The sequence below is a fragment of the Aeromonas sp. Marseille-Q7275 genome, assembly GCF_965119515.1.
This window is the reverse complement of the sequence record NZ_CBCPLW010000015.1, coordinates 56231-111004: the sequence shown is the minus strand read 5'-3', so window position 1 is coordinate 111004 and position 54774 is coordinate 56231. Positions and strand designations below refer to the sequence as shown.

The window sequence follows — 54774 nt, the reverse complement described above, 5'->3', positions numbered from 1 at the left end:
GGGTCAGCAACGGCGTGCTCTCACCCGCCGTGCTGGAGAAGCTCGGCGCCTACAACGAGGCGGCGGGGCGCGACGTGCGCCAGCTGCTGGCCTGGCTGCGCACCGAGTCCCCGAAACAGGGGCTGGCTTCCCCCATGCAACCCAGGATGCAGCCGTTTGCCGCCAAGGTGGGCACGGCCGCACCGACCCATTTCGAGCATGGCAACATAGAGAGCTTCTCCCTACGCATCGGCGAGCCGCTCAAGCCGTCCCGCCTGCTGGCCGCCATCGATGCGGTGCAGGGGCAGTATGGCGACGCCCTGCTGCGGCTCAAGGGGATCTTGCAGCTGGAGGGCGAGAGCCAGCCCGTGGTGATCCACGGAGTGCACGGCCAGCTCTATCCGTTGCAGGCCCTGGGGGAGTGGCCGGAGGGCAAGGCCCAGTCCCGGCTGGTGTTCATCGTGAAGAGCCAGGACAAGGCGGGGATAGAGCGACTCTTCATGGAGACGCTCAGGGCCCCTGAGCCCAGTCTGGAAGAGCAGCTAAGAGCCATGCTCGGCCAGCCGGATGCCTGATATGCTGATATGACCCGCGCCCGTGCGGGTCTTTTCTTATCTGTTGAGGAGACAAAGACTCATGCCTGACAGCACTCACCTGGTGACCCCCGCCCAACGCAAGTGGCTACCCTGGCTGACCGCGGTCGGCTTCTTCATGCAGACGCTGGATGGCACCATACTCAACACCGCCCTGCCCAGCATGGCCGAGGCCCTGGGGGAGAGCCCGCTGCAGATGCAGTCGGTGATCATCGCCTACATGCTGACGGTGGCCCTGCTCATTCCCGCCTCCGGCTGGCTGGCGGACCGATTCGGCACCCGCCGCGTCTACCTGGCCGCCATACTGCTGTTCACCCTGGGGTCCCTCGCCTGTGCGGCCGCCAATACCCTGCCCATGCTGGTCGCCGCCCGGGTGCTGCAAGGGGTGGGCGGCGCCTTGCTGATGCCCATAGGGCGCCTTGCGGTGCTGAGGGTCTACAGCAAGCACGAGCTGCTGCGGGTGATGTCCTTCGTCACCATCCCTGGTCTGCTGGGGCCCCTCATGGGCCCGGCGCTCGGGGGCTGGCTGGTGGAGGTGGCGAGCTGGCACTGGGTCTTCCTCATCAACCTGCCGGTGGGGGTGCTCGGCTTCATCGCCAGCTGGTACTTCATGCCCGATCTGCGCCAGCACACCGCCAGGTTCGACTGGCAGGGATTTGTGCTGTTCAGCGTCGGCATGGTGCTGGTGTCGGTGGGCTTGCAGGGGCTGGGGGAGCACAGCATCTCCACCGGCTGGGCCCTGTTTGCGCTGCTGTTCGGTCTGGCCGCCATGGCGAGCTACTGGCTCTATGCCGCCACAGTGGCGCAGCCGCTCTTCAGCCTGGCGCTGTTCAAGACCACCACCTTCGCCATCGGCATCTGGGGCAACCTGTTCGCCCGCCTCGGCAGCGGCGCCATGCCCTTCCTCACGCCGCTCTTCCTGCAACTGGGGCTGGGCTTCTCACCGAGCAAGGCGGGCATGACCATGATCCCCACGGTGATTGGCGCCATGCTCACCAAGACGCTGGTGAACAAGCTGATCCCGCGCATTGGCTATCGCCGCATCCTGATCGGCAATACCCTGGCGCTGGGGGTGATGATCGCCAGCTTCTACTTCATCGACAACCAGGTGCCGCACTGGGTGCTGCTGGTCTGGCTGGCGGTCTTCGGTGCCATCAACTCGCTGCAGTTCTCCGCCATGAATACGCTCACGCTGCAGGATTTGAGTGCCGAGCACGCCAGCAGCGGCAACGGCCTGCTCTCTGTGGTGATGCAGCTCTCCATGAGCCTGGGGGTGGCCATCGCCGCCAGCCTGCTCGGGCTCTTCTCCGCCGGGCAGCCGGCCCAGGCGAGCGAACGCTGGCTCGGCGGCTTCCACCTCACCTATCTGTGCATAGGTCTGATGTCCATGCTGGCGGCGCTCATCTTCGCCCAGCTGGCCAGAGATGATGTCAAGGAGAGACGGCGCCAAGGTCCGCTCTGATGACCACAGGGATGGCACGGCAAAAAGAGAGGGCGGCCCTGGCCGCCCTCTCTCATTGGGGTATCAGACCCTGAACTGATCGACAGCCCGGTGGAGCAGGCTTGCCTGTTCGGCCACGTTCCGGCTGGCGCGGCTGTTCTGCTCGGCCTGGGTCAGGGCGTCGTTGGCGATGTCGCGGATCACCACGGCATTGCGATTGATTTCACTCGCCACCGAGCTCTGCTCTTCGACCGCGGTCGCTATCTGAGTGCTCATGTCCATCATCTGGTCCATCTGACGGGTGATGTTGGCGAGCTGGGTGCTTGCCTCTCCGGCGGCCTCGACGCTGCGTTCCCCCTGGGTGCGGCACTCGCCGATCAGGGTGACCACGCTCTGGGTACGGGCCTGCAAGCCGGAGACGATGGCGGCAATCTCGCTGGTGCTCTGCTGGGTACGCATGGCCAGGTTGCGCACCTCATCGGCAACCACGGCGAAACCTCGTCCTTGCTCGCCGGCTCTGGCGGCCTCGATGGCTGCGTTGAGGGCCAGCAGGTTGGTCTGCTCGGCGATGGCCTGGATCACCGCCAGCACATTGCCCACCTGACGGCTCTCCTCGGCCAGGGCGATCACCTCCTGGCCCGAGGCTTCCAGCTTGGCGGAGAGGGAATGGATCACCGCCATCGTTGTCTCCACGCTCTCCCGACCCTGCTGGGCGCTCAGGTTGGTGGTGCGAGCACTTTCGGCGGCGCTCTCCGTGTTGCTGGCGATCTCCTGCACAGTGCTCTCCATCTCGGTGGCGGCGGTGGCAACCAGATCGCTCTCCTGCAACTGCTGCTGTGTACCTTCCTGGGCGGCATTGGCGTTGCGCTGCAATTGGGCTGTGAGGCGTTCCAGGTCCGTGACCGAGGAGACGACCTGGCCTATGACCTGGTTGAAGTGCTCCAGCATGGTGTCGAAGTCGCGGCCCATGGCGCCAAATTCGTCCCTGGAGCCGATGCGGGCGCGCAGGGTGAGATCGCTGCTGGCGGTGACCCGACGCATGGTGTCTGCCAGCCGTTGCAGGCCGGTCATGACGTCGCGGCCGATCAGCAGGTTGAGGCCGAGGGCGGCCAGTATGCCGAGGATGCAGAGCAGGACCATGATCCTGAGGGTGCGATCATGGGTGGCGTCGGCCTCCCGGGTCAGGGCCTGGGTCAGGGTCATGCCCGCCTGGCGCATCTGCTCGGCGCTGCGATTGAGCTCGCCCCTCAGCCCCTCGCTGGCACTCAGACCCAGGCGTTGCTCCTCTGTGACCAGGGCAAGGAAGTTCTGGCGGTAGCGTTCCAGCAGGGCGGCGAGGGCCGGTTCACCGGCGAGAGCCAGGGCCAGGGGGGCCAGGTTCTGTTCGAACTTGGCACGATAGTTGATGTCACGGCGCAGCATGAAGTCCTTCTCGTCCCGGCGCAGTTGCAGCATCAGCAGGCTCTCCTGCTGCTGACCCCGGGCCTTGAGCTCCTGCTCCAGGGCATGGATGGCCTGACGCAGGGCGCCGTAATGGCCGCTGGTAGGGGTGAGCCCTATCTTCTCCTGCTGGGCGCGCAGGGTCTCGAACTGGCGGCTGTACTCCTTGAGCTGGCTGGCAAAGGCCAGGATGTCGGCCTGCTGTGTGCCCCCATGGTCTCTTGCCATCTCGGCGAGCAGCTGACTGGCCTGGTCACTCTGGGTAATGAAGGCGGTGGCGGCAGCGGGGTCCCGGCTCAACAGGAACTCCCTCTCCTGCAGGGTGAGGGCGACGAGGTCGGCCTCCACCTGCTTGGCCTGCAGCATTTCAGCGTTGCTGCGCGACTCCTGCCCCGAGAAGTAAAACATGACCCCCATGACGACGGCCTGGATCCCGGCCACCAGGATGGCGGATAACACAAGTTTCTGTTTGACGTTCACGACGACCTCAAGGGGCAAGGGAGATGGCTAGCGTATCGGCGCTGAAGATATATCCTGAAGGTCGCTTTAGCGTTTTATTCTGCCGGTTTCGCGATATGGATTCGATGGGTTCTGTCATCCCACTGTCATATAGCGAAATAGTCTGGCGTCGCCCCGAACCGGCGGTGGGGTGTGTCCGGAAGGGGGCGGGCGCGATCAGGCCTGGATATCGGCCAGGACGCCGCTCGGCGTCCAGTGGAAGGGGATGGGGTCGAGGCGCTGGGAGGCCTTGTCATAGCCTTGCCACAGCTCGCCCAGGGGGCGGCCATAGGTGGGATGGCGCAGGCCGGGGGCCAGCTCCGCCAGCGGCCAGAGCACGAAGGCGTTGGTAAGGATCTCGCCACGGGGCAGTACCAGGGGGGAGTCGCAGACCAGATCCCCATAGAGCAGCAGATCGAGATCCAGGGTGCGGGGAGCAAACTTCTTGGCATCGGGCTCGCGGCCGTGGGCGAACTCCATGGCCCGTAGCCGCTGGCACAGAACGGCGAGGGGCAGATCGGTGTCTGCCCCCACCACCAGGTTGTAGAAGGGGCGGCCATTGAAGCCCACCGCCTCGCTCTCGAACACCCGGGAAACCTGCAACTCGCCAAACTCGGCATGCAGGGCATCGAGGCCGGCCCGGATGTGGCGCTCCCGCTCGATATTGGAACCCAGGCTGATGTAGATACGGGTCATGCAGCGCTCCCTGTTATCTGGTTCGAGCCCAGGCTGATATAGATGCGGGTCATCAGCAGGCGCTCGCGGCCGGGGTGCGGTGGCGCAGGATCTCGACCCCGACCCCGGCGGCATTGGGCACGGCACCCGGCTTGGTCAGGGTCACCTTGACCCACTGCACCCGCTGGTCGGCCAGCACCAGGGCGGCCACCTGCTCGGCCATGGTTTCGACCAGCTCGACGACCTTGCTCTGGGCGTGATCACAGATCTTGCGGGAGAGGGTGGCGTAATCCAGTGCCAGATTGATATCGTCGGTTGCGGCGGCGGGTCGGTTGTCGAATCCCATCTCGAGATCGAAACAGAGCTTCTGGCGAATGCCTTTCTCCCACTCATATACCCCTATGGTGGTCAAAACCTCGAGTCCGCGAATAAACACCTTGTCCATGACAGTACTTCTTCTTTACTCTTGATGGGCTGTGAAAACAGCGCAGGGATGCAGGCCTGGCAAGCCGATTGCCGCTGGCGGCCGGTTTGGGCGACAGGCTTTCGGGCAAGCCCAGACCAGAGAATGTGGCCCGCATCATACCCCATTCATATCGTGGTAAAAACGACCAAGATGACGGCCCTGACGATTTTGATGATTATTCTGGCCTATCTGGGCGGCTCGCTGTCCAGCGCCGTGCTGGTTTCCCGCCTCACGGGTCTGCCGGATCCCCGCGACCATGGCTCCCACAACCCGGGGGCGACCAATGTGCTGCGCCTCGGTGGCCGGATGGCCGCGCTGATCGTCCTGTTGCTCGACGTGCTCAAGGGCATGGCTCCCGTCTACCTCGCCTGGTATCTGCAGATCAAGCCCGTCTACCTGGGGTTCATCGGCGTCGCTGCCTGTCTGGGTCACATGTACCCCATCTTCTTCCACTTCCGGGGGGGCAAGGGCGTCGCCACTGCGCTCGGCACCATGCTGCCCATCGGCTTTGCCATGGGGGGCGCGGCGATCGCCACCTGGCTGCTGGTACTGCTGGTAAGCGGCTACTCATCGCTGGCCTCCATCATTACAGTGCTGCTGACCCCGCTCTTTACCTACCTGCTCAAGCCGGAATATACCCTGCCGGTCTCCCTGCTCTCCTGTCTCATCCTGGTGCGCCATCACGAGAACATCACCCGCCTGCTCAGGGGCGAGGAATCCCGGCTATGGGGCCGCCGAGGCACTGCTTCCCCCACAGAAGTGATAAAAACGAGTGATGCTGCGCAAAAAAGAGACGAACGAGACGAAAAGTGAAATTTCCCGTTGACCACCCGCCTTAAAATCCGTTTAATAGCGCCCACGCCCAGATAGCTCAGTCGGTAGAGCAGGGGATTGAAAATCCCCGTGTCGGCGGTTCGATTCCGTCTCTGGGCACCATATTTGGTGCCATGAAAGAAAAATTTGTTCATGCACAATAGTTTAAGTGTGCCGGCTTAGCTCAGTAGGTAGAGCAACTGACTTGTAATCAGTAGGTCACCAGTTCGATTCCGGTAGCCGGCACCATTTGCCCAGATAGCTCAGTCGGTAGAGCAGGGGATTGAAAATCCCCGTGTCGGCGGTTCGATTCCGTCTCTGGGCACCACTTACAATTCCTCCTTAGTTCAGTCGGTAGAACGGCGGACTGTTAATCCGTATGTCACTGGTTCAAGTCCAGTAGGAGGAGCCATTTCAAAAAGACCCCTGTCGCAAGACAGGGGTCTTTTTTTATAGTCTCGCATGCGTATCACCGCACATCGGGATGTGCTCGCTAGGATGTTGGCCGCAATGGCTTAATGGAAAGCTGAAAGTGCATTCAAAACAGGCGGTCAATGCATCATAAATGGTCTCGTTGCTTAAGCTCCTGTACAAGAACTGGTCGTTACAATGGTGCTCATATAGAACAAGGGCTGCAAGCCCGCAACTAGTATCGACGAGGCTGTGATGAACTTAAGACTGACACCTGTATGGATTGCATTGGCATTGGCTGGCACGGTTGCTCACGCAAGTGACGACATCTACTTTGGTGCCGGTGTCGGTGCCGCTCACTTCAACGGTCTGAACAAGGTAGAAGGCGTTGACAGTGGTACCGAAGACGCGTTCACCGGTAACCTCTTCATGGGTTACAACTTCAACGAGACGTTCGGTGCCGAACTGGGTTACCTGTACGCTGGCCGTGGCAATACCAATAGCGGCATCCACAACAACACCTACGAAAACCAGGGCGCCACCCTGTCCGGTATCGCCCGTCTGCCGTTGGGTGAGGACTTCTCCCTGTTCGGTGAAGCGGGTGCCTACTGGTCCCATACGCATGGCTTTGGGGTGACTGATTCCCGCGTGTCGCCGATGGCTGGCGTCGGTCTGACCTACAAGCTGAACGATGCCCTGGATCTGCAGGCGCGCTACCGCTACATGTGGGACGTGGCCGATCTGACCACCTACACCGGTGAGCAGTACAAGTCCAACCAGAGCGTGGCGACGCTGGAAGCCGTATATCACCCGTTCCGCACCTCCTACGTTGAGCCTGTTGCTGCTCCGGTTGTGGCAGAGGCGGCTCCTGTGATGGTCGAGAAGAACTTTTCCCTGAACTCAGACGTGCTGTTTGCCTTTGGCAAGGCAGATCTGAAGCCGGAAGGGGTGGAAGCCCTGAGCGGTCTGTACAAGCAGATCGTTGAATTCCAGCCGAAGGATGGCAGCGCCATCGTCGTGGGTTACACCGACCGCATCGGTTCCGATGCCCAGAACCAGCAGCTCTCCGAAGCCCGTGCCCGCACCGTGGCCGACTTCCTGGTGAGCCAGGGCCTGGCCACCAGCAAGATCGCCATCGAAGGTCGCGGTGAAGCCGACCCTGTCACCGGCACCCAGTGTGACGGCGTCAAGGGCAAGAACGAGCTGATCTCCTGCCTGGCACCGGATCGTCGCGTCGAAGTCCGCGTCTCCGGCGTGCAGGAAGTGCAGCAATAAGCTGACGTCAGCTCAGCTGATGTGAAGAGGGGATGCCATGGCATCCCCTCTTGCTTGTCCGGGCTCCCGCCTTTAGGACGGACGAAACCGCCTGGCATGGCGACCCTGGTGCCTTATCCCTCTTCAGCTTCGCGACAATCTGTCGTACCCCGCCTCTTATACCTTTCCTGTCAGTGAGTTACAGCCATCCTCTCGGCTAGTATGATGGCGTGACCGGCCTGTGCCCCCGCTTTCTGCGAACTGGCATCTCTCTTTGGGCGTGCAGGCACCTGATCCCCTCCCTTGGCAACCCTGGGCGGGACAAAACCATGATCGAGGTAATCTATGAATGCGACCGAGCTGTGGCAGCTTTCTCCCGAACAATTCAACGAGTGGCGGCGGGAGAATGACTATCCATTGATCTGGGAGTTGCTGGTGGCCTCGCTGCCCCATTTCGACGACTGGATGACAGAGCAGAAAATGGAGAAAAGCGTCATCTTCCAGATCGGCATCGCCCGCTTCATCAGCTCGCGATCCGTGCTCAGCCTCTGCGTCTACATGAGCGACGACAAGATAAGGCTCTATGAGAGCGCCTCTAGCGCGCTGGAGTCCCTGCGCAAGAGCGGCCTTATCCGCTCCGAGACGCGCTTCGAGCCCTATGCCATGTGGCTGGCCGCCAGGCATGGCAAAGCCGAGGTGAAGCGGGCGCAGAGCCTGCTCTCCGTCTCCGAGAACAACAAGGGGGAGGCCCAGGTGCTGGGCAAGCATCGCCTGCTCAACATCGGTGGCGTCGAGCTCAAGAGTCCCATCATCTCCGGCCGGCTGCTGGACTTTACCTGCCTGGACGAGCTTTCGCTGGACGGCGCCGTCAACAACTCCAAGGTCTATCTGTGGCACTGCTCGGCCAAGGGGGTGAGGGTCAACGGCGGGGTGATCGGCCTCGATCTGTTCGATTCCCTGCTGTGGGATCACAGGGCCTGGGCTAAGAAACGGGAGCTGGCGCTGGAGGATGGCGTGTTTCAGGACTTCACCATAGAGTGCGAGGAGATCCGTTTTCACGCCTCCCGGGCCGTGCTGAAAAATTTCAACGTCAGTGCCAAGAACTTCGATGCCACCATGGAGCACACCAATCTGGACAAGGTGCAGGTGGTCTACAACGAGAATGGCCGGATCGATCACAACGAGGCCAGCAAGCTGTACCGCAACGCCAAACGCATCTTCTCCAGCGTGGGAGACACCGTCGATGCCGGCGAGTGTTATTACAAGGAGAAGCTGCACGAGATGAAATCCCTGGCAAGCCCGAGGGAGCTGTTCAGGGAGCGCTGGCTGCGCAGCGGCCTGATGACGAAGGGGTGGCTCTCCCTGCTGTGCTATCTCAAGTGTGCCAGCAAGTTTGTCAGCTTCATCACCTGGGGATTTGGCGAGCGGCCGATAAGAAGCCTGCTGATGTCGATGGGGGTCATACTGCTGGCGACCTTGACCTACTTCCTGGCGCCGGAGTCCGTGACCCATGGTCACCTGGGGCGCTCCCTCTACTTCAGCATAGTGACCTTCGTGACCCTGGGTTACGGCGATATCTCCCAGACCTCCTCTCCCCTCCAGTTGTTGTCGGCCATAGAGGCGTTCTGCGGCATGTTTCTGACCGGCCTCTTCCTCGCAGGCTTTGCTTCAAAGACCAAGCAGTACTGACGATAGCGCTGGCGGCGGTGACACCACTAGCCCTGCCGCCAGGGACTGACCAGCCGCCAGGATCCGCCAGCACGGCGGGGATGGCGTTCTTCCTTGACGCACCGGCAGTGGAGCGACTTTATTTAGAGTCATGGGTCGCGCTTGCGATGGATGGTGCGCCTAGTGTTGCACGAGAAGAAAACAGGGGAGCGAGAGCGGTATCGATCAGTCCACAATCGAAGCAGAGAAGGAATAACGCTATGATATTGAATCACTTATGGGGATTGTATGCGCATCCTCACACCGAATGGCATACCATAGACGAGAGGCATGACAGTTTCCGAAACAGTCTGACTCATATCCTGATCGTGGCCCTTATCCCGCCCATCTGTGCCTATTATTCCGCCGTGCACATAGGTTGGAGCATTGGCGTCGGTGAGCCCATCACCCTGACCGCGAACAGTGCCCTCATGCTGTCGATAGCCATGTACGTGACGCTCATCATAGGCGTCCTCGCACTCTCCTATCTGGTGCACTGGATGGGTCATACCTTCGGTTCGGATCCCAGCTACACGACATCGCTAGAGCTCGCGGCCTACACCTCCACACCGCTGTTCATGGTCGGTTTCTCCGCCTTCTTCCCGCATCTCTGGTTCATGATGATCATAGGCCTCATCGGGCTCAGCTACTCGGTGTACCTGCTCTATGTGGGGGTGCCTATCCTGATGCACATTCCCAAGGAACAGGGGTTCATCTATGCCAGCTCCGTGGTCACCGTCGGTCTGGTGCTGCTGGTCTGCGTGCTGGCGGCCACGGCCATTCTGTGGGGATCCGGTTTTGGACCCGTGTTTACCCATTAGCCGCTGACGAACCGGCAGAAACGACAAGGGCGCCTCTATGGCGCTTTTGTCATGGGGCTCACTCACCCTTTCTGGCCGGGTCCGGGCAACCGGATGGAGTGAAAGCGTCGGTTGCGAGGATCAGCGCGGGTTGCCGCTGCCGATGCCAAAGGGGATGCGGTAGTCGCTGCTCTGATCCCCCAGGCTCACTGTCAGGTTGCCCTGGGCGCGGCTCGGGAGTTGCACCTGCTGGGTGCCCATCAAATTGGCGTGGACGGAGGCCACCAGATCGCCGGATTCGTCGCGCACCTCCAACATGGGGTTGCTCTTGCCGGCCATGGCAGCGCTGGCATGCCAGTTCACGAACAGCACACCCGGGGTGGCATTGAAGTCGGCGGGAACGGCAGCCTGGGCAACACCGGCACTCATCAGGCCTGCGACGGCCAGCATCTTGATTACATTTTTCATGTTCATTCACTCTCTTGGTTTTTATGTCATTGGCAAGGCCGGAGAGGCCAGCATCAATGCATCCTTGCAAGAGGTTATTCAAATACTATGTAGTTCTTTTACTGACATCAGACACCCTGTTTCGGGTATCACAGCCTTGAACAACTGGTTATTTGGCCGCTTGGCGATCCTGCCTAAGCGATGAGTGAATGGTAAACAGGTCATCCCTTGGTTGTTAGCGAGATTAACTGGTCTAGATGTTCAAAAAACATGAACAAGATATGAGGGAGCTGCCACTCAGGTCTATCTGCGTCTGAGCCGCTCCCGCCAGCGGCCTGCAGGACCGTTGCCGAAATGAGGCCAGCCATCGTCTCTGTTGGGGGGATCAGGCCGGGTCGGCGCGTCGTCGTCCCCCATGCCAGGTGGTGCCCATCGACGCGGCTATGATGGCGGCTATCCCCAGCCACTGGGACGGGGGCAGTTGCTCCCCCAGTAGCAACAACCCCATCAGGGCGCCCATGGCGGGCTCGCCGCTGGTCAGGATGCCGTAGCTCTTGAGTGGCAACCGGCGCAGGGCAAACATCTCGAGGGAGTAGGGGATGGCGCTCGAGAGCAGCCCCACCCCGATGATGGTCAGGATCACGGGGAGGGTGAAGCTGGCCTCGCTCGCCCCGCCGAGGCCGAAGGGCAGCACCAGCAGGGTGCCCACCCACATGCCCAGCGCCGGCGCCTGGGCCCCCAGCAAGGCACCGGCCCGCTTGCCGGTCAGCATATAGAGCCCCCAGAACACGCCAGCCCCGAGAGCCAGGGCGGCCCCCAGGAGATCTATGGCCTGCTCGGCCTCCCGCAGGGGCAAGAGCAGCAGCAGCCCGGCGATGGCCAGCGCCAGCCAGAGGAAGTCTGCCCGGTGGCGGGAGTTGAGCAGCGCCACCGTCAACGGGCCGATGAACTCGATGGCCAGCGCCACGCCGAGGGGGATCCGCTCGATCGCCAGATAGAAGAGCAGGTTCATGGCCCCAAGCGACAGTCCGTAGGGGATGGCCCCCAGCAGGGTGCGCCTGTCGAGGGGGGCACGCCAGATGCGAAACACCAGGGAGAGGAGGAGGGCGGCACACCCCAGCCGGAATAACGTGGTGCCGGCGGCTCCCAGCAGGGGAAACAGCGACTTGGCCAGGGAGGCCCCCAGGGTGATCGACAGCATGGCGAGCAGGACGGCCAGCAGGGAGGAGAGGGCATTGGGATTGGGTTGCATGGTGTTCATACCGGGGCAGGACGATGAGCAATAAAATATATCTGGAGACCGCCGTAATTTCGGTCTAATACTGGCATTGCACGATAATTTTTATCTAATGAGCCCCATGACCGACAAATTTGACCTGCTCATCCTCGCCGAGCTGCAGCAGGATGCCCGTCTGCCCATTCCCGAGCTGGCCCACAGGGTCGGCCTCTCGGCGCCCGCCTGTTACCGCCGCGTCCGGGCGCTGCGGGAGGCGGGCCTCATCGAGCGGGAGGTGGCGCTGGTGGCCCCGGCCACCATGGGCTGGCCCATCACCATGCTGGTGCTGGTGACCCTGGAGCGGGATCACGGCCGCATCGTCGATGAGATGATCGCCAGCCTGCAGCGGGAACCCGAGGTGATGGATCTCTGGTACGTGACGGGTGAGCAGGACTTCGTGCTGCAGGTCGCCGCGCGAGACATGCAGAGCTACGAGCAGTTCACCCGGCGGGTGCTCCATGCCAGGGAGCAGGTGCGCAGCTTCAAGACCCTGGTGGTCATGGGACAGCACAAGCGTTGCGGCGCCTTGCTGCCCGGGTGAGGAAGGGGGAGGGGGCCGCCGCCTTGACGGAATCAAAGGCGCGCGAAGGGGGCGTCAGGAAAATTAAAAGGGGCAGGTACTACCTGCCCCTCTGTGTCAGCCGGGCTCCCCGGCCGCCAGCTCCTCTGTCGTCATGGGGCGCAACACCCGGCAGGGGTTGCCGACCGCCACCACGCCTGCCGGAATATCCCTGGTGACCACGGACCCCGCCCCGATGACGCTGTTGTCCCCTATGGTGACGCCTGGGCAGATGACGACGCTGCCCCCAATCCAGACGTTGTGGCCGATGCGCACCGGCTTGCCGAACTCGACCCCGGCCACCCGAGGTGCCACCGCCACCGGGTGGGCTGCGGTGTAGATCTGCACCCCGGGCGCCAGCAGCACGTTGTCGCCGATGTGTACCTCGCACACGTCGAGGATGGTGCAGCCCATGTTGGCGTAGAAGTTCTCGCCGACGAAGATGTTGGCGCCATAGTCGCAGAAGAAGGGGGGCGTGATGGCGCACTGGGCACCGCGCCCGCCGAGCAGCTCATGGAGCAGGGCATCCCGCTCCGGCTTCTCCTGCCAGCGGGTGTTGAAGCCGTGATAGAGCCTGCGGCAGCGCTCGCGGGCCGCTTTCAGCTCGGGGTGGCCCGCATCATAGGGTTCCCCCGCCACCATCTTCTGCCATTCGGGGCAACGCTCGGCTGCCCGCTGCACTGTGATTGTCTCGGCCATCATTGCTCCATCAACCAGATCAGGGATTCATAAGGACGCAGCTCGCAGGATTGCGGGCGGGCCGGGCTGCCTTGGTAGTTGCCAAGCAGCAGGCGGCCTTCGCCGGTTTGCAGCTCGGCAGGCAAGGCAAACTCCACCGGCTCGCCGTAGAAGTTGCTCACCACCAGCAGGGTCTGGCCGTTGGCGCGGCGGGCATAGGCCCAGATCCGGGCGTGCCCCGCCAGCAGCTCCTGATAATCCCCCTGGGTGAAGATGGGATATGCCTTGCGAAGGGCGATGAGATCCCGGTAGTGCCAGAACACCGAGTGCTGGTCGGCCAGCGCCGCCTCTGCGTTGATCTCGGGGTAGTTGGCGGCAGGCTTGAGCCAGGGCGAACCCTGGGTGAAGCCCGCGTTGGGGGCGGCGCTCCACTGCATCGGGGTTCGGGAGTTGTCCCGGGACTTGGCCCCCAGAATGGCGAGGATCTCGGCCTCGCTCATCCCCTCCGCCTGCTTGATGGCGAAGATGTTGCGGCTCTCCACATCCTGATAGTCGTCGATGCGCTGATAGCCGGGGTTGGTCATGCCGATCTCCTCCCCCTGATAGATGTAGGGGGTCCCTTGCAGGCCGTGCAAGGTGCTGGCCAGCATCTTGGCGGCGACCACCCGATGTTCGCCCTCGTCGCCGAAGCGGGAGACGATGCGCGGCTGATCGTGGTTGCACCAGAACAGCGCCGACCACCCCTTGCCATGCATGCCGCTCTGCCAGTGGTTGAAGATGCGCTTGAGCTCGAGGAAATCGAACGGCGCCTTGGTCCATTTGTCGCCGTTGGGGTAATCCACCTTGAGGTGGTGGAAGTTGAACACCATGGAGAGCTCGGAGCCATCGAGGGCGCCGTAGCGCTGACAGTGCTCCAGCGAGGTGGAGGACATCTCCCCCACCGTCATGGCCCCCACCGGGGCGAAGACGTCTCGGCTTATGTCCTGCAGGAATTCGTGGATGCGCGGCCCGTCGGTGTAGAAGCGGCGGCCATCACCTATCTCGTCGTTCGGGAACGCCTGATCCTTGGAGATGAGGTTGATGACGTCGAGACGAAAACCGTCGACCCCCTTCTTCGCCCAGAAGTGGATGATCTTTTTCACCTCGGCGCGAACCAAAGGGTTTTCCCAGTTGAGATCCGCCTGCTCGCGGGCAAAGAGGTGCAGGTAGTACTGGCCGGTGGCAGGGTCCAGCTCCCAGGCGCTGCCGCCAAACTTGGATTGCCAGTTGTTGGGCGCACCGCCTTCTACCGGGTCTTTCCAGATGTAGTAGTCGCGATAAGGGCTCTGCTTGTCACCCAGCGCCGACTTGAACCAGGCATGCTCGGTGGAGGTGTGGTTGACGACGATGTCCATCACGATGCGGATGTCGCGTGCGTGGGCGGCAGCCAGCAGCGCCTCGAAGTCGGCCATGGTGCCGTAGGCCGGATCGACGGCCAGGTAGTCGGCGATGTCGTAGCCGTTGTCCACCTGGGGGGAGACGTAGACAGGGGTCAGCCAGAGGGCATCGACGCCGAGAGTCTTGAGATAATCGAGGCGGGCCATGATCCCCTTGAGATCACCGGTGCCACGGGCGCCGGAGTCCTGAAAGCTCTTGGGGTAGATCTGGTAAATCACGGCGCTTTGCCACCAGGGTGTCTGAGTCATGGTTGGTTCGCTCATTGGTTGAAACTGGTTGGAACAGGGCAACGAAAAAGGGCGGAGCCTGGGCTCCGCCGATGTTGTGTGGATCAGGCCGTGGCCAGATCCAGCTTGCCGGCTGCCTGCTGGCGCTTGTAGACCAGCAGGGTCAGCACCACTGGCACCACTATGGCCACCAGCATGGCGACGGCGTAGATGCCCCAGTATTGCGGCTGGATGGAGAGGATGCCCGGCAGGCCACCCACGCCGATGCCGTTGGCCATCACGCCGCTGAAGCCGCAGATGAGGGCCGCGAGGCTGGAGCCCACCATGGCGCACAGCATGGGGAACTTGTACTTGAGGTTGATGCCGTACATGGCCGGCTCGGTCACCCCGAGGTAGGCGGAGATGGCGGCCGGGACCGAGATCTCCCGCTCGTTCTCCTTGCGGCTGATAAGGATGATACCGACGACCGCCGAGGCCTGGGCGATGTTGGAGAGGGCGATCAGCGGCCAGATGGGGGTGCCCCCCATGCTCTGCATCAGCTGCAGATCCACCGCGTTGGTGGTGTGGTGGATGCCGGTGATGACCAGGGGCGCATAGAGGAAGCCGAACAGGGCGGCGCCTATGGGAGCAAACGACCCCGTCATGGCGGCCTTGGCGGCGAAGCCGACGCCCTCGCCAATCCAGCGACCGAAGGGGCCGATGAAGGCGTGGGCCACTATCACCGCCAGCAGCAGGGAGATGAAGGGCACTATCACCAGGTAGAGATAGGCCGGAATGATGCGCTTGAGGCTGGTTTCCACCCAGGCGAGGAAGACACCCGCCAGCAGGGCCGGAATGACCTGGGCCTGATAGCCCACCTTCTGGATGACGAAGAGGCCGAAGTCCCACACTTCCGGGGTCTGCTGGCCGATGCCGTAGGCGTTCATCAGTTGCGGCGAGACCAGGGTGATGCCCAGCACAATGCCGAGGATCTCGGATCCCCCCATCTTCTTCACCGCAGACCAGCAGACACCCACCGGCAGGAAGTGGAAGATGGCCTCACCCAGCAGCCAGAGGAAGGCGTGGACCTGGGCCCAGAACTGGCTGATCTCGGTGAGGGTATGGGTCCCGTCGTCGAACATCTTGATGTCGCCGATGACGTTGCGAAAGCCCAGGATCAGGCCGCCGGTGATGATGGCGGGCAGCAGGGGCACGAAGATCTCCGCCAGGTGGGAGATGCCGCGCTCCAGCGGATTCATGTTGTGGCGGGCCGCCTGTTTGGCGGCATCCTTGCTGGCGCCGCTCACCCCGATCTCCTCGGTGAGCGCCTTGTACCACTGATCCACCTCGTTGCCGATCACCACCTGGAACTGGCCGCCCTGGGTGAAGCTCCCCTTCACCGAGGGGATGGTCTCGATGGCCTTGGGATCGGCCTTGGCCGGATCGGCCAGCACGAACCTGAGCCGGGTCAGGCAGTGGCTGACGGTGGTGATGTTGTCCTTGCCGCCGATCCGTTCGATCAGCTGTGCCAGATGCTGTGTGTTGACTTTTGACATGAGCCTTCCCTCTGTGACTCCATGAATAATGGTCGTTTCTTTGCCGGCTGGCCAATGACCGCCCGCTTATTGGTATCGTTCCCAATCAGCATGAAGCCAGTGGCAGACATCAGCAATGGGAACGTTCCCAATTCGTGGCGGTGGTCACAAAAAGTGCAAAACGCCGGTAATGAGAGGAAAAGATAGACTACAGGGGCTGACAGGGGGCTATGGTGGCTCTGGGGGCCTGCCCCTCTTCAATCTGATCGAGCAGCTGTCTGGCGGCCAGAATGCCCGCATCCTTGTAGCCGAAATCCAGGCTGAGGGTGTTGGCAAACAGGAAGGTGAGCATGGGATTGCTGCCAAGGCCGCTCACCAGGATGTCGGTGCGCCCCTGTTCCTGCAGGTACTTGGCGGCGCCTATGGCCAGGGTGTCGCTGGCGCAGACCATGGCCTGGGTGCTGGGGGTGACCAGCTCGGCCGCCAGTCGGTAGCCGCTTTGCAGGCCGAGATCCCCGAGGGCGCTGCGGGGAGTGAGTCCCTGCTCCCGGCAGTAGTCGAGGTAGGCCTGATGGCGGCGCAGCCCCGTGGTGAGGTCGCTGCGTTCGACCCCGAGATAGGCGACCTCTGTCAGGCCGCGCTCCCCGAGGTGTGCGAGCACGGCTCGTACCGCGCCGTCATCGTCGAAGCAGACCGACGAGAAGCCGGGACGCTCGCGGGCCATCAGCACCAGTTTCTCCCTGAGCGGCGCCATGGCGGCGTAGTCCAGATCGTTGAAGGCAAACAGTATGATGCCGTCCACCCCGCGCCGCTCCAGCACGGCCAGGTGCTCGCTCACCTTGGCGGGGGAGAACTTGCTCTCCATCAGCACGGCGTCGTAGCCACGCTGGTAGAGGGTCTCCAGCATGCCGCGCACCGCCTGGTTCTCCGAGCTGGAGTCGAGGCGCGACACCACTATGCCGACCACCTGCTGGCTCTGATTGCGCATGGCCCGCGCCGACTTGCTCGGCACGAAGCCGTGCTCGGCGATCACCGCCTCGACCCTGGCCCTGGTCTGGGCGTTGACCCTGGGATCCTGATTGAGCACCCGGGAGACGGTCGACTTACCGACCCCGCTGAGGCGAGCGATATCGAGGATGGTCAGTTTCTTTTCCATGTGGGATCCGTGACAGGGGAGGGCGGCAACCGGGATGCAGACATTGTTGTGATTAAGTCCTGTGAATACAAGCCCATGGCGTTAGAATGCCCTTTTGCCCAGGCGGAGCCTCCGCCATTGCACAGGACGCGCATCATGGATCTGCTGGCAAGTCTGCACTTCTCCCTCTCCATCACTGGCCCCATCTGTCTGGTGCTGGTACTCGGCATCTGGCTCAAGCGGCTGGGTCTCTTGCCCGACAGCTTCGTCGAGTCCGCCTCCCGTCTGGTGTTTCAGGTCACCCTGCCAGCCCTCTTGTTTCTCAGCATGGTGCGCACCGATTTTTCCACCATGCCGAGCCCCTGGCTCATCCTCTACGGCCTGCTCGGCACCCTGGCCGGTTTTCTGGTGCTGGAGCTGCTGGCGGCCCGCTTCATCAGCGAGCAGAAACTGCGGGGCATCTTCGTGCAGGGCAGCTTTCGCGGCAACATGGGGATCATGGGGCTGGCCTATGTGCAGAACGCCTATGGCCCCGAGGGCATAGGTGCCGCCGCCCTGCTGGTGGGCTCCATCACAGTGCTCTACAACATCCTCGCCGTGATCACCCTGACCCGCAGCCTGGGGGGCGGAAAAGGGATCAAGCCCATCCTCAAGGGGATCGTCAGAAACCCCCTCATCATCGCCATACTGGCGGCCCTGCCGTTCGGACTGCTCGGCATAGAACTTCCCCAGCTGGTGATCGCCACCGGCAACTACTTCGCCAGCATGACACTGCCGCTGGCGCTGCTCTGTACCGGCGCCAGCCTCAACCTCAAGGCCCTGCGCGGCGGCGCCATGCTGACCGGCTGGGCCACCGCCAACCGCCTGTTCTGCATTCCCGTGCTGCTGGTGCTGGGGGCCTGGGCGCTCGGCTTCACTCCCCAGGCCCTCGGCATCCTCTTCCTCATCAGCTCCACCCCCACCGCCGCCGCCAGCTATGTGATGACCCGCGCCATGGGGGGGGACAGCGCCCTGGCGGCGAACATCATCGCCACCACTACCCTGGGTTCGCTCGTCACCACCAGCCTGGGGGCGGCGCTGATGAACTATTTGGGACTGATGGGGTAAGGCGTTATCGGGATGTGATGGTCCCAGTCATGGGGTGCAAATTGGCGGTTAATATCATCCCTCCTCGCCACGTCCCCGGCTCGCTGGTCACCAGCCGTCTGACTGGGGGCTGCCCTGATGAACTACCTGGAATAGATGGGGTGAGGTGTTAGCCAAGACGGGCCGCGTTACCAGGGCTTGACCTTGCCGCGAGCGTCAGCTTTAGGCTGACGGCACATCAACAGAGGAGATATCCCATGACCATAGAACTCACCATTTCCGGCATGTCCTGCGGTGGCTGTGCCGCCAGCCTGCAGAAGGCGCTGCTGGCCCAAAGTGCCGTCAGCCAGGCTCGGGTCGATTTTGGCAGCCGCAAGGCCGTCATCGAGAGCGAGCTGAGCAGGGACGAGTTGATCGCGCTGATCGAAGCCAGGGGATTCAGTGCGGAGTGATTTATCCCTATATGGGTAAAAATCAGACCAATATTCTGTTTACTTGTTTTTATTGTTGAGAGTGATCACTTAAAAACGAGCTGAGTTGGATGAAAATGCTGCTGTCAACTAACCCAAAAGGATTGCAGCATGACTCACCCTATCCGCAAGACCCTGCTCGCCGTCGTCCTCGGCATGACCCTCTCCCCCCTGGCCATGGCCCTGCCGCAGGTTCATATCCTGGCGACCGGTGGCACCATAGCCGGTGCGGGACAGTCCGCCACCCAGTCCAACTATGAAGCGGGCAAGGTGGCTATCGAGACCCTGATCGCCGCCGTGCCCGAGATGAAGAACCTGGCCGACGTGCAGGGGGAGCAGGTGGTCAAGATCGGCTCCCAGGACATGAACGACGAGGTGTGGCTCAAGCTGGCCAAGCGGGTCAACGAGCTGCTGGCCAAGGATGACGTGGACGGCATCGTCATCACCCACGGCACCGACACCATGGAAGAGACCGCCTACTTCCTCAACCTGACCGTCAAGAGCGACAAGCCCGTGGTGCTGGTCGGCGCCATGCGCCCCTCCACCGCCATGAGTGCCGATGGCCCGCTCAACCTCTACAACGCCGTGGTTACCGCCTCCGACCCCAGCTCCAAGGGCCGTGGCGTCATGGTCGCCATGAACGATACCGTGCTGGATGCCCGCGACGTCACCAAGACCAATACCACAGGGGTGCAGACCTTTGCCGCCCCGAACTTCGGCCCGCTGGGTTACATTCACAACGGCAAGATCGACTACCAGCGCAGCCCGGCCCGCCTGCACACCAGCAAGACGCCGTTCGACGTGAGCAAGCTCGACAAGCTGCCGCAAGTGGGCATCGTCTACAACTATGCCAACGCCACCGAGCTGCCGGCCAAGGCCATGGTGGATGCCAAGTTTGACGGTATCGTCAGCGCTGGCGTGGGCAACGGCAACCTCTACCACACACTGTTCGACACCCTGGCCAAGGCGAGCAAGGATGGCATCCGCGTGGTGCGATCCGCTCGCGTGCCGACCGGCGCCACCACCCTGGATGCCGAGATCGATGACGCCAAGTACGGCTTCGTGGCCGCCGGCACCCTGAACCCGCAGAAGGCGCGCATCCTGCTGATGCTCTCCCTGACCCAGAGCAAGGATCCGGCCCAGATCCAGCGCTGGTTCCAGCAGTTCTGATCCCGGGGCTCAACCCGCTAACCTAAATCCATGAAAAAGGGCAGGATCCGATCCTGCCCTTGCTGATGGCGCCATGTTCAGATGCCAGGTGCCTTCAGCTCACCATCAGCCAGCCGCAGAAACCCAGATATACCAGCCCCACGCAGGCCAGCCTGCCCGCCGTCATCCGCCCACGGCTGAAGCCCCACCACAGCAGTACCACCGCCAGCAGAGTCACCAGGGAGGAGACCATCATGGTGCTGTCGAGCAACCAGGGGGTGAACAGCAGGCAGAATGCCTTGGGTATGGTGCCCTGGATCATCATGGCACCGGAGATGTTGGCCAGCGCCAGCCGGTTCTTGCCCTGCCGCACCCAGATCAGCACGTTCATCAGCTCCGGCATCTCGGTCGCCACCGGGCTCAGCAGCAGGGCCGCCAGCACGGGAGAGAGGCCGAACAGCTCACCCATGCTCTCCAGCTGATGAACGAACAGCTGCGCCGCCAGCGCCACCACCACCAGGGCTCCCAGGGTCTGCAGCAGCACCTTGCGAAGGGCCGGGGTGCCGGCCTTGGGATCCAGCTTGAGGGGGGAGGGTAACTCGGTCTCGTGGCTGTCGGTCTGTTTCAGCTCGCGTCGCACATAGACCAGATAAACCAGCACGAACAACGGTGCCAGCCAGGTTTTGCCGGTGAAGGCCACCATGCCGAGGGCCACCGCCACCAGGAAGATGCCGACAAACCAGGCCTGATCCCGACCTATCTCGCGCTGCACCTCGTCATTGATGACCCTGTGCTCGCGGCTCATACACAGCAGCAGGGTCAGGCCGACGGCGGCATAGCCTATGGTGGAGAGCACCAGGGGGCCACCGAGGGCGGCGCCTATCCCTATCTGTTGCTGGGCGGGGGCATTCCCCATCAGCAGCGCGCTCAGGGTGACTATGCATTCGGGCAAGGCAGTGCCGAGGGCCGCCAGCAGGGAGCCGGTGGCACTCTGGGAGAACTTGAAGTGATGGCCGGTCCATTCGATACCGTTGACGAAATATTCGCAGGCCAGGTAGATGGTGACGGCAGAGAGCAGAAATAACAGCAGGGTGATCAACATAATAGGCAACCGCCAGGCGAGCAGAACAACCGATGGACCCGATACGGCTCGCCCGGCTGGCTTGCGTATCGAGGCCAAAGGTCTTGCAGAGCGATAGATGCTATCGCCGCCCATGCCATGGATCGGCAGATCCAAGAATGTTGACATGAGCCCGGCCCGGATCACGGGCGGGTTGCTACTCCCCAATGACAGTGCGGGGTTTTTACCAAGAGACGGGTCACCCCACAAGGAAAATGGCGGCTCATCCCCCCGGCAAGTTGTAAGGGGATGTAACCTGGCCAGCGACCATTCCCATCAGTCTGCTCGCCAGGATCCGCATCCCGCCCACAGGATCCTCGCCTTGGCACAGGGATTGCTATGAGTTGACTACTGTCCACATTGACTTGGGAAGGGTGAACGATGAAACGGTGGATCCAACATTTTTATCAGCTGAATCGCCTCAACTGGCTGATGGTCTGGCTGCTGCTCTGCTGCAGCATCATATTGCTGTTCCCGGCCGGGCTGATGAAAGGCGCCGTCAGTCAGTGGGCCACGGCTCACGCCGCCTGGCTGGGGGTTGGCATGCTGATCGCCATCTCCTACTTCTGCAGCCAGGGTTTCCTGATCGCCTGGGAGTGGGCCTGTGACGAGTGGCAATCCCGTCGTCAACAGGATCAACTGGCCCAGATGATAGGTTTCCTCGACTTCAACGAGAAGGCGGTGCTGCGGGAGTTCGTGCTGCAACGGAAAAGCGTCATAAACCTGCCGATCACCGAGCCTGCCGTCAAAAACCTGATGGATGCTGGGGTGCTGACCTATGCCTATGGCAAGCCGGTGCGAGAGAAAGAGGACGAAAACCAGATCCGCGCCCTGATGATTGCGCTGCCGGCACGGCCGCTGCTGACCTACAAGGTGCTGGGGCTGTCACGCGGCAAGATGAGCGACGAGCAGGTGGAGCAGATCATGAATGCCAGACCCAAGTTTGCCCAGAAGAGCTTCCAGCGCTGAGCCGCCACCATCCTTCTAACGAAAGAGCCGGACACTGTCCGGCTCTTTGCTATCTGGCTGAGGCTACTCGGTTCTTGCCTTGAGATAACCGGCGTAGTCGGGTACCTGTACGCTGAATGCCTGCTGCATGTGCGGGCTGTCCATGATGAAGTCCGCCGTCGCTTCGTTGGTGGCGACCGGGATGTTCCAGACCGCCGCGAGGCGCAGCAGTGCCTTGACATCCGGATCGTGCGCCGCGGGATTGAGGGGATCCCAGAAGAAGATCATCACGTCGATCTTCCCTTCGGCGATCAGGGCGCCGAGCTGCTGATCGCCCCCCATGGGGCCGGAGAAGAGGCAGGTGATGGGCAGCTGCGCCTTCTTGCCGAGCAGGGTGCCTGTGGTGCCGGTCGCATAGAGGTGGTGGAGCTTGAGCTCCTCCTTGCGGCGCAGCACCCAGTTCAGCAATGGGGTCTTCATGTTGTCGTGAGCCACCAGGGCTACCCGCTTGTGGGGCGCCATCTCACGTGCAATCAGTTCCATGGAAATCATCCGTAGCAAAGTGATGGGAATAGGGCCGTATCCTAATCGAAAGCGGCGTGTGCTGCTCTGCCCTGCATCGTAACTGTGATCACTGCAATGGTTCAATCCGGCTTGGGGCAGAGCCTCGTGTGCCGAGCCCGGCGGTGCGCCCCGTGCCGTAAAAGGGGGTGGCTGACTTGGGGAAACCACCCGGTTGGCTCCTGCCTGGCAGACAGTAATGCCCGTATGTTTCAGATTCATGCCTGGGCTTGACGCTGGCGGCCCAGAAAAAACCCGCCTTGGCGGGTTGGGGGCAGATCTTGATGACATCCGCACTCAGGATGATGCGGTATGAAGCTGGGATTGCTGATAATTTTCCAGGCCGATGCGAGCGATGAGGTCCAGCTGGGTTTCCAGCCAGTCGACGTGCTCCTCCTCGTCTTCCAGGATCTCCTGGAACAGGTCACGGCTGACGTAATCATGGACGGACTCGGCATAGGTGATGGCCACTTTCAGGTCGGGGATGGCATCCATTTCCAGTGACAGATCGCAGCGCAACATCTCTTCGACTGTCTCACCGATGCGCAGCTTGCCCAGATCCTGCAAGTTGGGCAGTCCTTCCAGAAACAGCACTCGCTTGACCAGCTCGTCGGCATGCTTCATCTCATCGATGGACTCATGATATTCCTTGTGCCCGAGCCCCTTGAGGCCCCAGTCATCGTAGATGCGGGCGTGCAGGAAATATTGGTTGATGGCAACCAGCTCATTGGCCAGCACCTTGTTGAGGTGGGCAATGATTTTGGGATCTCCTTTCATCGACATTACTCCTCGTGTTCGAGCCTAGGGCACCGATCACTAGAGCGTAGTCGAGAAAAATGACCATAAGAAGATGGCGAATCGGCTCCCCTGCAAGGGAGAGCATCCGCTCGATGAAGTGAGGAGGTCGGGAAGAGGCGCTTCAGGCCACTTCGTAATAAAGGGGCGCCTGCTCCGACTCCAGCTTGTCGATCTCGGTGGCGATGATCTCCATCGCCATGCGCACGCACTTGCCACATTGGGCACCGACTTCCAGCGACTGTTTCAGCTGTCTGAACTCGGTTTTGCCTGCCTGTACCGCCTTGCGGATCTGGTTATCTGTGATGCCGCGGCACAAACACACGTACATATTAATGGACCTCATGCTGGAATGAGATGAAATCTAAATGAGAATGGTTCGTAATGCAAAGAACGAATGGTAATAAGATCCCCTGCTTGCCAGTGATTCCCCCCTTGAGGAGAATGCAACCATCAGAGAGGAGACCAAGATGCTCAAGAAACTATTCAGTGCCCTGTTCAAGGGGCAAGCTGCCCAGATAGTCGATGTCACGCCCACCGAATACGCCGGCTATCTCATCTATCCCGAACCCATGGCGGAAGGGGGGCAGTACAGGCTGGCCGGTCGCATCACCAGGGAGATCGACGGGCAATTACAGACTCATCGCTTCATCCGCTCCGATCTGTTCGCCAACCCAGCCGACGCCGAGCGCTTCATGGTGCAAAAAGCCCATACCTTCATCGATCAGATGGGGGAGCGCATGTTTGAGCCGCGGGTGAAGCCGGACGACAGTTCAGCCTCATGATCCCTGCTGAGGTGGATCTGTTGCGCCAGGCTCTCGCTCACGCCGGTGAGCGTCGCCTGATCTGGCTGGAAGGGCTCGAAGCCGATTGCATCACCCGCGCCGAACCCTTGCTGGGGGAGGCTGTCTTCTGGCTGGGAGATGGCCCCGAGCACCATAAGCCACTGCCCGCTGCCAAGGCGCTACAACGGCTCGGTCAGGAGTGCGATACCCTGGTGTTCAACGCCTTCAGCGGTTTTCATCCCGATGCCTTCGGCGCCCTGGCGGGTACGCTGCGTGCCGGTGGTCTGCTGCTGTTGCTGACGCCTCCCAGAGATGAGTGGCCAGCCTACCCGGATCCGGACAGGTTGCGACTGGTCGCCCAGCCTGAGGATGCCAGGCTGGCGGGTCATGGTTTTATCGCCCGCCTGGTGCGGCTGTTGACAGGGGATCCCGCCCTCTCCTTGAGTCCTCCCCCCGGCGGCGAGCCCTGGCGTCCTCTTGACGCAAGTCGGCCACTCAGTACCGATCAAGCCCGTGCGCTGCCGGCCATTTACAAGGTGTTGCATGGTCATCGCCGTCGTCCGCTGGTGCTGAGCGCGGATCGTGGCCGCGGCAAGAGTGCGCTGCTGGGGCTGGCCAGCGCCGATCTGCTGCGTCAGGATCCCGGCCTGCAGATAGTGGTGACGGCACCCGCCCAGGCGACTGTCGCCACGCTCTTTGCCCATGCCTCGGCGGCGCTGGCAGACACCCCTGAGCGGCTGGCGGGCCTGACCTATGTGTCGCCAGACCGAGTCGCTCAAGGGGATGTGCAAGCGGATCTGCTGCTGGTGGATGAGGCCGCCGCCATTCCGACTCCGCTGCTGGAGGCCATCCTGGCTCATCACAGCCGCATAGTGTTCGCCACCACCGAGCACGGCTATGAGGGGACGGGGCGTGGCTTTCATCTGCGTTTCAAACGGGTGCTCGATAGGCAGACCCCGGATTGGCAGGAGCTGCATCTGGCGGAACCCATCCGCTGGAGCCGGCATGATCCGCTGGAGCCGCTGATCTTCCGGCTGCTCGGCCTCAATGCCGACACAGTGGCACCTCAACCCCCGAAGACACCGAGCTGGCGACGGCTGGCGCAGGAGGCGCTGGCCGGGGATGAGGCGCTGCTCAATCGGGTGTTCGGCCTGCTCGTCCTGGCCCATTATCAGACCAGTCCCAGCGATCTGCGGTATTTGCTGGAGAGCCCGGACCTCGACATCCACCTGCTGGAGCAGGAGAGGGAGCTGCTCGGTGTTGCCCTGGTGGCCCGGGAAGGAAACATAGCGCCAGCGCTGGCTCATGACATCTGGGCTGGGCGAAGACGCCCCCGTGGTCATCTGCTGCCCCAGTCGCTGCTGGCACACGCCGGCTTCATCAGGGCTGGGGAGCGCACCTATGCCAGGGTGATGCGCATCGCCATTCATCCCGCCCTGCATCGCCTGGGGCTGGGTTCTTTGCTGCTGGCGCAGCTGGAAACACACTACCGCGCGCAGGGATACGACTATCTGGGGTCAGCCTTTTCCGCGAGTCCCGATCTGCTGCCATTCTGGCTCAAGGGGGGCTTGACGGTATTGCGCATCGGCCTGCAGCGGGATGCAGCCAGCGGCAGCCATGCGGCCTTGTTGCTCAAACCGCTGAAAGTGGAGCTCAATCCAGAACTGGCTCAATGGCGACGGCGCTTCGTGAGCCAGTTGCCCACCCTGCTGGCAGGAGAGCTCAAGGGGCTGGAGCCCGAACTGGTCTGGCTATGTCTGAGAGGCGACGTGGCCGCAGAGGCGCCCGAACTGGATGAATTCGAGTATCAGGAGCTCGACTGCTTTGCCCATCATCACAAGCCGTTCGAGCTGTGCCAAGCCAGCCTGCAACGCTGGCTGGCCAGTCAGTTGACTGTGCTGGATGAACTGTTTCCCGACGAGCGTCGGCTGCTGATCGCCCCCATCTGGCAGTATGTGCCCTGGGCCGAGCTGGCAAAGACGTTGGGGGTTGCCGGCAAGCCTGCAGTGATCAAGCGGCTGCGCAGCCTGCTGGCCCGGCTGTTGGACAAACAGGCGCCCATGACCTGACGACGGACGACATGGCCGCGGCGGTGCGAGATGACACCTGCGCTCGCCATATAAGAACAAGGGGCCAGTGTGGCCCCTTCTCTTTTGTCGCGCGGCCCACGCTGCTCGCTACCGGATATGTCCTGTGATTGCACCGTTCAGGGCTATGTCATGGGGCAATGGTTGCCACCGCCCCCCTCCTCGTTTACCCCGGATAGGATGCCAACTGCTCTGATGAGTCCCTCGTCGGCCGGCACCACTTTGGTTTTTTCAGAATATGGACTAATACTTGAGTGTGACTGAACGTTTAATAAATGCATTATTTTCAGATGGTTAGCATTTTAGCTGTCAATGTTTGCCATCTTTTCTAACGTGCACAGGGAGTGCAATGTGGGAAAAAATGCAATCAACCATGGCGCATGGATGGTGTGGCTCGCCAGCAACAGTGTTTCCGCCAACGACATCACATTCAACATGACACGCGGGGCGACCGCCATCAGCCAGCAGGTGCATGACCTGCATATGACGATCTTCTATATCTGCTGTGCCATTGGCCTTATCGTCTTCGGGGCCATGCTCTGGTCCATCGTCCACCACAGAAAGTCTCGCGGCGCCAAGGCCGCCCAATTCCACGAGAGCACCCGCATCGAGCTGCTATGGACGGCCATCCCGGTGCTGATCCTGATCGCGATGGCGGCACCGGCGACCTCGACTCTGCTGAAGATGGAGGATACCTCCAAAGCCGATCTCACCGTGCTCATCACGGGCTCGCAATGGAAATGGCATTACAAATATCTCGAGCATCCGGTGGAGTTTTACTCCTTGCTGGCGACCAGCAAGAAGCAGATCTCGGGCGACGAACCCAAGAGCGGCACCTATTTGCTGGAAGTGGATCAGCCTCTGGTGTTGCCCGTCGGCAAGAAGATCCGATTCCTGATGACCTCGGACGATGTAATTCATTCCTGGTGGGTGCCCGCCTTCGCGGTGAAGAAAGATGCCAATCCCGGTTACATCAACGAATCTTGGACCCGCATCGACAAGGCTGGCACCTACCGGGGGCAGTGTGCCGAGCTGTGCGGCAAAGACCACGGCTTCATGCCCATAGTGGTGGTGGCCAAGCCAGCCGGGGAGTTCGATGGCTGGATCGCAAAGACAGCGGCAGATCAGGCGGCAGCCAAGGCCCAGCAGCAAGACCTGGCCAGCCAGACCATGACACTGCCGCAGGCCATGGAGCTGGGTGAGAAGGTGTTCCTGGGACATTGCGCCGCCTGCCATCAGCCCGCGGGTACGGGTTTGCCCGGCATCTTCCCGGCCCTCAAGGGCAGCAAGGTGGCGACGCTGCCAGAACACAGGGCACAGCACCTGGACATAGTCCTGCATGGCAAGAGCGGGACTGCGATGCAGCCCTTCGGCAAGCAGCTGACGGCGCAGGAGCTCGCCGCCGTCGTGACATACGAGCGCAATGCCTGGGACAACAAGACCGGTGATGTCATTCAGGCTGCAGAGGTGCAGTCCCTTCTGAACCCAGTCGAACCAAACAAGGACAAGTGAGGCGCCAGCATGAGTGATGGAATCACGGATACCCTGCACAGCGAGCACGCCCACCAACCTGCATCGGGCCTGAAACGCTGGCTATACACCACGAATCACAAAGATATCGGCACTCTCTATCTGCTGTTCGCCCTGACCATGTTCTTCACCGGTGGCGCCATGGCCATGGTCATTCGGGCCGAGCTGTTCCAGCCCGGTCTGCAACTGGTCGAGCCTCTGTTCTTCAACCAGATGACCACGGTACATGGCCTCATCATGGTCTTTGGCGCCGTGATGCCAGCCTTCACCGGTCTCGCCAACTGGCTGATCCCCATCATGATCGGGGCCCCGGACATGGCGCTGCCCCGGATGAACAACTGGAGCTTCTGGATCCTGCCGTTTGCGTTTCTGATCCTGCTGTCGAGCCTGTTCATGGAGGGCGGCGGCCCCAGCTCGGGCTGGACCTTCTATGCCCCCCTGTCCACCAAATACAGCGGCAACAGCACGGCGCTGTTCGTCTTCGCCATCCACATTATGGGTATCTCCTCCATCATGGGGGCCATCAACGTCATCGTCACCATCTTCAACCTGCGGGCGCCGGGCATGGGCTGGATGAAGATGCCGCTGTTTGTCTGGACCTGGCTTATCACGGCCTTCCTGCTCATCGCCGTCATGCCGGTCCTGGCGGCGGCGGTGACCATGGTGCTGACGGACAAGTATTTCGGGACCAGCTTCTTCGATGCGGCCGGGGGCGGGGATCCTGTGCTGTTCCAGCACATCTTCTGGTTCTTTGGCCACCCGGAGGTGTACATCATGATACTGCCGGCCTTTGGCATCGTCTCCAGCATCATTCCCACCTTCTCTCGCAAGAAACTGTTTGGCTATCGCTCCATGGTCTATGCCACCAGCAGCATCGCCTTGCTCTCCTTCATGGTCTGGGCTCACCACATGTTTACCACTGGGTTGCCGGTGGTCGCCGAGCTGTTCTTCATGTACGCCACCATGCTGATCGCAGTGCCGACCGGGGTAAAGGTATTCAACTGGGTTGCCACCATGTGGCGGGGCTCCCTGACGTTCGAGACCCCCATGCTGTTCGCCATCGCCTTCATCACCCTGTTCACCATAGGTGGCTTCTCGGGGCTGATGCTGGCCATGATCCCGGCCGATTTCCAATATCACGATACCTATTTTGTCGTGGCCCATTTCCATTATGTGCTGGTCACCGGCGCCGTCTTCTCGATCCTGGCCGCAGCCTATTACTGGCTGCCCAAATGGACGGGTCACATGTATGACGAGCGACTCGGGCAGTGGCATTTCTGGTGCTCGCTCATTTCGGTCAATGTGCTCTTCTTCCCCATGCATTTCGTCGGTCTGGCGGGCATGCCCCGTCGCATTCCTGATTACGCGCTGCAGTTTGCCGACTTCAACATGCTGATCAGTCTCGGCGGCTTCGCCTTCGGGTTGTCGCAGTTGCTGTTCGTCTGGGGGGTGATCAAGTGCATCAGGGGGGGACAGCAGGCGAGCAATCAGGTATGGGAAGGGGCGGAGGGGCTGGAGTGGACGCTCTCATCCCCCCCTCCCTACCACAGCTTCAAGACCCCGCCAGAGGTGCGGTAAGGAGGTCATATGGCTCAGGTCAATCACGGTCCCCTGCTCAGGAAGCTGGCTTTGGTGGTGCTTGTCATGTTCGGGTTCGCCTTTGCGCTGGTGCCGCTGTATGACGTCTTCTGCAGGATCACCGGTCTCAACGGCAAGACCGCCGTACAGCCGGCCACGGCCGAGCGGGCGGTGATCGACAGCAAACGGACCATCCAGATCGAGTTCCTTGCCCATGCGGACACCCGGATGCCGTGGCAGTTCAGCGGCGAAACGGCGCGGTTGTCGGTGCGCCCGGGCGAAATGAAGCTGGTCAATTATCGGGTGTTCAATCCCACCGATCGCACCATGATTGGTCAGGCAGTGCCGTCAGTCTCGCCCGGTCCCGCCGCCGCCTATTTGAAGAAAGTGGAGTGCTTTTGCTTCAACCGTCAGGAGTTGCAGGCGGGGGAGAGCAAGCTGATGCCGCTCAAGTTTTATGTCGACCCCGATTTGCCCGACAACATAAACACCATCACGCTCTCCTATTCACTCTATGAGATCACTCAGTCCACCCCAGCCCCGACGCTGGCGCAGAGGAAATAATCATGGCCAAAGTTAACCAGACGTATTATGTCCCTGACCAGAGCCGCTGGCCCATCATAGGGGCGGTGGCCCTGTTCTTCCTGGCTTTCGGGGCGGGGCATCTGGTCAATGAGGTGGCGAGCAAGCAGGCCGGGGTCGGCCGGTATTTGATGATGACTGGCGTTGCCTTGCTGATTTTCATGCTGTTTGGCTGGTTTCGTCACATCATCCAGGAGTCCATGACCGGGCTCTACAGCGCCCAGATGGATCGCTCCTTCCGGCAAGGCATGGTCTGGTTCATCTTCTCCGAGGTGATGTTCTTCCTGGCCTTCTTCGGAGTGCTGTTCTATGCCCGCCAGCTTGCCATGCCCTGGCTGGACGGCGCGGGCAACAAGGCGATGACGGCCCAGTTGCTGTGGCCGGATTTCTCGGCACACTGGCCCATGGTCAAGACCCCGGGAGGGACCACGACCCAGGCCATGCCCTGGCACGGTATCCCCCTCATCAATACCCTGATCCTGCTCGGATCCTCCGTCACCCTGCTGTTTGCTCATACCGGGCTGGAGAATGGAAAGCGCAGTCGTCTCAAGGGGATGCTGCTTGTGACCGTGTTGCTTGGGTTGGCGTTCCTGTGGCTGCAAGGCTATGAATACCTCCATGCGTACCGGGATCTGGGGCTGCGACTGGACTCCGGCATCTACGGCAATACCTTCTTCATCCTGACCGGATTCCATGGCTTGCATGTCACCCTGGGGACTGTATTCCTGCTGATCATATGGCTGCGGATAGTGCTGAAGGATCACTTCACCGCCGAGCGCCACTTCGCCTTCCAGGCCGCGGCCTGGTACTGGCACTTCGTCGACGTGGTCTGGCTCTGCCTCTTCGTGTTCGTCTACCTGCTCTGAGGTCGGGATCAGTAAGGGCGCGGGTTGGGCTCCAGCCAGCCCATCATCAGGGAGAGCAGCAGGATGACGACCACCAGCAGGGAAAAGAACACCCGACGCCCCAGCGGGGCGGACATCTTCTGGGGATGACCCGTGGTCATCATCAACCAGAGGGCATGAAACAGCTGCCCAATGATGAGCAGCAGCATCAGTACCAGCACTATCTTGATCAACATGTTGGAGCCCTCCGTTATATGCGTGACATGGCTACATGGGATAAGCGGCGACCATGGCATCACAGGCGCTGGATCGTACTGATGTTCACTCTGGTTGTGACTGCGGGTTTGTGCAAGCTGTCGCTCTGGCAGTGGCAGCGGGGGATGGAGAAAGAGGCCTGGCTGGGGCGGATGGCGGTGGCGCAGCAGGTGGCGCCAATGACGCTTGCCCGGCTCGACTGGCGCAACCTTGAGTCACTGGACGGCCTGTCACTGGGAGGGGAGGTCGAATGGGTGTCCCCTCATGTCTGGTTGCTGGACAACCAGGCGGTGGCGGGCGAGATCGGCTACGACGTCATCATACCGGTACGCGCCGGTGATGCCCGTCCCCTGTTGCTGGTCAATCTGGGCTGGGTGCCTGCACCCGCCAGCCGGCAGCAGTTGCCAAGGCCCGTCATCCCGGCAACTCTGGAGCTCGACGGTCTGCTGCGCACGGCCCCCGGTGGCGTCTTGCTGGGTCAGAACATAGAGCCCGGCCCCTATCCTAACCGGCTGCAGTCCATCAGGGTGGATACCCTGAGCGAGATCCTCGGCTCGCCCCTCGCTGATGCCGTGTTTTATCAAAGGCAGACTCCCTTCCTCCACCACTATCAGCCGAATGTCATGCCGCCCGAGAAGCACAGGGCGTATGCAGTGCAATGGCTTGGGCTGGCGCTGGTGATGCTGGTGGGGGGCCTGGTGCTGACAAGGAGGTTGTCCTCATGAACTCATGGTCAAGATGGAAGGTGCCTGTCCTCTTTGGGCTGGTGATACTGCTGCCTGTGGTACTGGCTGCGCTGACCCTGAGGCAGGGCTGGTATGAACCCGGTACTCGCAACAAGGGGGCCTGGTTGGATCAGGAGGTCTATCTGTTGCAGCCGCTCCCGCCCCATCAGAACCAATGGCGACTGGTCTATCTGGCCGCCCGGCGTTGTGAGGCGCAATGCCAGCAGGTGCCCGAGTTGATGTCGCGGATCCAAAGCGCCCTTGGCCGCAATCTGGACAAGCTGGATCTGGTGCAACTGGCCGATGCGCCGCCGCGCGGGGCGAATGGATCTGTGCGGGCGGGCGATATGATGCTGGTGGACTCGCAAGGGCTGGCCATCCTGCGCTACGAGGTGCCGGCCAGCACGGCGGCGTGGCCGCTGCTTGGCAAGGCCGTGCTGTCGGATCTGCAGCAACTGCTCAAGTATCAGCGAGGTGTGCAATGAACGCGCACCTGAGGACTGTGTCGTGTGTCCTGTTGCCATCATCCGGGTACAAGCTTCAGCGGGGTACCGTATGAATATACAGAAGAGGCTGGCGTCGATCGCCATCGCACTGGCGGTGTTGGTCATCGTGCTCGGTGCATATACCCGGCTGACGGATGCCGGGCTGGCCTGCCCCGATTGGCCCGGTTGTTACGGCTCCATGGCCGTCCCCCAACCCGTGCATATGGAGCGGGCGGCCCAGCTCTACCCGGATACGCCGCTGGAGCCCCACAAGGCGCGCAGCGAAATGGTGCACCGCTACTTCGCCGGTGTGCTGGGTTGTGTGATTGCGTTGCTGTTCGTGCTGAGCTGGCGCGCTGGCGGTCGTCTGCGTCACCTCTCGGGGGCCTTGCTGGTGCTGGTGGTTGGGCAGGCGGCGCTGGGCATGTGGACGGTGACGCTGGCGCTGCACCCTCTGGTGGTGACCACCCATCTGCTGGGTGGGTTCGCCATCCTGACCCTGCTCTGGCTCTATCGGGTCGAGCTTGCGCGCTCCCCCGCGAACGCGCCCTTCTGCCGCGGTCAGGGCTTGCCCTGGCTGGGCAATGCGGCCTGCGGCGTGCTGCTGCTGCAGATAGCGCTGGGGGGCTGGACGTCGGCAAACTATGCGGCCATGGCCTGCGTCGAGCTGCCTCTCTGCCAGGGGAGCTGGCAGGCGCAGCTGAACTGGGAGGAGGCCTTTCATCTGCCGCTCGGCCACGCCAGCTATGAGTTCGGGGTGCTGAGCAAGGAGGCGCGCCAGACCATCCATATCGCCCATCGTCTGGGAGCTCTTGCCACCGCCCTGCTGGTGGGGGGCTTTGCCCTCGCCCTGATCCGTCAGGGGGCCCCGTTGCGCTTCCTGGGGGGGCTCTTGCTGGCCCTGCTGCTCGTGCAAATTGCCTTGGGGCTGGCGAACGTCCACCTGGCCCTGCCGTTGGCCAACGCCCTCGCACACAACCTGGTGGCGGCGCACCTGCTGGTGTGTTGTGTGCTGGCCCGTGGGCGGCTCTCCCGCCCCCGGCTTTCCCCTTCGCTGTCGCCTGAGGCGATCAGGAGTCAGACATGAACAGCAAGCCCTTGGCCCGCTTCATCGACCCCCGGCTGCTGCGGGACTACTACCAACTGACCAAGCCCAAGGTGGTTGCCTTGCTGCTGCTGACCGCCTGGGTCGGCATGCTGCTGGCCGAGCCGACCCAGGGCTCCCTGGACGAGATGGTGCTGGGGCTGGCGGGGATAGGGCTGCTGGCTGCCGGGGCTGCGGCCATGAACCACTCTCTGGATCACGGCATCGATGCCCAGATGCGCAGAACGCGCTGGCGACCGGTCGCCATGGGGCGGATCGGGCCCAAGTCTGCGATGGCGTTTGCGCTCTGGCTGGCGTTGACGGGCTTTGTCCTGCTCTATCGGGGCGTGAATCCCCTGACGGCCTGGCTGACTTTGGCCAGCCTGTTTGGCTATGCGGTCGTCTATACCCTGCTGCTGAAACGGGCCACGCCACAGAACATCGTCATCGGCGGGCTGGCGGGCGCCATGCCGCCGCTGCTGGGCTGGACCAGCATCACGGGACAGCTCTCGGCCGAGCCCTGGTTGCTGGTGATGATCGTCTTCACCTGGACGCCGCCCCACTTCTGGTCCCTGGCCATCCACAGACGGGATGACTATGCCGGCGCGAACATTCCCATGCTGCCCGTCACCCACGGCATAGCGTTCACCAAGACGGCTATCCTGCTCTATCTGCTGATCCTGACCCTGGTCTGCCTGCTGCCCTACCTGATCGGCATGTCCGGGCTGCTCTATCTTATCGGCAGCCTGGCGCTGAACCTCGGGTTCTGCTGGCATGGCTGGTTGCTGAAGTATTCGGAGCGCCCCGGTCAGGCGATGCGCACCTTCCGCTTCTCCATCTATCACCTGATGTTGCTGTTTGGTCTGCTTGTTCTGGACCACCACTGGCTGTGGCGGCTGTCGTAGGGGGGAGGTATCTGGCAGGGGATCTGCGTAGTTGCTTGTGCATTCAGGCTGGCCCCGGGGCCAGCCTGAATCATGTTCAGAGCTTGACCATGATGTGGCGTGGCACAGTGTAATCCTCCAGCGCATAGAGGGAGAGATCCTTGCCGTAGCCCGACATCTTCATGCCGCCGTGGGGCATCTCCGAGGTGAGCATGAAGTGGGTGTTGATCCAGGTACAGCCATATTGCAGGTGGCTGGCCACCTTGCTGGCGAGGCTCAGATCCCGGGTCCAGACCGAGCTGGCGAGGCCGTAGTCCGAGTCGTTGGCCCACTGTACCACCTGTTCGGCGTCGCCAAAGCGGGTCACCGACACCACGGGGCCGAACACCTCCCGGCGCACGATCTCATCCTCCTGGCGGGCATGGGCTATCAGGGTCGGCTCGAAGAAGAAGCCGTTGCCGGCGCGGATCTTGCCGCCTGTGGTCACCTCCACGTGGCCGCTGCTCTGGGCCCGCTCCACGAAGCTGGCGACCCGGTTGCGCTGGCGGTCCGAGATGAGCGGTCCCATCTCCACCCCCTCCTCGCGTTGGCCCCCCACCTTGATGGAAGCCACCGCCTCCGTCATGGCGGCGACGAACTTGTCGTAGATCTTGCCCTGGGCATAGATGCGGCAGGCGGCGGTGCAGTCCTGTCCGGCGTTGTAGAAGCCGAAGGTGCGAATGCCCGCCACCACGGCCTCCAGATCCGCATCGTCGAAGATGATCACCGGCGCCTTGCCCCCCAGCTCAAGGTGGGTGCGCTTCATGGTGCGGGCGGCGCTCTGCAGTATTTTCTGGCCGGTGGCGATGTCACCGGTGAGCGACACCATGCGCACCAGCGGATGCTCTACCAACGGCGCCCCCACGCTCTCGCCCCGGCCGCAGACGATGTTGATGACGCCGCGCGGGAAGAGTTCGCTGGCGAGCTCGGCGAGGCGCAGGGCGGTGAGCGGGGTCTGCTCGGAGGGTTTGAGCACCACAGTATTGCCGGCGGCGAGCACGGGAGCCATCTTCCAGGCCGCCATCATCAGGGGGTAGTTCCAGGGGGCTATGCTGCCCACCACCCCTATGGGGTCGCGGCGGATCATGCTGGTATGCCCCTCGATGTACTCCCCCGCCAGCGGCCCTTGCAGGCAGCGGGCTGCCCCGGCGAAGAAGCGGAAGCAGTCCACCACGGCCGGCAGCTCGTCATTGAGCACCGCCAGATAGGGCTTGCCGCAGTTGAGGGATTCGAGCGCCGCGAACTCCTCGGCGTGGCGCTCGATGGCATCGGCCAGGCGCAGCAGCAGGGTGCTGCGCCTGGCCGGGGTGGTGCGGCTCCACTGGGCGAAGGCGCGCTGGGCACCGTTCACCGCGCGGTTCACCTGCTCGAACGAGGCTTCGGGCACGGAGGCTATGAGCTCGCCGGTGGCGGGGTTGAGGATGGACTCGGCCTGGCCGTCACCGGTCACGAACTGGCCGTCGATCAAGAGTTGGGTAGAGAATTTCATGGTTGCATCCTTGCGCGGGCGTTGAGTCGTTATTTGCCACTGCCGGCGACGTCCTGGCCGTCGCGGGTGAGGTAGTAGGCAAGCAGAATGGGAATGGTGGTCACGGCCACTATGATGAGGGCCACCACGTTGGTGACGGGCCTGTCACGGGGGCGGATCAGCTCCTGATACATCCAGATGGGCAGCGTGGTCTGCTGGCCCGCGGTGAAGGTGGTGACTATCACCTCGTCAAAGCTGAGGGCAAAGGCCAGCATGCCCCCCGCCAGCAGCGCGGTGGCGAGGTTGGGCAGGATCACGTAGCGCAGGGTCTGGAAGCCGTCGGCCCCGAGATCCATGGACGCCTCTATGAGGGACTGATGGGTGCGGCGAAAGCGCGCCAGGGCATTGTTGTAGACCACCACCACGCAGAAGGTGGCGTGGCCTATGACGATGGTCCAGAAGCTGAACGGGATCTCCATCAGGCCGTAGGCGGAGCGCAGCGCTATGCCGGTGACTATGCCGGGCAGGGCGATGGGCAGCACCAGCAAGAGCGACACCACCTCCTGGCCGAAGAAACGGCTGCGGGCGATGGCCCCTGCCGCCAGGGTGCCGAGCACCATGGCCGCCAGGGTCGCCAGCCCCGCCACCTCCAGCGACAGCTGGATGGCGCGCCACACGTCGGGGCGGTTCAGAGTCACCTCGAACCATTTGAGGGTGAGCCCGGGGGGCGGGAACTGGTAGCTCTTGCTCTCGCTGGTGAAGGCGTAGAGGAAGATAAACAGGATCGGGAAGTGCAGAAACAGCAGCCCGCCGATGGCGGCGTATTTGAGCAGGCCGGAAGGTTGCTGACTTTGGCGCATGGATTGATTAGAGCGCATCGAAGGCCCCCAGGCGTTTTGCTATCGCCAGATAGACGGCGATGATAAGGATGGGCACCAGGGAGAAGGCGGCGGCGAAGGGCAGGTTGCCCGCCGTGCCCTGCTGCATGTAGACCACCTGACCTATGTACATGGTCGAGTTGCCTATGATGCCGGGGATGATGTAGTCCCCGAGCGTCAGGGAGAAGGTGAAGATGGAGCCCGCCACCACGCCGGGCAGCGCCAGCGGCAGTATCAGGGTGCGGAAGGTCTGGGCCGGGGTCGCCCCCAGATCGCTGCTCGCCTCCAGCAGGGAGCGCGGGATCCGCTCCACCGCCGCCTGGATGGGCAGGATCATGAAGGGCAGCCAGACGTAGACGAAGACGATGAAGGTGCCGAGCCGCGAAAACGAGAGCGAAGGGCCGCCGATCACCGGGAGGGAGAGGATTCCGTCCAGCAGCCACTCCAGCCCCAGGCTGTCCGCCAGCCAGCTCACCACCCCCTCCTTGGCCAGGATCAGCTTCCAGGCATAGACCCGCACCAGATAGCTGGACCAGAGCGGCAGCATGATGCCCACATAGAACAGCGCCCGGGTCTTGCCGCTGGTGTAGCGCGCCATGTAGTAGGCGATGGGGAAACCGAGCAGGGCGCAGGCCAGGGTCACCAGCAGCGACATGCCGACGGTACGGCCGATGACGTCCAGGTTTTCCGGCCGCAGCAGGGCGATGAAATTTTGCAGCCCCAGCTCGTGGCGCACCTGACCGCTGAACTCGTCCAGCCCGAAGAAGGCGTTGGAGAGCAGCATCAGCAGAGAGCCCACATAGATGATGCCGAGCCACAGCAGGGGCGGTCCCAGCAGTATCCCCAGAAGCAGGCCGGGACGGCCGTAGAGCAGGGTGGAGAGGCGCCTCAGCGGCCGCAAGCGTGCAGGTTCGATGGCGTGGCTCATGGCTAGACTCGTACCGTGGGGGAGGCTCATGGCTGAGCCCCCGATCCTGAGGTGCTCAGGCGGTGGATGGCCTGCTCAGGCCAGCTGAGGCTGACCCGGGCACCACGGGCCAGGCGGGCCTGCCCCTCGTTGGGATGGTTGACGATAAGCTCGAGCTGCTCACCGAGATCGACCCGGTAGCGCACGAAGGGGCCGAGGTACTCCACCTCGCGGATCTCGCCGGACCAGCCCGGCATGCCGGCCTCGCCGAGCCGGATCCGCTCCGGGCGCACCATCATCTGGCGTGCATCGCCGCACAGACGGCGGGCTTGCTCCCCCTCGAACAGGTTGACGGTGCCGACAAAGCGGGCCACAAACGGCGTCGCCGGGGCATCGTAGATGGTATCCGGCGCGGCTATCTGCTCGATCTTGCCCTGACTGAAGATGCAGATGCGGTCGCTCATGGAGAGCGCCTCCTGCTGATCGTGGGTGACGAAGATGAAGGTGATGCCGAGCTGGCGCTGCAGCGCCTTGAGTTCGAGCTGCATCTGCTCGCGCAGCTTGAGGTCCAGCGCACCCAGGGGTTCGTCCAGCAGCAGGATGCGCGGCTGGTTGATAAGGGCCCGGGCGATGGCGATGCGCTGGCGCTGGCCGCCGGAGAGCTGGCCCGGTTTGCGGTTGCCGACACCGGGCAGGCGCACCAGCTCCAGCATCTCGTCCACCTTGCGGTGACGCTCCGCCCTGGGCACTCCCCTGATCATCAGGCCGTAGCCGATGTTGTCCCGCACATCCATGTTGGGAAACAGGGCGTAGTCCTGAAACACGGTATTGAGGTTGCGATCATAGGGCGGCACCCGGGAGCAGGGTTCGCCAAACAGGCGGATCTCCCCCTCGCTCGGGTACTCGAAGCCGGCGATCATCCGCAGGCAGGTGGTCTTGCCGGAACCGCTCGGGCCCAGCAGGGTAAAAAACTCGCCGGCAGGGATCTGGAAGGAGATGTCGTCGACCGCCTTCACCTCGCCATAGTGGCGGCTGACCCGGTCAAATTGTACGGCTGTCATGGTACGTCCTTGTCACTAGAGGTGCGGGCCGGACTCCTGTCCGGCCCGCTGGGTTGCGCGCAGTCAGCTCAAGCTCAGCGGCCACCCAGGATGGCGATATAGTCGGAAACCCAGCGGTAATAGGGCACGCAGGTTCCCTGGCTCTTGCACTGGGAGACGGGGGTACGCCAGAAGTGCACCTTGTCGAAGTTGTCTATGCCGTTGGTCTTGCAGCCCTCTTTCCCCAGCAGGGCATTGCCCTCGCAGGCGGCGGGCACCACGGGCACTGAGCCGAACCAGGAGGCGAGATCCCCCTGCAGCTTGTTGTTCAGGGAGTGCTCCAGCCACTGGTAGGCGCAGGTGAGGTGCTTGGCTTCGCTGTGCACCATGCTGGTGTCGGCCCAGCCGGTGACGCCCTCTTTGGGCACAGTGGTGGCGATGGGCTGCTTGTCGGCGATCAGAGCATTGGCCTGGAACGGCCAGGAGCCGGAGGCCACCACCCCCTCGTTCTTGAAGTCATCTATCTGGACGAAGGCATCGTGCCAGTAGCGCCCCACCAGCTGGCGCTGCTTGCGCAGCAGATCGAGGGAGGCCTTGTACTGCTCCTCGTTCAGCTCGTAAGGATCCTTGATGCCGAGCGCCGGCTGGTGGGTCATCAGATAGAGGGCGGCATCGGCGATGTGGATGGGGCCGTCGAAGGCCTGCACCCGCCCCTTGTTGGACTTTCCGTCCGGCAGGGTCTGCTCCTCGAACACCACGTTCCAGGAGTCGGGCGCCTTGGGGAACACCTTGGTGTTGTACATCAGGATGTTGCCGCCCCACTGGTAGGGGACGCCGTAGTGCTTGCCCTCCACAGTGTGCCAAGGGGCATTCTGCAGGCGGGGGTCTATCTTGCTGTAGCTCGGGATGAGCGCCAGATTGAGCGGTTGCACCTTGCCCCCCGCGATGAGGCGTAGGCTGGCGTCGCCGGAGGCAGTCACCAGATCGAAGCCCCCCTCGTTCATCAGGGCCACCATCTCGTCCGAGGTGGCGGCCGTCTTGACGCTGACCTTGCAGCCGGTCTCCTTCTCGAAGCCGGTCACCCAGTCGTAGTTCTTGTCGGTTTCGCCACGCTCCACGTAGCCGGCCCAGGCCACGATATTGAGCTGGCCTTCACCCTTGCCGAGCTCGGTCGGGGCGGCCTGGGTCTGGCCTGCCAGCAGGGCGGGGATCAGGGCCAGGGTCAGGGGGGTCAGTTTCATCTTGCTCTCCTTGCATGATCTGGAGCCATGCGATGCCGCAATGGCGCTTAACATCCTGTTAACCAGTCATGAGCGTAGGAGAAGGCAGTGGTAATGAGAATTTCAATTTTTAACGCCAGAGGTATCTGCCAAATCTATATCGAGTGCAGATGAATCTTATTTTTGATGGCGGCGCAACGATCACCCTGAGGGCGCTGGCTAGCGGGAGGCCGGCTGGCGGGCCCGCAGCCGGCTCTGATCCCGCGCTATGTCGATGAACTCGCGGGCAGTCCAGTCGAGCCGCGAGCCGCGGCGCCACACCAGGCCGATGTCGATGGCAGGGATGGGTTCCTTGATGGGGCGGGCCTCCACCCGCTCCTGCTCCAGCGACCAGGGGCGATAGGCAAAGTCCGGCAGCAGGGCGACCCCGAGCTGGCTCGCCACCAGGCTGCGCACCGCCTCCACCGAGGCAGTGCGCAGCACAGTGCGAGGGGAGATGCCGTAGCGGCGCAGGCCGGCCCCGATGATCTGATCCAGCTGATCGGCGGTGAGGGAGATCATGGGCTCGTCACCCAATGCCTTGAGGGAGAGGGTCGATTCCGCGCAGAGGGGGTGGTTGGCAGCGAGCCAGAGCCGCAGGGGGGATCGGGTCAGCAGCTCGGTATCGAACGCCTCCTGGCGTATGGTGCGGTTGGTCATCAGTATCCCCACGTCCACCTCGCCGTTGACGATCTGATGCTCCAGAAACGGCTGCTCGTCCTCCTTCACCTCGATGCGCACCGCCGGGAAGGCGCGGCGAAAGCGGCCTATGGCCTCCGACAGGTAGTAGCCGGCCACCAGCGTCGTCACCCCTATGGTGAGCTGCCCCTGATCCTGCTGGGCCACCGCCTTGAGGGACTGGCCGGCTTCGGTCATGGCGCCGAGAATGCGCCTGGCATGGAGCAGGAACTGGTGGCCCTGGGCCGTCAGGGTGACGCCACGCGGGTTGCGCTCGAACAGGGCGGCACCGAGCTCGGTCTCCAGCTCGCGGATGGCGCTGGTGACCGCCGACTGGGAGATGTGCAGTTCGGCGGCGGCGCGGCTCACGGAGAAGCTGTCGGCCACGGCCACGAAGTAACGGATCTGGCGAAAGGTAAAATTCATCTGGGCATCCTGCCACGGGCGACGAGGTTGGCTGCCAGCTTAACCCCGAACTTCTCCCAAGCAAAAGGCGCCGTGATGGCGCCTTTATCATTATTTTTCCTGCTGTTAGCGGGAGCTGGCCGCCTCTATCACCGGCACCCGGTTCACCGCCTTGCCCAGATAGGCGAGGGTGATGGTCACTATGATGCAGGTGAAGCTGAGCCACATGTAGGGCAGGTAGTCGAGTGTGGCCACCCCCAGTACCCCGGCCATGAAGATGCCGTTGTCGCTCCAGGGCACCATGCCGCAGGTGAGGGTGCCGCCGAACTCGGCGTTGCGGGAGAGGTTCTTGCGCGCCAGTCCCAGCCGATCGTAGTTCTTGGCCATGATCTTGGGGGTCAGGATCAGGGACACATACATGGCGGAGCCGAACACGTTGGCCAGGAAGGCGGTGCCTATGGTGTGGCTGGTCAGGCTGCCGACGCTGTTGATGCGCTTCTCGAATGCGCTGGCGATCACCGCCAGTATGCCGACCTTCTCCAGCAGGCCGCCAAACCCCAGGCCGAAGATGATGACGGCCACCGAGCCCAGCATGGACTCCATGCCGCCGCGACCCAGGATGTTGTCGATGAAGTCGACGCCTGAGGTGATGGCGAACGGGCTGTAGGCGGAGTGCATCGCCTTGACCGGGTCCATGTCCTGGAAGGCGATGGCCCAGACAAGGCCGAGCAGGGCGCCGAAGCTGATCACCGGAAACGCGGGTTTGCGGTTCGCCAGCAGGCCCAGCACCAGGATCACCGGCACTATGGCCAGCGGCGTGATGTTGAACTGCTTGTCGAGGGCCTCCATCACCAGATTGACCTGCTCCAGGCTGACGTTGCCGGAGTATTGCATGCCGACCACGGTGAACAGGGCCGCCGTGATGACGTAGGAGAAGAGGCTGATGGGCAGCATCCCCTTGATGTGCTCCACCACGTCGACGTTGGACATGGTCGACGCCAGCACCACAGAGTCGGAGAGGGGGGAGAGCTTGTCACCGAAGTAGACGCCGGAGAGCACGGCACCGGCCACCAGGGGGGCAGGTACCCCCAGGCTGTGGCCTATGCCCATCATGGCGATCCCCGCCGTGGCGGCAGAGCCCCAGGAGGTGCCGGTAGCCAGCGAGGTGAGGGAGCAGATGATCAGGGTCGCCAGCAGGAAGATGGACGGGTGTATCACCTTGAGGCCGAAGTAGATGATGCTGGGGACTATGCCGCCGGCGATCCAGGTGCCCACCAGGGCACCGACGGAGACCAGTATCAATATGGCCCCCATCCCCTTGGCGACGCCGTCAACGGCCGCCTGCTCCAGGGACTTGTAATCATGGCCTAGCCGGATGCCGAGCCCCATGATGACGAACCAGGCGATGAACAGTGCCAGCTGGATCGGCAGATCGAGCACGCTGGTGAACGAAAAGGCCAGGGCCAGGAAAATGGCCAGGCAGGCAAAGACCTGCGCCATGCCAGGCAATCGGATGTGGTTTTGTTGGTTTTGCATAGATACTTCCTAAACTCTTGCTCGCCAAGGTCGGTCCCTCTCGTCCTGTGGATACACGTATCCCGAGGGGCCGGCCCAAAAAGAGGCCGCAATCTACCACAAACCCGGGGCGCAAAATCCCAACTTATTTAGCAAAAATGCATTAATGTTTGATAAATCTACTCATTAGTTGATCTCATCGGCGCTTTTTTTGAATATCAGGCCGAGGCAGGACAAATAGCCAAAACCCATAGAGAAGTCCGATTGCACTCTCCATAATCACAAACGATAATCGTTATCGTTTGGTTCTATGGGTAGCATCATCATGATCTGGATAGTGCGGTGTCTCTTGCTGGCAGCCTTGCTGGCGGTGTTGGGCTGGGGTCAGGACAAGGCATACGGCCTGTGGAGTCTGGGCTTCTTGCTGGCCGCCTGGGTCATGCTGGAACCCAGGCTGAGGCCAGCGCTGATCCTGCTGCCGGTCGCGGGCATGACGGGGGTCGTCACCCTGCTCTGGCAGCAAAGCTGGCTATAGGAGCCGTTCAGCGGGAAGGGACGGCCTGGATCTTGTCGTAGGCCAGGCGCAGTGAGGTCATGACCTTCTGCTCCATCTCGGTGCGTTCGACATCCGTGGTGAAGTAGATCATGTCGACATTGTGGCGTATGTAGTGAGAGGGGAGCTGGTTCAGGGTCAGGCAGCAGAGATCGGCCAGCTGGTAAGGGGTCAGTGTCTGGTTAAGCCCTTGTTTTTCTATCTCTTTGAGCACCAGATGCTCATAGAAGTTGTGAATGTCGGTATCCAGGATCATGGGAAAACCCCTGTGGTGGCATGGCATCCTCAACAGCATAGCCATGGCAGGGGCAAAAACAAAAGGCCCGTCACTTTCGTGATGGGCCTTTTTGCATGATGAATGGTGCGAAGAGAGGGACTCGAACCCTCACATCCGTGGGACACTAACACCTGAAGCTAGCGCGTCTACCAATTCCGCCACCTTCGCACACTGATTTTCTCCAGCTGGTTTTTAAATGCGGTTGGAGCGCATTGTTCTGTGTTTACATGTCAGAATCATGGTGCGAAGAGAGGGACTCGAACCCTCACACCCGGGGGGCACTAACACCTGAAGCTAGCGCGTCTACCAATTCCGCCACCTTCGCACATTCGGGTTATCAGTCTGGATTTACATGCTGTCTGATAAAAGCATGGTGCGAAGAGAGGGACTCGAACCCTCACATCCGTGGGACACTAACACCTGAAGCTAGCGCGTCTACCAATTCCGCCACCTTCGCACATTGTCATCAATCTTGTTTTACATGCCATCGATGAAGCATGTTGCAGTATGGTGCGAAGAGAGGGACTCGAACCCTCACATCCGTGGGACACTAACACCTGAAGCTAGCGCGTCTACCAATTCCGCCACCTTCGCATCACTGCGGTGGGGGATTCTATAGAGTTTTGGGGGGGCGTCAACAGCCAAAGGGGACTTTTTTCGCTGTTGACGGATAAAGCCGTATCAAGGGCACAAAACTTCAGCAATCTGGGTCACGCCGGGGCCAGTGCGTCCTGATACATCTGCTCGTACAGGGGGACGGAGTTGGCCCAGTCGAAGCGGGTGTGCATGGCATTTTGCTGCACGCGAGCAAACCGCTCGGGTTCCTGCAGGTAGTGGAGCAGGCTGCGGCGCATGGCATCGAGCAGGGTGCTGGCGGTGGGATCGTTGAAGCAGAAACCGGTCGCCTTGGCGGGATCGGCATCCCAGTCCACCACAGTATCCTTGAGTCCGCCGACGGCTCTCACCAGCGGCAGGGTGCCATAGGCCAGGCTGTACATCTGGTTGAGGCCGCAGGGTTCGAACAGGGAGGGCATCAGGAAGAAGTCGGCGCCGGCTTCCACCAGGTGGGCCAGACGGTCGTCATAGGCGTTGATGAAGGCGAACCTGTCGGGATGTTGCTGGGCTATGGTCTGCAGCTGGGCGGCGAGGGAGGGATCGCCGGAACCCACTATCACCACCTGCACCTGGTGCTGCAGGAACTTGTCCAGCGCCGGGATGAGCAGGTGCACCCCCTTCTGCTCGGTCAGACGACACACCATGCCATAGATGGGCAAGTTGCCGACGGGCAGCCCCGTCTCCTGCTGCAGGGCCCGTTTGCAGGTGTGTTTGCCGGCCAGGTGGTCGGCGTCATAGGTGGCGGGCAGCAGGGGATCGAAGGCGGGATCCCAATCCTGATAGTCACAACCGTTGAGGATGCCGCGCAAGTCGCTCGCCCGTTGCTGGAACACGCTGGCCATGCCGTGAGCCCCCAGGTGCGTCAGCAGCTCGCTGGCGTAGTTGGGGCTGACCGCATTGATCTTGTCCGCATAGAGCACACCGCACTTGAGCAGGTTGATGTGACCGTAGTCGTAGTTGATGCGCTGCTCGTAGTCCTGGATCTCCGGCACGGCCCAGAACTGCTGGCGATCGAACACCCCCTGGAAGGCCGCATTGTGGATGCTGATGACAGACCGGGTGCGCTGGAAGAAGGGATTGTGAGCGTGGCGCGTCTTGAGCAGCAGCGGCAGCAGGCCGGTGTGCCAGTCGTTGCAGTGGACTATGTCAGGGGCGAAGTTCAGCTGCTCGCAGGCGTGCAGGGCCGCCGCCGCCAGGAAGGCAAAACGCTCGCCGTTGTCGGGATAGGCCTGATTGTTCTCGGCATAGAGCTGGGGCCGCTCGAAATAGGGCGGGCAGTCGAGCAGATAGACGCAGATCCCGTCCAGTTCCAGCTGATAGATGCGATAGCTGATGTCGTCCCGCCCCTGGGGGGTGGGCAACCAGCGCGAGGCGAGTAGGGTGGCTTCGTCCCGGCGCTTGAGCGACTTGTAGAAGGGCAGGATGATGCGAACGTCGTGACCCTCCCGGGCGAGATGCTGCGGCAGGGCCTTGGCCACATCCGCCAGGCCCCCGGTCTTCACCAGCCCCTCAACCTCCGAGGCTACAAACAGGACTTTCAGTGGGTTAATAGCCAACTCTTGCTCCCTTAGGTACCACGACGATACCGCCTTCGGATACGGTAAATCGCTCTCTGTCATGGTCCAGATTCTCACCGATCACGGTGCCGGGTGCAATTTCAACGTTTTTGTCGATGATGGCGCGTCGAATTGAGCAGCCTTCACCTATTTTCACATCCCCGAGCAGCACGGATTCGCTGATGTGGCTGCAGGGGCCTATGTTGCAGCGGAAACCCAGGATGGAGCGCTGGATCTGGCTGCCCTGAATGAAGCAACCGCCGGAGATCAAGGAGTTGGCAATCTTGACCTTGCAGTCATCGGTGTCGATGAAGGTGGCGGGGAGCAGGGGCGGGTAGTGGGTGTGCAGCGGCCACTTGCGATTGTAGAGCGAGAAGGGAGCATCGTCGGCGACCAGGTCCATGTGCGCCTGCCAATAAGAGTCCAGCGTGCCCACGTCACGCCAGTAGACGTTGGGCTTCTCACCCGGGATGACGTTGGTGCTGTAGTCGTAGACATAGACGGGGGCGCGGGGGAACAGGCTGGGGATGATGTCCTTGCCGAAATCGTGGCTGGAGTTCTCCTCGGCGGCATCGCGCTTGAGCTCGCGGTAGAGCGCCTCGGTCTCGAAGATGTAGTTGCCCATCGAGACCAGCGCCTGGGTGGGATCCCCGGGGATGGGCTTCGGATGCCTGGGTTTCTCTTCGAAGCCTATCATGCGGCCCTCCTGATCCACCTCTATCACCCCGAAGGCGCTCGCCTCCTCGATGGGCATGCGCAGTGCAGCCACGGTCAGAGCGGCGGCCTTCTGCTTGTGGAAGCTCACCATCTGGCTCACGTCCATCTTGTAGATGTGGTCGGAACCGAAGATGCAGACGTGCTCGGGGTCGGATATCTCGATGAAGCGCAGGTTCTGATAGATGGCGTCGGCGGTGCCGTCATACCAGCGTTTGCCCATCCGCATCTGGGCCGGAATGGGATCGATGAAGCGATCCGTGATGCCGACTATGTTCCAGCCCTTCTTCATGTGCAGGTAGAGAGACTGGGACTTGAACTGGGTAAGCACATAGATGCGCAGGAAGTCGGCGTTGACGAAGTTGTTGAGCACGAAGTCGATCAAGCGGTAGCTGCCGCCAAAGGGGACGGAGGGCTTGCTGCGGGTGGTGGTCAGTGGTTGGAGTCGGGTTCCTTCGCCGCCTGCCAATATCATGGTGAGTATGCCTGCCATCGTATTTATCTCCCTGAATTCATACTTTGAAAAGGTTTTCATGTTGCCGCGAAAAAACACCCCTAAAGGGGTGGTAAACGTTTTCTTGGTACCTTAGCAGATCCCGTCTGGCACTCTCTACTTGTTTTATTACAACCGTTGCACTTATTTAGGCTTTGCTCAGATACACCTTGAATTTGCCATCGCCGGCGATCACTTCGGTTCGTTTGAAGTGCGTCTCCAGTATAGGTTGGTAACGCAGGAAGGCATTGGCGACTATGGTCAGGGCGCCATCGGCGGTCAGAAACTCGGGGGCCCTTGCCAGGAAAGTTTCGGTGGCGGCATAGAAGGTCTTGAGCCCGGCATGGAAGGGGGGATTCGAGACGATATGTTGGAATCTTTCGGCAATATCTGAATAGACATCAGAGGCATAGACCCGCCCGCTCAGGCCGTTGACCGCCAGGGTACGGCGACTTGACTCCAGCGCCAGGGCGCTGATGTCCACCATGTTCACCGTCAGTGCCGGGTTGCGTTTGGCCAGGATGGAGCCGATGACGCCGGCGCCACAGCCAAAGTCGAGCAGCTTGCCCGTCATGGGGGGCAGGCTCGCCAGCAGCATCTGGCTGCCGAGATCCAGTCCGTCGGCGCTGAAGACCCCCGGCAGAGCCATGACGGTCAGCTCGGTATCCCCGGCCTTGCACTCATAGCGGCTGAACCAGGCATCCAGCTCGAAGGGGGCGACCGGCTTGCCGAGCTCGCCATGATAGAGAGAGCAGCGGCGGGCGGAGTCGCGCTTTATCGGCTTCTCGCCATAGGGGGCCAGCAGCTTGTCGGCCCCGTTGATGCCGCCCCGGTTCTCGCCGGCGAGTAACAGATCGGCACCGCTTTCGAGCAGCGGCGCCATCATGGCCAGCAGATATTGCGCCTCGGCCTTGGCCTTGGGCATCAGCAGCAGCAGGGCATCGAAACGAGGGGCACCGCCGAGCTGGTGATCGAACAGGATGCGCTCACCCAGGGCTGCCTGCTGGCTCAGGAAATAGCAGTAGTCTGTGGTGAAGACCGTCAGGGAGTCGGCCAGCTCGGCCAGTTGACGAGGGTAATCATCTTCCAGGGCGCCACACAACAATAGCCGTTTGCCGACAAAGAGGGCTTGATTACGTTCCAGCATCTGGCTGACGGCACTGACAGGACGGCTCATTGGGACTCTCCACGCTTTTTTGGGCGGCTATTATACATGGCCGCTTTCGCCTTGACATTTATGCTGTGTTCCCGAAATATGCCCAGACACCTTATTTATCCAGAGATGATGCAATGCGGTCATGCGTATCGAAACGAAAGCATAAACACAGCCTGACATTCGGGCCTGCTGGCGTGCGCGCGTAACCTCTCATCTCTGAGACGATTCAAGCCCCGGTAGCGACCCCCGTACCGGGGCTTTTTATTGACCAATCCATCTGTTTAGGAGAAGGAAATCCCATGTTTCAAGGTTCGATAGTTGCCCTGATCACCCCATTTCGACAGGGCCAGCTGGACGAGGCCGCACTGGCTCGCCTGGTGGAGTGGCACATAGAGCAGGGGACCCATGGCATAGTGCCGGTCGGTACCACGGGGGAGAGCCCGACCCTGACCCACGACGAGCATTGCCGGGTGGTGGAGCTGGTGGTCAAGCAAGTGGCGGGACGGATCCCTGTCATCGCAGGCGCTGGGTCCAACAACCCGGTCGAAGCCATCGAATACACCCGTTTCGCCGAGCAGATGGGGGCGGACGCCACCCTGCATGTGGCCGGTTACTACAACCGCCCGAATCAGGAAGGCTTGTTCCACCACTTCAAGGCGGTCCATGACGCCACCACCAAGCCCATCATCGTCTACAACATTCCGCCCCGCGCCATCGTCGATGTGCAGCCGGCGACCCTGGCCCGCCTCGCCGAGTTGCCGCGCATCGCCGGCGTGAAGGATGCCACCGGCGATCTGGCCCGCCCCTGGACCGAGCGCCAGCTCATCAAGAAGCCCTTCGCCTGGCTCTCCGGTGAAGATGCCACCGCCGTCGCCTACAACATCGGCGGTGGTCAGGGCTGCATTTCGGTGACGGCCAACGTGGCCCCCAAGCTGGTGGCCGAGGTCCAGAACCTGACCCTGGCCGGCGAGTGGCAGGCCGCCCGCGAGCTGCAGGACAAGCTGATCCCGCTGCATCAGGCCATGTTCGCCGAGCCGAGCCCGGCGGGCGCCAAATACGCTGTCTCCCTGCTGGGACTGTGCAGCGAGGAGTGCCGTCTGCCGGTGATGCCGCTGTCTGACGCCACCCGCGAGCGGATCCGCGCCGCAATGCAGGCATTGAATCTGTTGTAAAAACTGGGCTCTGGATCTCGCTTTTGACTGCCAGGTCAATTAATGGCCAGGCTTTGCCGATATACTCGCTTGGATACAACCAAGGATGATTTGGCATGCAAGAATGGGATCCGGAGCACTTCACCAGTTTTGAACATCTCTGTGAAGTGACCTTGGCCGCGGTCAGAGAAAAGACCGAGGCCGAGCAGATCTATCTGTGGCTGCGGGCGCCGACGCCCCAGCTCTATCACTACAGGCCCGAGCAGGGCTTGCTCTGTCTGAGCGCCGACCTGCTCAGCTCCCTCGACCTGCCCCTCCTCTTCATAGAGCGCTCCCTCGATCTCGGCCAGTTGCTGGTGGAGCCCATCGCGCCGACCAGCGCCATCTGGGAGAGCGTCGAGCCTGAGGTTCCGCGCCTGCGTGCCTGCTTCCCGCTCAAACGCCACAAGGGGCTGGAGGCCGTGGTCTATCTGGAAACCCGGCGCCGCCTCGATCGTCTGCCAAGGCGTCAGCAGCAGAGCATACAGCTACTGATGCACTACCTCGCCGCCGAGCTGGAGAGTCGTCGGCTCGCCGGTCAGGTCGATCTGGAGCGGGATCAGCGGATCCATACCCAGGCCGACCTCGTCCGCAGCCAGGCCCTGCAGGACTCCTTCCTCAGCATGCTGCAGGCGCTGCACCAGGTGGGGGTCAAGCTGTCGCGCTGTGACAGCGAGGATCGCCTGCTGCACGATGCCGTGGTGCTGGCGCGCCAGGAGCTGCAGTTCGATCGCATCGCCATCTTCCTGACGGACAGTGAATTCAAGACCATGCACGGGACCTGGGGCACCAACGAGGCGGGCGAGCTCATCGACGAGCGCCATTTCATCAGCGCCATTCCGGATCACCCCACGGTGCAGGAGGCGCTGCGCCGCAAGGACTATGTGCTGGTGCTGGAAGATACTCCGCTCTATTACGAGAAGCAGGAGGTGGGGCGGGGCTGGAATGCCATGGTGTCGCTCTGGGACGGGGGCACCCCCATCGGCTGGATCGCCGCCGACAACCTGCTCTGGCGGCGCCCGCTCAAGGCGTATCAGAGCGAGATCTTCAAGCAGTATGCCGCCGTGCTCTCCCAGTTGCTGATCCGCCAGCGCACCCAGGCGGCGCTCGAGCGCTTCAACCGTGACCTGGAGCTGCGGGTGCAGGAGCGAACCCGGCAGCTGGCCGACACCAACCGGGCGCTGGAGGAGGCCAACCGACGTCTCTCCCTGCTGTCGCTGGAGGATCCACTGACCGGGATCGCCAACCGCCGTCAATGGGACATCACCATGGAGCGGGAGTGGGAGCGGGCGCGTCGCCATCAGGGAGTCTTGGCGGTGCTGATGATAGATGTGGACGAGTTCAAGTCCTACAACGACCACTTCGGTCACGGCAAGGGGGATCAGTGCCTGCAACGGGTCGCGGCCCTGCTGCAGGAGACGGAGCGGCGGCGCACCAATCTGGTGGCCCGCTATGGTGGCGAGGAGTTCGTGATCCTGCTGTGCGCCCCGCAACCCGGGGAGGCGGAGCGACTGGCAGAGCAGATCCACCAGGGACTGGAAGCCCTGCAGATCTCCCATCCGGCCTCCCGGGTGGCGAGCATGCTCACCGTCAGCATCGGCTTCAGCTATCTCATCCCCTCCTTGGACAAGGGGTGGCAGACCCTGACCGAACAGGCGGATCAGGCGCTCTATCACGCCAAGTCGCAGGGGCGGGCCTGTACCCTGGCCTATCGCTGACCCGGGCCTGCTTCTCTCACCTTCACCGCTGCCTCAGGGCGGCGGCCCTCTTGCCCGGCATAAATGTGGTCGCAAGCGTTTCTCGCCCCTTGATGCGTGGCGATGATCCCCGGGTCTGGCTAGAATGGGGGCCCATTTTTCACAGACAGATCCTGCACCATGACCCTATCCGGATTTCAAGGCCTGGTCTTCGACCTCGACGGCACCCTGGTGGACTCCATGCCCCTGCACCTGGCCGCCTGGGAGCATACCGCCCGCGAGTTTGGCTTTCAGTTCGATGCCGACTGGTTTTATGAGCTGGGTGGCATGCCCAGTCGCAAGATAGCCTTGCTGGTGGCCGAGGTGCAGCAGATCGCGCTGGATCCCCTGATGGTGACGCGCTGCAAGACGGAGCACTACGTGGCCAACCTGCACAAGGCGACCCCCTTCCCGGCCATGCTAGATCTGGTCAGGCGCCATCACGGCCTCATTCCCATGGGGATAGGCACGGGCTCACCCCGCATCAATGCCGAGGCGGTGCTGCGCAATACCGGGCTGGATCGCTACTTCTCCGTGGTGGTGACCGCCGACGATGTGGAGCTGCACAAACCCCACCCGGATACCTTCCTGCTGGTGGCACGGCGACTCGGGGTCGAGCCTGAGGGCTGTCTGGTGTTCGAGGACACGGGCATAGGGGCGCAGGCCGGTGAGGCCGCGGGCATGCAGGTGTGCATGGTCAAGGAAGGGAAGCCGGTCGGATTGACCTGCTGAGCAAACGGGCTGGTCGTCGAGGCGGCCTGGGGGAGAAGACCCACTCTCATACGGGACAGGCATGACATGAGAGTGGGGATGCGCGTCGTCACCGATTGACGCAGCGGCAAGTTCAGAGTCAGGAGGAGGCGAGCATCACTGCTCGCTGCTACCGCCCTGGTTGTCGTCATAACGGCTCGGACCGCCGTGGGGGCGCGGGGCCATGGAGACCCGTGGCTTGCGGGCGCGCTGGATGCTGACCTGGGGGCGGCCGGAGTGCATGGCGATGGTGGAGATCTTGGCCTTGTAGACCAGTTGCTGATTGCCATGGGCATCGGTCAACAGCACGCTGTACTGGTCGAAGCCACTGATGGTCCCCTCCAGCTTGATGCCGCTCACCAGGAAGATGGCGACCTGACTGCGGTTCTTGCGCAACCAGTTGAGGGCAGAATCTTGCCCGTTCCCAAGGGAGAAAGCCTGCTCTATGGTGGAGTAGCTTGGGGATTCAGTTGTCATAAATTATTGTCCCGCGGAAAAAAAGTGGCGTTTGATTGTGCTAAATGGTCACAGGCTTGTCAAAGTCATTCTCACCCCGTCGCCAAAGCATCGGTGAACGGGGGCTGCGGTGCGGGAGCTTGCGCAAATCTGCAGATAAATATGCCCCTCTTCCCTTGATGCCGGGTCGGGCTATGTCATCAGCCCCCTTTCCAGGCCAAGGGCTATGCCCATCTATCTCCCGTCCCTTAAGGCTCTGTACATGAACAGGGCTGGTGGTTAGCGGCGGTGGCTGCAATAATTGGCGCCTCTGGCCGTTCGCGGCCTCATGCTGGGGTCCTATCTTGCATCCGGTTTCACACCAACACCCAATTACCTATACCCATGACGCGACCGCGTGCGAAGAGTGTGACCTGCTGGTGCCGGCCACCGAGCTGGCCATGGGGGAGACGAGCAGTTGTCCCCGTTGTGGTCACGTCTTGAGCCGATACTTGCCGCAGCAGGAGCGCAGGCCCATCGCCTACGGCTTTGCGGCGCTCATCATGTTCGTGCTCTCCAACGCCTTCACCTTCATGTCGTTCTCGGCCAAGGGGGTGGGGCAGGAGATGACCTTCCTGCAGTGCATCACCACCCTGGTGGATCAGGGCTATCTGTTTCTGGGGGCCGTGCTGAGCCTGACCCTGATCGGCCTGCCGCTGGTCTATATCGGCTCCATCATGCTGGTGCTGTGGCGGCTCGACAAGGATCTGCACAGCAATGCCCTGCGCTCTCTCGGTCGACTGCTGTGCCGGATCAAGCCCTGGCTGATGGTGGATGTCTTCCTCATCGGGGTGCTCATCTCCCTGGTCAAGCTGATGGGCATGGCGGACGTCAAGATGGGGCTCTCGTTCTGGGCCTTCGTGGGCTACACGGTGCTGCTGATCAAGATGATCTCGTCCCTGGACCGGATGTGGCTGTGGCAGCGGCTGTTCGGCCCGACCGAGGCGAGGGAGCTGGATCCCGAGGCCAGCGCCCTGGCGTGCGGGCTGGTGGGTTGCCACATCTGCGGCGCGCTCAATGACGGCGATGCCCACAGTTGTTCCCGTTGCGGCGATCGTCTGCATCACCGCAAGCCGGGCGGCCTGAACCGCACCTGGGCACTGCTCATCACCTCGGTGATCCTCTATATTCCTGCCAACCTCTATCCCATCATGGACACCGTCTTTCTGGGGGACGACAGCCCCTCGACCATCATGGGTGGTGTGGTGTTGCTCTGGGCCATGGGTTCATACCCCATAGCCGCGGTGATCTTCTTCGCCAGCGTGGTGGTGCCTCTGGTGAAGATACTGGCACTGCTGTGGCTCTGCTACATGGTGCAGCGTGGCCGGGTCGGCTCTCCCCTTGGCAAGCTCAAGCTCTATCGCATGACCGAATTTGTGGGGCGTTGGTCGATGATCGACGTCTTCGTGGTGGCCATATTGGCTGGCCTCATCCGGCTCGATAATCTGATGACCATCTACCCGGGCCCCGCGGCCATTGCTTTTGCCGGGGTCGTTTTGATCACCATGGTGGCCGCCATGAGTTTCGATTCCCGCCTGATCTGGGATTTACAACAAGGAGAGCGCGAACGTGAGTGAGCGTAAGACGAGGTGGAAACCGGGCTCTGACTTTATGAGCTCGGCCGCCGCTATCTGGATGGTGCCGCTGCTGGCGCTGTTCATCGGAGTCTGGATGCTGTTCCAGCACTGGTATTCACAAGGCCCCAGTTTCACCCTGACGGTCGCCACCGCCGAGGGCATAGTGGCGGGCAAGACGGTGATCCGCTCCCGCGAGGTGGAAGTGGGTCGCATCGAGGCGGTGGAGCTCAGCGATGACTACAGCCATGCGGTGCTCAAGGCCCGTCTGACCAATGCCGCCGCCGGCATGCTCAAGAAGGACAGCCAGTTCTGGGTGGTCAAACCCAGGGTCGGGCGGGAGGGTGTCGGGTCTTGGCACCCTGCTCTCCGGGGCCTACATCGAACTCGCGCCGGGCAAGAAGGGCAAGGCGCGCGGTGAATACGCCATGCTGGACAAGCCCCCGCTCGCCTCGGTGGACGCCAAGGGGCTGAGGCTCTCCCTCAGCAGCCGCGATGCGCGTGCCCTGGGGATCGGCTCCCCCATCAGCTATCAGGGCTTCACCATTGGCCAGATAGAGGAGGCCAAGTTCCTGCCGGAGAAGAGCGAGATGCAGTACCAGCTCTTCATCAATGCCCCCTACGACATCCTGGTGAGCAGCAACTCCCGCTTCTGGCTGACCCCGGGCTTCGAGGTCTCCATGAGCAGCGAGGGGATGAAGGTGAAGATGGATTCGCTCGAGAGCCTGCTGGACGGCGGCATCACCATGGGGCTGCCACCGGGCTGGACACCCGGTGAGCCGGTCAAGCAGATGGACAGCTTCACCCTGTTCCAGGACGAGGCGAGCGTGCTGGCCGGTAGCCTGGATCAATTCATCGACTACGTCTTCCTGTTCGAGGACAACGTGGGTGGCCTGCACCCCGGAGCGGCGGTGCAGTATCGCGGCATCCGGGTCGGCACCGTCATCTCTGCCCCCTACCTCATCGACGACAAGGGGGTGCAGATCTTCAAGAGCCGGCAGATCCCCGTGCTGGCCCGCATCGAGGTACAGCGCCTCTCCCATCGCTACGCCAATGCGGAGCGGGAGCAGTGGCGTGCCCTGTTCAGCAAGCAGTTCAAGGAGGGATTGCGGGCCAGCCTCAAGACGTCCAGTCTGCTGACCGGCGGCAAGGTGGTG

The 54774-nt window shown here is 62.1% G+C and carries 52 protein-coding genes, 8 tRNA genes, 1 pseudogene and 1 riboswitch (2 of these 62 only partly in view); of the genes and pseudogenes, 31 read left to right on the top strand and 30 right to left on the bottom strand.

Annotated features, from left to right (window positions below; translation table 11 throughout):
• Both ACWPWQ_RS15020 and mdtD read left to right on the top strand, forming a co-directional pair.
• Window positions 1-554, top strand: partial view of a CobW family GTP-binding protein gene (locus ACWPWQ_RS15020; protein ID WP_319917296.1) — the 3' portion only. It extends 574 nt beyond the left edge of the window; 554 of the gene's 1128 nt are visible here — the last part of the coding sequence; its start codon lies beyond the left edge, outside the window; the stop codon is at window positions 552-554.
• A gap of 61 nt (window positions 555-615) precedes the next feature.
• Window positions 616-2034, top strand: coding sequence for a multidrug transporter subunit MdtD (gene mdtD / locus ACWPWQ_RS15015; RefSeq protein WP_265435668.1), 1419 nt, complete (start codon window positions 616-618; stop codon window positions 2032-2034).
• A 63-nt stretch (window positions 2035-2097) separates the two neighbouring features.
• On the opposite strand, the gene ACWPWQ_RS15010 is transcribed toward mdtD, so the two are convergent.
• The 3 genes from ACWPWQ_RS15010 to folB all read right to left on the bottom strand — a co-directional run bounded on the left by ACWPWQ_RS15010 (window position 2098) and on the right by folB (window position 5071).
• A complete protein-coding gene (locus ACWPWQ_RS15010; RefSeq protein WP_454010146.1) occupies window positions 2098-3933 on the bottom strand; it encodes a methyl-accepting chemotaxis protein in 1836 nt (611 codons plus the stop codon).
• 195 nt (window positions 3934-4128) lie between these two features.
• The gene (folK, locus tag ACWPWQ_RS15005; RefSeq protein WP_454010145.1) at window positions 4129-4647 is read right to left on the bottom strand and encodes a 2-amino-4-hydroxy-6-hydroxymethyldihydropteridine diphosphokinase; all 519 of its coding nucleotides are present in this window, start codon (window positions 4645-4647) and stop codon (window positions 4129-4131) included.
• A gap of 52 nt (window positions 4648-4699) precedes the next feature.
• Window positions 4700-5071, bottom strand: coding sequence for a dihydroneopterin aldolase (gene folB / locus ACWPWQ_RS15000; RefSeq protein ID WP_202047317.1), 372 nt, complete (start codon window positions 5069-5071; stop codon window positions 4700-4702).
• A 171-nt stretch (window positions 5072-5242) separates the two neighbouring features.
• On the opposite strand from folB, the gene plsY reads away from it, so the two are divergent.
• From plsY to ACWPWQ_RS14960, 8 genes are all read left to right on the top strand, one after another.
• A complete protein-coding gene (gene plsY, locus ACWPWQ_RS14995) occupies window positions 5243-5905 on the top strand; it encodes a glycerol-3-phosphate 1-O-acyltransferase PlsY (RefSeq protein WP_139439591.1) in 663 nt (220 codons plus the stop codon).
• Between the two features lie 47 nt (window positions 5906-5952).
• Window positions 5953-6028: transfer RNA gene (locus tag ACWPWQ_RS14990), tRNA-Phe, on the top strand.
• Window positions 6029-6078: 50 nt separating this feature from the next.
• Window positions 6079-6154: transfer RNA gene (locus ACWPWQ_RS14985), tRNA-Thr, on the top strand.
• A 3-nt stretch (window positions 6155-6157) separates the two neighbouring features.
• A tRNA-Phe gene (locus ACWPWQ_RS14980) sits at window positions 6158-6233 on the top strand.
• 8 nt (window positions 6234-6241) lie between these two features.
• Window positions 6242-6317: transfer RNA gene (locus ACWPWQ_RS14975), tRNA-Asn, on the top strand.
• A gap of 254 nt (window positions 6318-6571) precedes the next feature.
• Window positions 6572-7591, top strand: a complete 1020-nt coding sequence (locus ACWPWQ_RS14970; RefSeq protein WP_454010144.1) for an OmpA family protein — start codon at window positions 6572-6574, stop codon at window positions 7589-7591.
• A gap of 324 nt (window positions 7592-7915) precedes the next feature.
• Window positions 7916-9259: a potassium channel family protein gene (locus tag ACWPWQ_RS14965; protein WP_454010143.1), complete on the top strand. Its 1344-nt coding sequence runs from the start codon at window positions 7916-7918 to the stop codon at window positions 9257-9259.
• An 80-nt stretch (window positions 9260-9339) separates the two neighbouring features.
• Window positions 9340-10098: a Yip1 family protein gene (locus ACWPWQ_RS14960; RefSeq protein ID WP_454010142.1), complete on the top strand. Its 759-nt coding sequence runs from the start codon at window positions 9340-9342 to the stop codon at window positions 10096-10098.
• A gap of 120 nt (window positions 10099-10218) precedes the next feature.
• Here the strand turns inward: ACWPWQ_RS14960 and ACWPWQ_RS14955 are convergent, their stop codons facing one another.
• Together ACWPWQ_RS14955 and ACWPWQ_RS14950 are read right to left on the bottom strand one after the other, a co-directional pair.
• Window positions 10219-10551: a hypothetical protein gene (locus ACWPWQ_RS14955; RefSeq protein WP_202047314.1), complete on the bottom strand. Its 333-nt coding sequence runs from the start codon at window positions 10549-10551 to the stop codon at window positions 10219-10221.
• 358 nt (window positions 10552-10909) lie between these two features.
• Window positions 10910-11785 carry an EamA family transporter gene (locus ACWPWQ_RS14950; RefSeq protein WP_454010141.1) on the bottom strand — a complete coding sequence of 292 codons (876 nt, stop codon included), beginning with the start codon at window positions 11783-11785 and terminating at the stop codon, window positions 10910-10912.
• A 97-nt stretch (window positions 11786-11882) separates the two neighbouring features.
• Between ACWPWQ_RS14950 and ACWPWQ_RS14945 the strand changes: the two genes are divergently transcribed.
• Window positions 11883-12341: an Lrp/AsnC family transcriptional regulator gene (locus ACWPWQ_RS14945; RefSeq protein WP_247625437.1), complete on the top strand. Its 459-nt coding sequence runs from the start codon at window positions 11883-11885 to the stop codon at window positions 12339-12341.
• A 96-nt stretch (window positions 12342-12437) separates the two neighbouring features.
• Here the strand turns inward: ACWPWQ_RS14945 and ACWPWQ_RS14940 are convergent, their stop codons facing one another.
• From ACWPWQ_RS14940 to treR, 4 genes are all read right to left on the bottom strand, one after another.
• The gene (locus ACWPWQ_RS14940) at window positions 12438-13058 is read right to left on the bottom strand and encodes a sugar O-acetyltransferase (RefSeq protein WP_454010140.1); all 621 of its coding nucleotides are present in this window, start codon (window positions 13056-13058) and stop codon (window positions 12438-12440) included.
• The gene (treC, locus tag ACWPWQ_RS14935; RefSeq protein ID WP_454010139.1) at window positions 13058-14722 is read right to left on the bottom strand and encodes an alpha,alpha-phosphotrehalase; all 1665 of its coding nucleotides are present in this window, start codon (window positions 14720-14722) and stop codon (window positions 13058-13060) included. The genes ACWPWQ_RS14940 and treC overlap by 1 nt, the downstream gene beginning before the upstream one ends.
• 83 nt (window positions 14723-14805) lie before the next feature.
• Entirely contained in the window at window positions 14806-16236 is a 1431-nt protein-coding gene (gene treB, locus ACWPWQ_RS14930; RefSeq protein WP_139433887.1) for a PTS trehalose transporter subunit IIBC, read from the bottom strand.
• A gap of 187 nt (window positions 16237-16423) precedes the next feature.
• The gene (treR, locus tag ACWPWQ_RS14925) at window positions 16424-17371 is read right to left on the bottom strand and encodes a trehalose operon repressor TreR (protein WP_454010138.1); all 948 of its coding nucleotides are present in this window, start codon (window positions 17369-17371) and stop codon (window positions 16424-16426) included.
• Window positions 17372-17506: 135 nt separating this feature from the next.
• Between treR and ACWPWQ_RS14920 the strand changes: the two genes are divergently transcribed.
• From ACWPWQ_RS14920 to ansB, 3 genes are all read left to right on the top strand, one after another.
• Entirely contained in the window at window positions 17507-18457 is a 951-nt protein-coding gene (locus tag ACWPWQ_RS14920; RefSeq protein ID WP_454010137.1) for an AEC family transporter, read from the top strand.
• A 236-nt stretch (window positions 18458-18693) separates the two neighbouring features.
• Window positions 18694-18888 carry a heavy-metal-associated domain-containing protein gene (locus ACWPWQ_RS14915; protein ID WP_454010136.1) on the top strand — a complete coding sequence of 65 codons (195 nt, stop codon included), beginning with the start codon at window positions 18694-18696 and terminating at the stop codon, window positions 18886-18888.
• 129 nt (window positions 18889-19017) lie between these two features.
• Window positions 19018-20076 carry an L-asparaginase 2 gene (ansB, locus tag ACWPWQ_RS14910; RefSeq protein ID WP_454010135.1) on the top strand — a complete coding sequence of 353 codons (1059 nt, stop codon included), beginning with the start codon at window positions 19018-19020 and terminating at the stop codon, window positions 20074-20076.
• Window positions 20077-20170: 94 nt separating this feature from the next.
• Here the strand turns inward: ansB and ACWPWQ_RS14905 are convergent, their stop codons facing one another.
• A complete protein-coding gene (locus ACWPWQ_RS14905) occupies window positions 20171-21157 on the bottom strand; it encodes a sodium:calcium antiporter (protein ID WP_454010134.1) in 987 nt (328 codons plus the stop codon).
• Between the two features lie 88 nt (window positions 21158-21245).
• A riboswitch (yybP-ykoY riboswitch) is annotated at window positions 21246-21353 on the bottom strand.
• A gap of 203 nt (window positions 21354-21556) precedes the next feature.
• Here ACWPWQ_RS14905 and ACWPWQ_RS14900 point away from each other — a divergent pair.
• Window positions 21557-22144: a superinfection exclusion B family protein gene (locus ACWPWQ_RS14900; RefSeq protein WP_025328396.1), complete on the top strand. Its 588-nt coding sequence runs from the start codon at window positions 21557-21559 to the stop codon at window positions 22142-22144.
• 63 nt (window positions 22145-22207) lie between these two features.
• Here the strand turns inward: ACWPWQ_RS14900 and ACWPWQ_RS14895 are convergent, their stop codons facing one another.
• From ACWPWQ_RS14895 to ACWPWQ_RS14885, 3 genes are all read right to left on the bottom strand, one after another.
• On the bottom strand, window positions 22208-22666 hold the full coding sequence (locus ACWPWQ_RS14895) for a methylglyoxal synthase (RefSeq protein WP_162519091.1): 459 nt from the start codon (window positions 22664-22666) through the stop codon (window positions 22208-22210).
• Between the two features lie 315 nt (window positions 22667-22981).
• The gene (bfr, locus tag ACWPWQ_RS14890) at window positions 22982-23461 is read right to left on the bottom strand and encodes a bacterioferritin (RefSeq protein WP_139433902.1); all 480 of its coding nucleotides are present in this window, start codon (window positions 23459-23461) and stop codon (window positions 22982-22984) included.
• 142 nt (window positions 23462-23603) lie between these two features.
• Window positions 23604-23810, bottom strand: a complete 207-nt coding sequence (locus ACWPWQ_RS14885; RefSeq protein ID WP_139433903.1) for a bacterioferritin-associated ferredoxin — start codon at window positions 23808-23810, stop codon at window positions 23604-23606.
• Between the two features lie 139 nt (window positions 23811-23949).
• On the opposite strand from ACWPWQ_RS14885, the gene ACWPWQ_RS14880 reads away from it, so the two are divergent.
• The 6 genes from ACWPWQ_RS14880 (at window position 23950) to ACWPWQ_RS14855 (ending at window position 30907) form a co-directional block, all read left to right on the top strand.
• A complete protein-coding gene (locus tag ACWPWQ_RS14880; protein WP_202047302.1) occupies window positions 23950-24264 on the top strand; it encodes an HlyU family transcriptional regulator in 315 nt (104 codons plus the stop codon).
• Window positions 24261-26333: a tRNA(Met) cytidine acetyltransferase TmcA gene (locus ACWPWQ_RS14875; protein ID WP_454010133.1), complete on the top strand. Its 2073-nt coding sequence runs from the start codon at window positions 24261-24263 to the stop codon at window positions 26331-26333. The genes ACWPWQ_RS14880 and ACWPWQ_RS14875 overlap by 4 nt, the downstream gene beginning before the upstream one ends.
• Before the next feature lie 369 nt (window positions 26334-26702).
• Window positions 26703-27863 (top strand): cytochrome c oxidase subunit II, encoded by a 1161-nt coding sequence (coxB, locus tag ACWPWQ_RS14870; RefSeq protein ID WP_454010132.1) that lies wholly within the window; start codon window positions 26703-26705, stop codon window positions 27861-27863.
• Between the two features lie 9 nt (window positions 27864-27872).
• Window positions 27873-29459 carry a cytochrome c oxidase subunit I gene (gene ctaD / locus ACWPWQ_RS14865; RefSeq protein WP_139433907.1) on the top strand — a complete coding sequence of 529 codons (1587 nt, stop codon included), beginning with the start codon at window positions 27873-27875 and terminating at the stop codon, window positions 29457-29459.
• A 9-nt stretch (window positions 29460-29468) separates the two neighbouring features.
• Window positions 29469-30023 (top strand): cytochrome c oxidase assembly protein, encoded by a 555-nt coding sequence (locus ACWPWQ_RS14860; protein ID WP_268422368.1) that lies wholly within the window; start codon window positions 29469-29471, stop codon window positions 30021-30023.
• A 2-nt stretch (window positions 30024-30025) separates the two neighbouring features.
• Window positions 30026-30907: a cytochrome c oxidase subunit 3 gene (locus ACWPWQ_RS14855; protein ID WP_454010131.1), complete on the top strand. Its 882-nt coding sequence runs from the start codon at window positions 30026-30028 to the stop codon at window positions 30905-30907.
• Between the two features lie 8 nt (window positions 30908-30915).
• Here the strand turns inward: ACWPWQ_RS14855 and ACWPWQ_RS14850 are convergent, their stop codons facing one another.
• On the bottom strand, window positions 30916-31122 hold the full coding sequence (locus ACWPWQ_RS14850; RefSeq protein ID WP_005330432.1) for a DUF2909 family protein: 207 nt from the start codon (window positions 31120-31122) through the stop codon (window positions 30916-30918).
• Between the two features lie 81 nt (window positions 31123-31203).
• Between ACWPWQ_RS14850 and ACWPWQ_RS14845 the strand changes: the two genes are divergently transcribed.
• The 4 genes from ACWPWQ_RS14845 to cyoE all read left to right on the top strand — a co-directional run bounded on the left by ACWPWQ_RS14845 (window position 31204) and on the right by cyoE (window position 34340).
• Entirely contained in the window at window positions 31204-31866 is a 663-nt protein-coding gene (locus tag ACWPWQ_RS14845; protein ID WP_454010130.1) for an SURF1 family protein, read from the top strand.
• Window positions 31863-32351, top strand: a complete 489-nt coding sequence (locus ACWPWQ_RS14840) for a hypothetical protein (protein WP_454010129.1) — start codon at window positions 31863-31865, stop codon at window positions 32349-32351. The genes ACWPWQ_RS14845 and ACWPWQ_RS14840 overlap by 4 nt, the downstream gene beginning before the upstream one ends.
• A 70-nt stretch (window positions 32352-32421) precedes the next feature.
• The gene (locus tag ACWPWQ_RS14835) at window positions 32422-33438 is read left to right on the top strand and encodes a COX15/CtaA family protein (RefSeq protein WP_454010128.1); all 1017 of its coding nucleotides are present in this window, start codon (window positions 32422-32424) and stop codon (window positions 33436-33438) included.
• Complete coding sequence (gene cyoE, locus ACWPWQ_RS14830; protein WP_454010127.1) at window positions 33435-34340, top strand: heme o synthase; 906 nt, start codon at window positions 33435-33437, stop codon at window positions 34338-34340. The genes ACWPWQ_RS14835 and cyoE overlap by 4 nt, the downstream gene beginning before the upstream one ends.
• Window positions 34341-34416: 76 nt before the next feature.
• Here the strand turns inward: cyoE and ACWPWQ_RS14825 are convergent, their stop codons facing one another.
• From ACWPWQ_RS14825 to nhaC, 7 genes are all read right to left on the bottom strand, one after another.
• On the bottom strand, window positions 34417-35847 hold the full coding sequence (locus ACWPWQ_RS14825; protein WP_454010126.1) for a gamma-aminobutyraldehyde dehydrogenase: 1431 nt from the start codon (window positions 35845-35847) through the stop codon (window positions 34417-34419).
• Between the two features lie 29 nt (window positions 35848-35876).
• A complete protein-coding gene (locus ACWPWQ_RS14820) occupies window positions 35877-36704 on the bottom strand; it encodes an ABC transporter permease (RefSeq protein WP_162519092.1) in 828 nt (275 codons plus the stop codon).
• A complete protein-coding gene (locus tag ACWPWQ_RS14815; RefSeq protein ID WP_404837216.1) occupies window positions 36694-37662 on the bottom strand; it encodes an ABC transporter permease in 969 nt (322 codons plus the stop codon). Before ACWPWQ_RS14815 ends, ACWPWQ_RS14820 begins: the two co-directional genes overlap by 11 nt.
• A complete protein-coding gene (locus tag ACWPWQ_RS14810) occupies window positions 37659-38672 on the bottom strand; it encodes an ABC transporter ATP-binding protein (protein WP_404837215.1) in 1014 nt (337 codons plus the stop codon). The genes ACWPWQ_RS14815 and ACWPWQ_RS14810 overlap by 4 nt, the downstream gene beginning before the upstream one ends.
• A gap of 74 nt (window positions 38673-38746) precedes the next feature.
• Entirely contained in the window at window positions 38747-39892 is a 1146-nt protein-coding gene (locus ACWPWQ_RS14805; RefSeq protein WP_454010125.1) for an ABC transporter substrate-binding protein, read from the bottom strand.
• 198 nt (window positions 39893-40090) lie between these two features.
• A complete protein-coding gene (locus tag ACWPWQ_RS14800; RefSeq protein ID WP_025328378.1) occupies window positions 40091-41014 on the bottom strand; it encodes a LysR family transcriptional regulator in 924 nt (307 codons plus the stop codon).
• A 105-nt stretch (window positions 41015-41119) separates the two neighbouring features.
• A complete protein-coding gene (gene nhaC / locus ACWPWQ_RS14795) occupies window positions 41120-42529 on the bottom strand; it encodes a Na+/H+ antiporter NhaC (RefSeq protein WP_139433917.1) in 1410 nt (469 codons plus the stop codon).
• Between the two features lie 304 nt (window positions 42530-42833).
• Here nhaC and ACWPWQ_RS14790 point away from each other — a divergent pair, with 304 nt between their 5' ends.
• On the top strand, window positions 42834-43043 hold the full coding sequence (locus ACWPWQ_RS14790) for a hypothetical protein (RefSeq protein WP_041206801.1): 210 nt from the start codon (window positions 42834-42836) through the stop codon (window positions 43041-43043).
• 7 nt (window positions 43044-43050) lie between these two features.
• Here the strand turns inward: ACWPWQ_RS14790 and ACWPWQ_RS14785 are convergent, their stop codons facing one another.
• From ACWPWQ_RS14785 to rsmC, 8 genes are all read right to left on the bottom strand, one after another.
• Window positions 43051-43317 carry a late competence development ComFB family protein gene (locus ACWPWQ_RS14785; protein WP_139433918.1) on the bottom strand — a complete coding sequence of 89 codons (267 nt, stop codon included), beginning with the start codon at window positions 43315-43317 and terminating at the stop codon, window positions 43051-43053.
• Between the two features lie 103 nt (window positions 43318-43420).
• Window positions 43421-43506, bottom strand: a tRNA-Leu gene (locus ACWPWQ_RS14780).
• Between the two features lie 71 nt (window positions 43507-43577).
• Window positions 43578-43663 (bottom strand) — tRNA-Leu (locus tag ACWPWQ_RS14775).
• A gap of 46 nt (window positions 43664-43709) precedes the next feature.
• Window positions 43710-43795, bottom strand: a tRNA-Leu gene (locus ACWPWQ_RS14770).
• 51 nt (window positions 43796-43846) lie between these two features.
• Window positions 43847-43932: transfer RNA gene (locus ACWPWQ_RS14765), tRNA-Leu, on the bottom strand.
• Window positions 43933-44048: 116 nt separating this feature from the next.
• Entirely contained in the window at window positions 44049-45509 is a 1461-nt protein-coding gene (glgA, locus tag ACWPWQ_RS14760; RefSeq protein WP_454010124.1) for a glycogen synthase GlgA, read from the bottom strand.
• The gene (glgC, locus tag ACWPWQ_RS14755) at window positions 45499-46716 is read right to left on the bottom strand and encodes a glucose-1-phosphate adenylyltransferase (protein WP_454010123.1); all 1218 of its coding nucleotides are present in this window, start codon (window positions 46714-46716) and stop codon (window positions 45499-45501) included. Before glgC ends, glgA begins: the two co-directional genes overlap by 11 nt.
• Window positions 46717-46864: 148 nt before the next feature.
• Complete coding sequence (gene rsmC, locus ACWPWQ_RS14750) at window positions 46865-47893, bottom strand: 16S rRNA (guanine(1207)-N(2))-methyltransferase RsmC (RefSeq protein ID WP_454010122.1); 1029 nt, start codon at window positions 47891-47893, stop codon at window positions 46865-46867.
• A 278-nt stretch (window positions 47894-48171) separates the two neighbouring features.
• On the opposite strand from rsmC, the gene dapA reads away from it, so the two are divergent.
• From dapA to ACWPWQ_RS14735, 3 genes are all read left to right on the top strand, one after another.
• A complete protein-coding gene (gene dapA / locus ACWPWQ_RS14745; protein WP_042648184.1) occupies window positions 48172-49044 on the top strand; it encodes a 4-hydroxy-tetrahydrodipicolinate synthase in 873 nt (290 codons plus the stop codon).
• Window positions 49045-49139: 95 nt separating this feature from the next.
• On the top strand, window positions 49140-50780 hold the full coding sequence (locus ACWPWQ_RS14740) for a GGDEF domain-containing protein (RefSeq protein ID WP_454010121.1): 1641 nt from the start codon (window positions 49140-49142) through the stop codon (window positions 50778-50780).
• Window positions 50781-50939: 159 nt separating this feature from the next.
• On the top strand, window positions 50940-51530 hold the full coding sequence (locus ACWPWQ_RS14735) for an HAD family hydrolase (RefSeq protein ID WP_454010120.1): 591 nt from the start codon (window positions 50940-50942) through the stop codon (window positions 51528-51530).
• 135 nt (window positions 51531-51665) lie between these two features.
• On the opposite strand, the gene hfq is transcribed toward ACWPWQ_RS14735, so the two are convergent.
• A complete protein-coding gene (gene hfq, locus ACWPWQ_RS14730) occupies window positions 51666-52025 on the bottom strand; it encodes an RNA chaperone Hfq (RefSeq protein ID WP_005327536.1) in 360 nt (119 codons plus the stop codon).
• Between the two features lie 323 nt (window positions 52026-52348).
• Here hfq and ACWPWQ_RS14725 point away from each other — a divergent pair, with 323 nt between their 5' ends.
• Both ACWPWQ_RS14725 and pqiB read left to right on the top strand, forming a co-directional pair.
• Window positions 52349-53620, top strand: a complete 1272-nt coding sequence (locus ACWPWQ_RS14725; RefSeq protein WP_342059640.1) for a paraquat-inducible protein A — start codon at window positions 52349-52351, stop codon at window positions 53618-53620.
• Window positions 53613-54774 (top strand): annotated as a pseudogene (gene pqiB, locus ACWPWQ_RS14720) (intermembrane transport protein PqiB); it runs 483 nt beyond the window's last position. The gene ACWPWQ_RS14725 and the pseudogene pqiB overlap by 8 nt, the downstream one beginning before the upstream one ends.

Excerpts from the sequence above, each read along its gene's own strand:
- ACWPWQ_RS14790 (WP_041206801.1), top strand. The coding sequence starts at position 42,834 with ATGATCTGGATAGTGCGGTGTCTCTTGCTGGCAGCCTTGCTGGCGGTG.
- glgC (WP_454010123.1), bottom strand. The coding sequence starts at position 46,716 with ATGGCAGGCATACTCACCATGATATTGGCAGGCGGCGAAGGAACCCGA.
- treC (WP_454010139.1), bottom strand. The coding sequence starts at position 14,722 with ATGACTCAGACACCCTGGTGGCAAAGCGCCGTGATTTACCAGATCTAC.
- ACWPWQ_RS14850 (WP_005330432.1), bottom strand. The coding sequence starts at position 31,122 with ATGTTGATCAAGATAGTGCTGGTACTGATGCTGCTGCTCATCATTGGG.
- ACWPWQ_RS14840 (WP_454010129.1), top strand. The coding sequence starts at position 31,863 with ATGAACTCATGGTCAAGATGGAAGGTGCCTGTCCTCTTTGGGCTGGTG.
- folB (WP_202047317.1), bottom strand. The coding sequence starts at position 5,071 with ATGGACAAGGTGTTTATTCGCGGACTCGAGGTTTTGACCACCATAGGG.
- ansB (WP_454010135.1), top strand. The coding sequence starts at position 19,018 with ATGACTCACCCTATCCGCAAGACCCTGCTCGCCGTCGTCCTCGGCATG.
- treB (WP_139433887.1), bottom strand. The coding sequence starts at position 16,236 with ATGTCAAAAGTCAACACACAGCATCTGGCACAGCTGATCGAACGGATC.
- ACWPWQ_RS14915 (WP_454010136.1), top strand. The coding sequence starts at position 18,694 with ATGACCATAGAACTCACCATTTCCGGCATGTCCTGCGGTGGCTGTGCC.
- ACWPWQ_RS14855 (WP_454010131.1), top strand. The coding sequence starts at position 30,026 with ATGGCCAAAGTTAACCAGACGTATTATGTCCCTGACCAGAGCCGCTGG.
- ACWPWQ_RS14845 (WP_454010130.1), top strand. The coding sequence starts at position 31,204 with ATGTTCACTCTGGTTGTGACTGCGGGTTTGTGCAAGCTGTCGCTCTGG.
- plsY (WP_139439591.1), top strand. The coding sequence starts at position 5,243 with ATGACGGCCCTGACGATTTTGATGATTATTCTGGCCTATCTGGGCGGC.
- ACWPWQ_RS14800 (WP_025328378.1), bottom strand. The coding sequence starts at position 41,014 with ATGAATTTTACCTTTCGCCAGATCCGTTACTTCGTGGCCGTGGCCGAC.
- mdtD (WP_265435668.1), top strand. The coding sequence starts at position 616 with ATGCCTGACAGCACTCACCTGGTGACCCCCGCCCAACGCAAGTGGCTA.
- ACWPWQ_RS14895 (WP_162519091.1), bottom strand. The coding sequence starts at position 22,666 with ATGGAACTGATTGCACGTGAGATGGCGCCCCACAAGCGGGTAGCCCTG.
- ACWPWQ_RS14950 (WP_454010141.1), bottom strand. The coding sequence starts at position 11,785 with ATGAACACCATGCAACCCAATCCCAATGCCCTCTCCTCCCTGCTGGCC.
- nhaC (WP_139433917.1), bottom strand. The coding sequence starts at position 42,529 with ATGCAAAACCAACAAAACCACATCCGATTGCCTGGCATGGCGCAGGTC.
- ctaD (WP_139433907.1), top strand. The coding sequence starts at position 27,873 with ATGAGTGATGGAATCACGGATACCCTGCACAGCGAGCACGCCCACCAA.
- ACWPWQ_RS14835 (WP_454010128.1), top strand. The coding sequence starts at position 32,422 with ATGAATATACAGAAGAGGCTGGCGTCGATCGCCATCGCACTGGCGGTG.
- ACWPWQ_RS14805 (WP_454010125.1), bottom strand. The coding sequence starts at position 39,892 with ATGAAACTGACCCCCCTGACCCTGGCCCTGATCCCCGCCCTGCTGGCA.
- ACWPWQ_RS14920 (WP_454010137.1), top strand. The coding sequence starts at position 17,507 with ATGGATCTGCTGGCAAGTCTGCACTTCTCCCTCTCCATCACTGGCCCC.
- ACWPWQ_RS14785 (WP_139433918.1), bottom strand. The coding sequence starts at position 43,317 with ATGATCCTGGATACCGACATTCACAACTTCTATGAGCATCTGGTGCTC.
- ACWPWQ_RS14970 (WP_454010144.1), top strand. The coding sequence starts at position 6,572 with ATGAACTTAAGACTGACACCTGTATGGATTGCATTGGCATTGGCTGGC.
- dapA (WP_042648184.1), top strand. The coding sequence starts at position 48,172 with ATGTTTCAAGGTTCGATAGTTGCCCTGATCACCCCATTTCGACAGGGC.
- cyoE (WP_454010127.1), top strand. The coding sequence starts at position 33,435 with ATGAACAGCAAGCCCTTGGCCCGCTTCATCGACCCCCGGCTGCTGCGG.
- ACWPWQ_RS14945 (WP_247625437.1), top strand. The coding sequence starts at position 11,883 with ATGACCGACAAATTTGACCTGCTCATCCTCGCCGAGCTGCAGCAGGAT.
- ACWPWQ_RS14875 (WP_454010133.1), top strand. The coding sequence starts at position 24,261 with ATGATCCCTGCTGAGGTGGATCTGTTGCGCCAGGCTCTCGCTCACGCC.
- ACWPWQ_RS14740 (WP_454010121.1), top strand. The coding sequence starts at position 49,140 with ATGCAAGAATGGGATCCGGAGCACTTCACCAGTTTTGAACATCTCTGT.
- ACWPWQ_RS14825 (WP_454010126.1), bottom strand. The coding sequence starts at position 35,847 with ATGAAATTCTCTACCCAACTCTTGATCGACGGCCAGTTCGTGACCGGT.
- rsmC (WP_454010122.1), bottom strand. The coding sequence starts at position 47,893 with ATGAGCCGTCCTGTCAGTGCCGTCAGCCAGATGCTGGAACGTAATCAA.
- ACWPWQ_RS14860 (WP_268422368.1), top strand. The coding sequence starts at position 29,469 with ATGGCTCAGGTCAATCACGGTCCCCTGCTCAGGAAGCTGGCTTTGGTG.
- bfr (WP_139433902.1), bottom strand. The coding sequence starts at position 23,461 with ATGAAAGGAGATCCCAAAATCATTGCCCACCTCAACAAGGTGCTGGCC.
- ACWPWQ_RS14810 (WP_404837215.1), bottom strand. The coding sequence starts at position 38,672 with ATGACAGCCGTACAATTTGACCGGGTCAGCCGCCACTATGGCGAGGTG.
- ACWPWQ_RS14735 (WP_454010120.1), top strand. The coding sequence starts at position 50,940 with ATGACCCTATCCGGATTTCAAGGCCTGGTCTTCGACCTCGACGGCACC.
- ACWPWQ_RS14905 (WP_454010134.1), bottom strand. The coding sequence starts at position 21,157 with ATGTTGATCACCCTGCTGTTATTTCTGCTCTCTGCCGTCACCATCTAC.
- folK (WP_454010145.1), bottom strand. The coding sequence starts at position 4,647 with ATGACCCGTATCTACATCAGCCTGGGTTCCAATATCGAGCGGGAGCGC.
- ACWPWQ_RS14955 (WP_202047314.1), bottom strand. The coding sequence starts at position 10,551 with ATGAACATGAAAAATGTAATCAAGATGCTGGCCGTCGCAGGCCTGATG.
- ACWPWQ_RS14885 (WP_139433903.1), bottom strand. The coding sequence starts at position 23,810 with ATGTACGTGTGTTTGTGCCGCGGCATCACAGATAACCAGATCCGCAAG.
- ACWPWQ_RS14960 (WP_454010142.1), top strand. The coding sequence starts at position 9,340 with ATGGCGTTCTTCCTTGACGCACCGGCAGTGGAGCGACTTTATTTAGAG.
- ACWPWQ_RS14820 (WP_162519092.1), bottom strand. The coding sequence starts at position 36,704 with ATGCGCTCTAATCAATCCATGCGCCAAAGTCAGCAACCTTCCGGCCTG.
- ACWPWQ_RS14900 (WP_025328396.1), top strand. The coding sequence starts at position 21,557 with ATGAAACGGTGGATCCAACATTTTTATCAGCTGAATCGCCTCAACTGG.
- treR (WP_454010138.1), bottom strand. The coding sequence starts at position 17,371 with ATGGAAAAGAAACTGACCATCCTCGATATCGCTCGCCTCAGCGGGGTC.
- ACWPWQ_RS14815 (WP_404837216.1), bottom strand. The coding sequence starts at position 37,662 with ATGAGCCTCCCCCACGGTACGAGTCTAGCCATGAGCCACGCCATCGAA.
- ACWPWQ_RS14880 (WP_202047302.1), top strand. The coding sequence starts at position 23,950 with ATGCTCAAGAAACTATTCAGTGCCCTGTTCAAGGGGCAAGCTGCCCAG.
- ACWPWQ_RS14940 (WP_454010140.1), bottom strand. The coding sequence starts at position 13,058 with ATGGCCGAGACAATCACAGTGCAGCGGGCAGCCGAGCGTTGCCCCGAA.
- hfq (WP_005327536.1), bottom strand. The coding sequence starts at position 52,025 with ATGACAACTGAATCCCCAAGCTACTCCACCATAGAGCAGGCTTTCTCC.
- ACWPWQ_RS14965 (WP_454010143.1), top strand. The coding sequence starts at position 7,916 with ATGAATGCGACCGAGCTGTGGCAGCTTTCTCCCGAACAATTCAACGAG.